Below are 55,118 nucleotides of genomic sequence, written 5' to 3'. Positions count from 1 at the left end.
ACAGCGTCGATCTCGAACACCGTCGCGACCAGTTCCGCCGCGAGCGCTCGCCACGCGCAACGAGCGCGCGCGACCTCGCCCGGCGCTGGGCTTCACAGGTGGCGGCGTCAGAGAAGACGGCGGCCGGAGAAGGTGACGTCTCGACCGGCCTGATGCTCGCCTATGCCTTCCCGGATCGCGTCGCGCGGAATCGCGGCAATGGCAGTTTCGTGCTTGCCAACGGTCGTGGTGCCGCCGTCGATCAGACATCGTCACTTGCCCGCGCACCTTATATCGCGATCGGCGAGATGACGGGGACGGCGGCGAGCGGCCGCATTCTGCTCGCCGCGCAAATCACGCAGGACGAGATCGAGCAGCATTTCGCCGAGCATATCGAATCCGTCGACGAGATCTCGTTCGACCGCGGTGCGATGGCGCTGCGGGCGCGGCGCAAGCGCGCGCTGCACGCGATCACTCTCTCCGAGGCGACGCTTGCCGTGTCGCCCTCGGAGGACACCGCGCGCATCTTCGCCGACGGGCTCATTGCCGTCGGCCTCGACCGGCTGCCCTGGTCGAAAGCAGCAAAGCAATGGCGCGACCGCGTGATGTTTTTGCGCAAGGCCGAAGGCGACAGCTGGCCCGACCTGTCGGACGAAGGCTTGATCGCGCGGCGCGACGACTGGCTGGTGCCGGCGCTCTACGACAAGATCGCGCTGAAGGACATCTCCACCGGCGATCTCTCCGACGCGTTGATGGCATTGTTGCCGTGGGAGATGCGCGCGCGCCTCGACCGCGAGGCGCCGACGCATTTCGAGGCGCCGACCGGCAGCGTACTCGCGATCGACTACGAGGCCGAGCAGGGGCCGACCATCGCGGTGCGGCTCCAAGAATTGTTCGGCCTCAACACCCATCCGTCGGTCGCCGCGGGCAAGGTGCCGCTGGTGCTGGAATTGCTGTCGCCGGCGCAGCGCCCGGTACAGGTGACGCGCGATCTCCCCGGTTTCTGGCGCGGCAGTTACAGCGCGGTTCGCTCCGACCTGCGCGGCCGCTATCCGCGCCATCCCTGGCCGGAAGATCCGGCGAATGCGCTGCCGACCCGGCGAGTCAAGCCGCGCGGCACCTGAGAGTTACGAAGGCGCATTAACCGTCCGCTCATCCTTTTCGTCAAAATAGCACCGCTCTGGCCGCAGCGTCGCTCGCGGACGGGCCTGCCGCGTGGTCAAATCGAGCTTTCCGGCTCGGAAGTGGTGTAATGCGTAACATAATGATCTTGGCGGCGATCATGATCGGCCTCGGCACCTTCATGGCGCAGATGGCGGACAGGATGAGCTCCGCCTCGGCGACGTCGGTGCCACGCACGACGGTGGCACTCGCGTCCACCGCGCCGGCCGGCGGCCGCAGCCTCAGCATCCCCCGCGACGGACGGGGTCATTTCCAGACCGACGGCCGGATTGAAGGCCAGCGCATCGGCTTCATGGTCGACACCGGCGCCTCCGTGGTTGCGCTGAACGAGACCTCGGCCGCCCGCTTTGGCCTGCGTCCCTCGCGCGGCGATTACAATGCCACCGTCTCCACCGCCAACGGCACCATCAAGGCCGCGCGCACCCGTATCGCCATGGTCGATGTCGGCGGCCTAATCGTGCGCGACGTCGACGCCATGGTGCTGCCCGACGAGGCGCTGTCCGAGAACCTGCTCGGCCTCTCCTTCCTCTCCCGCCTCAAGCGTTTCGAATACGCCAACGGCCAGATGGTTCTGGAGCAGTAAGGTCTCCCCGGCGGCCTTGTTAGGCCCTCCCGCTGGGGCGGGCGGAGTGCTATATTCCGCCAATGAACAGTCCCGATGCGATTGCCATCCTGCGACAGTCCGAACCTGCCCTGCGCGAGCGGGGCGTTTTGCATGCCGCGTTGTTTGGCTCGGTGGCGAGGGGCGAAAGCCATTCCGGCAGTGATGTCGATATCATAGTCGAGATCGATCCCGATGCGCGGATCACGATCTTCGATTACGTTGAGCTCAAGGAATATATTGCCAATCTTTTTGACGAGCCCGTTGACGTCGTCAACCGCGACGGCCTGAAATCATACCTCGCTCCCGCAGCGACGGCTGACGCTGTCTATGCCTTCTGATCGCATCGAGGGGACTCTCCGCGACGTCTTGCATCACATCGATCTGGCGATCAAGTTCGCCGGAGGCCTTGATCGCGATGCGTTCGCGGCGGATCTACGGGCCGTCTATGCGGTAACACGGTGCCTGGAGATTATTTCAGAAGCATCTCGCCGCCTGCCTGATGACTTGAAAACGAGGCACCCAGCAATCGCGTGGAAGCAGATGGCGGCTGCGGACAATGTCTATCGCCACAACTATGAGGACGTTGCAGCCCGTTTTGTGTGGGAGACGGTTCAACAGGCACTTCCGCCCCTAAGGGCGGTCGTTGAAGAGGAGATTGCACGCCTGCAGAGTTAGCCCATTCTGGTCAGAGATGCATATCACGTCGCGGGTACAAACCCCGTTACCAAACCGCCGCAATTATCCGCCATAAGCCTTCATTCCCGCCTTCCGCTGCGGCCCGGCATTCGCTAAGGCTGCACCAAATCCTGCCTCATTTCGCGAGACCGTCTCAATGTTTCCCAAGCCGAAATCCGTCTTGCTGCCCAACACTTACGCCTTCGAATCCGAGCCGATGGTGAAGGCCACGGGTTTTCGCGAATACGACGCGCGCTGGTTGTTCCAGAAGGAAATCAACCTGATGGGAATCCAGGCGCTCGGCATGGGGCTGGGTGCGCTGATCGCCGAGCTCGGGGTCAAGCAAGAGATCGTCACCGGTCATGATTTCCGCGGCTATTCGGCCTCGATCAAATACGCGCTGATCTCCGGCCTGATGGCAGCAGGCTGCAAGGTGCACGACATCGGGCTCGCGGTGACGCCGATGGCCTATTTTGCGCAGTTCGATCTCGACGTGCCCTGCTGCGCCATGGTCACAGCCTCGCACAACGACAATGGCTGGACCGGCGTGAAGATGGGCGCCAATCGCCCGCTGACCTTCGGTCCCGATGAGATGACGCGGCTGAAGGAGATCGTGCTGGGCGCCGAGTTCAAGAACAAGGCCGGCGGCTCCTACCAGTTTCACGAGAATTATCCGGCGCGCTACATCGCCGATCTTACCAGCCGTCCGAAGCTCAAGCGCAAGCTCAAGGTCGTCGCGGCCTGCGGCAACGGCACCGCCGGCGCGTTCGCGCCGCAGGTGCTTGAAGCGATCGGCTGCGAGGTGATTCCGCTCGACACCGAGCTCGACCACACTTTCCCGAAATACAATCCGAACCCTGAAGACATGGAGATGCTGCACGCCATCCGCGACGCGGTGCTGCAGCACAAGGCCGATGTCGGCCTCGGCTTCGACGGTGACGGCGATCGCTGCGGCGTCGTCGACAACACCGGCGAGGAGATCTTTGCCGACAAGGTCGGCGTGATGCTGGCGCGCGACATGTCGGCGATCCACAAGGACGCGCAGTTCGTCGTCGACGTGAAGTCGACCGGCCTGTTCGTGACCGATCCGGTGCTGCAGAAGCAGGGCGCGAAGGTCGCCTACTGGAAAACCGGCCATTCCTACATGAAGCGCCGCACCCACGAGATGGGCGCGCTCGCCGGCTTCGAGAAGTCCGGCCATTTCTTCTTCAACAAGCCGTATGGCCGCGGCTATGACGACGGCCTGGTATCGGCGATCGCGATCTGCGACATGCTCGACCGCGCGCCCGGCAAGTCGATGGCCGACCTGAAGAACGCGCTGCCAAAAACCTGGTCGTCGCCGACCATGTCGCCGCATTGCGCCGACGAGACCAAATACGGTGTCATCGACAAGGTGGTGAAGCACTTCGAGGGCTTGCAGGCGAAGGGTGCCAAGATCGGCGGCCAGTCGATCCGCGACCTCGTCACCGTCAACGGCGTACGCGTCACGGTCGAGGACGGCAGCTGGGGCCTGGTGCGCGCCTCCTCCAACAAGCCCGAGCTCGTCGTCGTGGTCGAGAGCCCGGTCTCCGAGCAGCGCATGCACGACATGTTCGAGATGGTGAATAGCGTGCTGCGCACGCATCCCGAAGTCGGCGAGTACAATCAGAAGATCTGAGGCGCGAGGCTAGCGTCACTTGCTGTCATGCCCCGGCTTGACCGGCTTGACCGGGGCATCCAGTACGCCGCGGCCTCAAGCCGGGCGATGACAGCGTCTGCGCGGTGAGACCCTACGCCGTCACCACAGCCGGGATCGGCAGCGTGGTCACCGACTTGATCTTCTCCATCGCGAAGCGCGAGGTAACGTTCTTCAGCGGCACGGCGCTGATCAGCTTCTTGTAGAACACGTCATAGGCCTGCATGTCCGCGACCACGACGCGCAGCATGTAGTCGACGTCGCCGGCCATACGATAGAACTCCATCACCTCAGGCATGGCGCTGACGGCTTCGGCGAACTTCTTCAGCCAGGCGTCGGAATGGTCGGCGCTCTCCACCGACACGAACACTGAGATGCCGAGCCCGATCTTGTTCTGGTCGACCAGCGCCACCCGCTTGATGATCACGCCGTCGGCCTCCAGGCGCTGGATACGCTTCCAGCACGGGGTCGAGGACAGGCCGACGCGGTCGCCGATCTCGGCGACGGACAGGGAGGCATCGTCCTGAAGCACCATCAGAATCTTGCGGTCGATGGCGTCGAGGCGGCGGCTGGTCTCGGGGATCTGGACAGCGAGATCGGTCATTTGAAGAACTTTGTTCCATTTCGAGGGGCGTTTTCCCTGATATAGAGAAAATCTTTCTATAGCAAGTCTATAATCTCGGCGCTCGATCGAGCGCCGTCGCCTGCGACATGCTTAAAAGCTTTTCAACTTCAATACGTTGCGGAGACGCCATGCCGCCGCCATGGCGGGTGCATTTCAACGCCGCGGCGGCCGCGGCGAATTGCAGCGCCTCCCGCACGCCGCCGCCTTCGGCGAGACGTAGCGTGAAGGCGCCATGGAACACGTCGCCGGCGCCGAGCGTATCGACGGCCTGAACCGCGAACGCCGGCATCCCCTCCAGCTCCCCCGCCTCGTTAAGCCAGATCGTGCCGCGCGGGCCGCGGGTGGCGGCGAGGAAGGCGGGCGTGAGCGCGGCCAAGCGCTTCAACGCTGCGCCGTCATCGGCGATGCAGGCCGTCTCCTGCACCTGTTCGCTGGCAAACAGCAGGTGCGAGGCGACCGTGAGCAGGCTGTCCTGCAACGACATCGCGCGATCGACGCCAACGATGACGGCAATGCCGTGCCGGCGTGCCTCCGCGCAGAGCGAGGTCGCGAACGTGGCGCAGCGGCTTTCGACGAGAACCGCCCGGCAATCGGCGAGCAGTGCGTCGGCGTCCGGCAGCTTCACGGTCGACAGCGCCGGATCTCGATAGATGGTGAGCGTTCGTTCGCCCGACGGATCGATCATGATCGCCGAGACAGGCGTCATCAGCCCCGGCATGCGCACGATTTGTGTGGTCTCGATGCCTTCAGCTTCCATCCGTTCGAGGATGAAGCCGCTCGAAATCTCCCGGGCATCGCCCATGGGGCCCGCGAAAGAGACGCGGCCGCCAAGCCGCGCCATGGCGATTGCGGCATTGAGCGCGTTGCCGCCGCAGATCTCCGCGAGATGGGTGGCATTCGCCTTGCTGCCGCGCGCGGGCACGGCCTCGACCCGAAAGGTCAGGTCGCGCACGGGAATGCCGATGCAGAGGATGCGCGGCGCGATCCCTGATGCAGCCATCGGCGGTCTCAGCTCTTGCCGTGCACCCAGCGGCCGAGCAGGTGATGGGCGATGGCGAACGGGTGCGGACCGGCGAGCCCGTCGGGATGCGTCCGCGTCAGCATCAGGGCTGCCTCCTCGCGCGTGAACCAGCGCGCATCCTCCAGCTCGGAATGATCGACGACGATGTCCTCGCTCACGGCCCGCGCGCTGCAGCCGATCATCAGCGACGACGGGTAGGGCCAGGGCTGGGTCATGTAATATTGCACGTCGGTGCAGCGGATCCCGGACTCTTCGAGGATCTCGCGGCGCACCGCGTCCTCGATGGTTTCGGCGGCCTCGACGAAGCCGGCGAGGCACGAATACATGCCCGGCGGAAACTGCTTCTGGCGGCCGAGCAGGCATTTTTCGCCGGAGGCGACGTGCATGATCACGACAGGGTCGGTGCGCGGGAAATGCTCGGCCTTGCAACTCGGGCATTCGCGCTTCCAGCCGCCTTCCTTCATCCCGGTCCGCGTGCCGCAATTGGCGCAATAGCCGTGGCGCTGATGCCAGCTCACCATCGATTTCGCCATTGCGATCGCCGACAGCTCCTCGGGGCGAACTGCGCCCTGCATCGCCATGCCGCGCAGCTCGGTGAGGGCGTAGTCTTCGCGCCCGACCAGCTTCTCGGACGCGGCCTGCGACAGGCCCATGCCGAACATGGCGGCGCCGTCGCGCAGACCCAAGAAGATCGTACCGGGATTGGCGCCGCATTTCAGCGCCTCGTCGATGCCCAGCAGGGCGCGCATTTTTTCGCCCTCGCGCTTCACCAGCAGCGAGTCGCGGTAGACGATATAGGCGCGCGACGACGGCTTCTGCTCCATCGCGAACAGCTTTTCGTCGTCGCGGCGCAGATGCGCGGCGCGGTCGAGAATGTTGGTGACGAAGGCCGGTTGTCCCAGCGGAAACGAGTCGAATGCTGACATTTCTTGTTCTTTCAACCCAACCAGATCTTGCGGCGAAGCGCGCTGATGAAATTCTGCACCTCTGTGGCATCGTGCGCCAAGGGCTGCATCACGCCCCAGACCGGCCGCGGCCAGGCGGCGTCGCCGGTGCGGCGCGCGATGATATGGACGTGAAGCTGCGGCACGAGATTGCCGAGCGCCGCGATGTTGAGCTTGTCGCAGTTGGTGATCTCCTTCAGCGCGCGCGAGACGCGGGAGATCTCCGTCATCAATTGCGCTTGCTGCACCTCGTCGAGATCGATGATCTCGACCGCATCCATGCGCCGCGGCACCAGCAGCAGCCAGGGATAATGTGCGTCCTTGATGACCAGCACCTTGGACAGCGGCAAATCGCCGATGTCGATGGTGTCCTCTTTCAGGCGGGAGTGCAGCGACCAGGCGGGTTCGGACATGTATGTTTCCAGATTGCCCGGCGACCGGGCTCGTTCGGTCGGACCATACGATACCGATTCCGATAGGGGAAGGATCGGGGCTCCGCTGCCGCTGCATACTCGCTCGTCGTCCTGGACAAGCGAAACGCTGATCTAGGACCCCCGCGCGAGCGTTTGCGGGAGGCGTCTACGCCTCCGCCAGCACGCGCGCGTTGGTGCGGATCGAGGCTTCGCTGACGCGGATGCCGAGGCCGGGGCCATCGGGCACCACGACGTGGCCGCCGCGGTTGGCGACGCGCTCTTCGAGCACGTCCTCGGTCAGCACATGATGCGGCATGTAGAATTCGCAGCCGAGTGAGATGCCGGGTGTTGCCGCGATCAGCTGCGTGCCGGCGGCCAGCCCGATGCCGCCTTCCCACAACGTGCCGCCATAACCGGGCAGGCCGGCGATGTCGGCGATCGCCATGATCGCCTGGGCCTCGAACAGGCCGCCGGCCTTCATCAACTTGATCGAGACGGCGTCTGCCGCCTCGCGGCGCACCACCTCCATCATGTCGCGGCGATCGAAGCAGCTTTCGTCGGCGAGCACGGGCGTTTCCAGCGCCGCCGTGAGCTGCGCCATCACGTCGAGATATTTGCGTGGCACCGGCTGCTCGATGAAGGTCGGCGCGAACTGCTCGACGTCGCGCAGGATCTTGATGGCGCCGAACGGCGCCAGCGCCTGGTTGTAGTCGACGCGCAGATCGACCTTGTCGCCGAACTCGTTGCGGATCGCCTCGAGATGATCGAGGTCCTCGCGATGCGGCTTCACGCCGGTCTTGACCTTGTAAATGACGTTGCCGTCCGGAACCATCGTTCGCATGCGTTCGAGATCGGCGGTGAAATCCGGATCGGCGATGGAGAACGACAGCGGGATCGTGTCGCGCACGCGGCCGCCGAGCAAATCGGCGACCGAAAGTCCCGACGACTTGCCGACGATGTCGAGCAGCGCCATCTCGATCGCGACCTTGGCCTCGGCATGTCCGACCAGCGCACGGTCGAGCTCAGCCATCAGCGCGCGGATGCGGCGCACCGGCTTGCCCAGCACGATCGGCCGCAAATAGATGTCGAGCGCAGAAAACGCCGCTTCCGGCGTTCCCGTGAACACCTCCCACGGGGCAGCCTCGCCCCAGCCGATCACGCCGCCGCTCGAGGTGACCTCGATCAGCACGCGCTTCACCGTGCCCTTGACGTTGCCGACGCCCTGGAGGCGCGCCATCTTGATCGGGCTTTCGATCAGGAACAGCCTGATGCGTTCGACGGTCGCTTCGATCATGTCAGGCCTCCATTGACGTGCCAAACCTGGCCGGTGACGTAGGATGCTTTTGGTGACGCCAGGAAGGCGATGATCTCGGCGACTTCCTCCGGTCGTCCGCGACGCCCCATCGGGATCAGCGCCTCGGTTGCGGCGATCTGCTCGGGCGAAAGCCTGCTCTCGCTCGGTCTGTCCTTGAGGATGAGGCCCGGCGCGACCGCGTTGACGGTGATGCCGTCCTGGGCGAGCTCGACCGCAGTGAGGCGCACCAGGACTTCGAGCGCGGCGCGGCTTGCGGCGGTCGCGGCGAACGGCGCGAATTCAGGCCGGATCGCATGCGCCACGAACGACGACACCGCGACGATCCGCGCATCGTGTCCCGCCCGCAACAGCGGGAGCGCGGCGTCGACCAGGCGCGTGAACGCCAGCGCCGATTCGTCCATCGCCTGGTGGAACTGATCCGCCGGCGTGCCGATCGCGCTGCCGCGGCGGGCATGCCCGCCGACCAGGATCAATCCATCGAGCCGCCCAAAGGCGACTTGGGCGGCGGCGATGGCGTCGGTGGCGGCTGTTTCTTCAGCGAGATCGCCGAGGCATTTTGCGACGATCGCGCCTTGCGCTTCGGCTTCCGCCGCCGTGGCGTCGAGGCCGGCTGCATTGGAGCGCGTGTGCAGCAGCAAAGCGTTGCCGGGGGCGGCGAGCAGTTTTGCGGTGGCGCGGCCGATGCCGCTGGCGGCGCCGGTGACGAGATAGGCGCGATCGATATCTGGCATCACGTTGTTGCGTTGGCCGGCGGAAGCGTGCCGGTGCGGTGGAAATGGCTGAGGAAGGCGCGCGTCGCCGCTTGCTGCGGATTGTCGATCACTTGTCGCGCCGGGCCTTCCTCGACCACGACGCCGTCGCGCATGAAGATCAGGCGGTCGGCGACTTCGCGGGCAAAGGCGATCTCGTGGGTCACGATCACCATGGTCATGCCTTCGGAGGCAAGGCGCTGAATGACGGCGAGCACCTCGCCGACCAACTCGGGGTCGAGCGCAGAGGTCGCCTCATCGAACAGCATCACGTCCGGCTCCATGGCGAGCGCGCGGGCGATCGCGACGCGCTGCTTCTGTCCGCCGGACAGCGTTGCCGGATATTGGTCCGCCTTCTCCGCAAGCCCCACCTTGGCAAGCTGGGCCCGCGCCAGCTTCTCGGCGTCAGCCTTGGCCATGCGGCGCACCGTGATCGGTCCCTCCATCACGTTCTGGAGCGTCGTCATGTGCGGAAACAGATTAAAGTGCTGGAACACCATGCCGGTGGTGGCGCGGAATCGTGCCAGCGTCTTCACATCGGGGAGCTTCGTACTCTCTCCGAACGAGAAGCGCGTGTCGCCGACGCGAACGCTGCCGCCGTCGGGCGTCACCAGGAGATTGACGCAGCGGAGCAGCGTCGACTTGCCGGAGCCGGACGGTCCGATCAGCGCCACGACGCCGCCCTTGGCGACGTCCAGGCTGATGCTCTTCAAAACCTCGTTGCTGCCAAAGCTCTTGCGCAGGCCGCGGATCTCGATTTTCGACGTGTCGCTCATTCGCTGACCGCCAGTCGCTTCTCGCCGCGCCGGACCATGATGGTCAGGGGAATCAGGATTGCCGCATAGGCGACCGCGACGGCGGTGTAGGTCTCCAGCGGACGGTAGCTGTCATGGGCCGCGACCTGGCTCTGATAGACCAGGTCGGGCACCGCCAGTACCGAGACCAGGGAGGTGTTCTTGAACTGGATGATCGATTGGTTCATCAGCGCCGGGATCATGCGCTTGATTGCCTGCGGCAGCACGATGCGCCTCATGCTCTGTCCCGGCGTCATGCCCAGCGCGGCGCCGGCTTCGGACTGGCCACGGTCGATCGAGATGATGCCGCCGCGGATGATCTCCGAATAGAACGAACCGCCATAGAGCGAGAGCGCCAGCGCCGAGGCCGTGATCGGCGTCATCTCGACTCCGGCCAGGATCGGCAGCGCGTAATAGAACCAGATCAGCTGCACCAGGATCGGCGTGCACCGGAACGCCTCGATGAAGGTCAGCGCGAGCAAACGCACCGCCTTGAAGCGCGACAGGGTGCCGAAGGCGCCGAACAGGCCGAATACGAGACCGAGCACGACGATGACCACGGTGAAGCCGACGGTGACGCCGAGCCCGTTGAGAAAGAGCCAGCGATAGCTCCAGAGGATGCTGAAGTCCCACTGATACATGCGTGCTTTCTTGCTTCACCTCTCCCGCTTGCGGGTGAGGGCTCTGTCCTCACGGGGGTTCTTGGTTGTGGAGACACCCTCACCCCGACCCTCTCCCGCAAGCGGGAGAGGGAGCGCACCGCGCCTTGCGGGCTGAGCTCGACCCGAACTCATCACACCTTACAGCGAAACACCCGGCGGAATGTCCGCTTCGGTCACGCCCACCAGCTCCATGTTGGTGATGATCGCGTTGCGGATGAAGCCGAGGCCCTTGTTGAAGTCGATCCAGGTGTTGACGTAGTCGCGCCAGGTCTTGTCGCTCTCGCGGCGGAAGCCGGCATTGGACGTCGTGGCGAAGATCGGCGTCGGCAGCACGAACTGGCCGAGCGAGGGATTCTTCTTCAGGACGGTCAGCGACAGCATGGTGATCAGGCACTGCGCGTCGACGCGGCCGGTCTGGAGCGCGGCGGTGGCGTCGTCGGCGGACTTCAGGCGCGATATCTGCGCCTTCGGCGTCAGGCGGCTGACCACCTGGTCGTGCGACGAGCCTTGGTCGACGGCGATCTTGACGTCGGGCGAGTTGAGCTCGGCCCAGCTCTTCGGCTTGAAATCCTTCTTGCAGAGGATGCCGAAGGCGTTGTTGAAGACCGGCACCGAGAAGTCGACCACCAGCGCGCGTTTCGGGGTCGGGTTGAGGCCGAAGAAGATGTCGATCTTGTTGGATTGGAGATCGAGCACCGAATTGCCCCAGGTGGTCTCGGTGATGTCGAGCTCGGCCTCCATGTCGTCGGCGAGCGCCTTGGCGATGTCGACGTAAAAACCCTTCCACTGGCCGCTGGCGAGGTCCTTCATGTAATAGGGCGCGCCGCCGCCGACCGCGCCGATCCGCATCTTCTTGGTGCGGCGAATGCGGGCGAAGGTCGATTCGTTGGGATCCGCTGCGGTCTGCGCCACGGCCGGGGAGGCCAGCGTGGCCGCAGCCATCGCGCCAAGTCCGACAATCGATGCGACATCACGACGTGTAACCATTTTGAGGAATCGCTTTTCTGGTTGGATGAAGGTGTGTGATTGATCTTGCGCGAAAATTCCCATCAATCGGCGTCAGCCGGCTGAAAAATGATATGGATCGGACTTTCGCGCACCCTTTGTTTTGGTTCCGGCAGGATTTCATAGAAAGGCGCTGCCGGGCGGGCCCTGTCAAGACTCGATTGCCTCAGGGATGAGCGGGCCTCGAAGATAGGCACGGAGCCTATCGGCGTGACGCATTCCGAGGCGAATGTCCGCATCTGCGCCTGGTGCGAGAGTGGCGCGGCGATGCCTGGCACGGCCCGGCGAGCGGCTCGGTTCAAGCTATTTTCGCGAAAAAATTGAGAGGCTTCGGTGGCTCGCTTTAAAAATGCGAACGGCACCTGTCGGTGCCGTTCGCCGAAGACGACGAGAGGTCGGTCAGGATCGGCCGATCCTATTCTGTAGCCTTTTCTGCAGCCTTTTTTGCAGCCTTGGCGCGAACAGTCGCAAGACGCGTCAACGCGTCGCGGACGCCCGCGCCGTAGGCGGGATCGGCTCTGGTGCAATTGGCGATGTGCCGTTCCTGGATCGGGATGGCCGCCGCTCCGACAGCGCGCGCCGTGTTGTCGAACAAGGCCTGCCGCTGCTCAGCGTTCATCTTGCGAAAGAGGTCGCCGGGCTGCCGATAATGATCGTCGTCGATGCGGTGATCCCAATGTGCCGCTGCACCGTCGATCTCGAGCGGCGGCTCGTTGAGATCGGACTGGTCCGTCCATTCGCCGCGGCTGTTCGGGAAGTAGGTCGGCGTGCCCCCGAGATTGCCGTCGGTCCGCATTGCGCCGTCGCGATGGTAGCTGTGATACGGACATTTCGGCGCGTTGACCGGGATCAGATGATGGTTGACGCCGAGGCGATAGCGCGCCGCGTCTCCGTAGGAGAACAGCCTTGCCTGCAGCATCTTGTCGGGCGAGAAGCCGATGCCCGGAACGACATGAGCCGGCGAGAAGGATGCCTGCTCGACCTCGGCGAAGACATTTTCCGGATTGCGGTTCAGTTCGAAATAGCCGACCTCGACCAGTGGGAAGTCCGCCTTGGGCCAGACCTTGGTCAGGTCGAACGGGTTGAAGGCAAATGCCTTGGCCTGATCGTCGGTCATGATCTGCACGAACATCGTCCAGCGCGGGAAATCGCCGCGTTCGATGCTCTCGAACAGGTCGCGCTGGTGAGTCTCGCGGTCCTTGCCGATGAGTGCTTCAGCCTCGGCATCAGTCAGGTTTTCGACGCCTTGCTCCGTCCGGAAGTGAAATTTCACCCAGGTCCGCTCATTGGCGGCATTGATGAAGCTGTAGGTGTGGCTGCCGAAGCCATGCATATGCCGGAAGCTTCTGGGAAGGCCGCGCTCGCTCATCACGATGGTGACCTGATGCAGGGCTTCCGGTAACAGCGTCCAGAAGTCCCAATTGTTGTCGGCGCTGCGCATTCCGGTCCGGGGATCGCGCTTGATCGCATGATTGAGGTCGGGAAAGCGCAGCGGATCGCGGAAGAAGAACACGGGCGTGTTGTTGCCCACCATGTCCCAATTGCCTTCCTCGGTGTAGAACTTGAGCGCAAAGCCGCGGATGTCGCGCTCGGCGTCGGCCGCGCCGCGCTCGCCGGCGACCGTCGAGAGGCGCGCGAACATCGGCGTCACCTTGCCGATCTCTGAGAAGATCCTCGCCTTGGTATAGCCTGAGATGTCATGGGTGACCGTGAAGGTCCCGAAGGCGCCGGATCCCTTGGCATGCATGCGTCGCTCGGGAATCACCTCGCGATCGAAATGGGCGAGCTTCTCGATCAGCCAGACATCCTGCAACAATGCGGGGCCACGGCGGCCGGCGGTCATGATGTTGAGATTGTCGCTGACGGGAGCTCCCGTCGCGTGCGTGAGGTGGGGGCGTTTATCGCTCATGTCGTACTTCCTGATCGGTGATTGAGGCGCGGATTTGCAACGGGCACGAAGTGCGTTCAGCCGTGCCAATGGGAGTTGCGGATGACGCTGCAGAAATTGCCACGATGGAAATGCGGCTCCTTGTCGGCGATGACATCGGCCTTGACGTTGCCGAACGTCGTATCCGGCCGGTGCTTGATGCCGTCGTAGAAGGCCTGGATGATGTCTTCCTTGAAGTGCGGTGTGCGCGGAAACGCCTTCACGACTGCCGTGCGCTCTTCGTCGGAATATTCGCCGTAGGTCAGTCCGAGAACGTCCATCTCGACGCCTGCGGTCACCAGCGCGACGACAGGGTGCATGTGCTGAGGGACGCCCGGCGTCGTGTGCAGGGCGATCGCGGTCCAGACGGTGTAGGCATCGGCTTCCGAAATGCCGTGGCTACGCAGGAACGCGCGCGCGGCGTGCGCGCCGTCGACCTCGAACCGCTCGTGCTTGCTGCCATGGTGCGGCATCAGGCCGATGTCGTGAAACATGGCGCCGGCGTAAAGCAGTTCGCGGTCGAATGTCAGTCCGCGGCGGACGCCCGCTATCGCGCCGAATTGGTAGACGCGGCTGGAATGGTTGAAGAGCAGGTCGGTTTCGGTGTCGCGGATGTATTCGGTGATGGCACGCGCCAGCCTGCTGTCGGGAATGACGGTGGCCTCGATGATGTCTGACATGATCAGCTCCTGAAATTTCGGTCGCGTGCATCGTAAATCCCGGCTAGTCTGTCTGGAATCGACGTAATGCGTCTAAAACGGACAAATCCGGACCGAGGCGGCCATGGGCGCGAAACCGAAGCCAAGAACGATCGTGATCGTGGCGCTGCCGGGAGTGCAGTTGCTCGACGTTGCCGGACCACTCGACGTGTTTGCCGAAGCGAACGTGCAGGCCGGCTATCCGGCCTATGCCTTGTTCGTGGGCGGCGCGGAGCCGGGGCCGATCCGCAGCTCCTCAGGCATCCGGCTGATGCCTGACCGGATCGTCGACCGTGACTTCCAGGACCCCATCGACACCTTGCTGGTGGCGGGATGCCCGAACGCCGCCGAAGTCCCTGCGGATGGACGCGTGGTCGACTGGCTTCGGCGACGGGCTTCGAGGACCCGTAGATTCGGCTCGGTGTGCAGCGGGGCGTTCTTTCTTGCCGCCGCCGGTCTTCTGGATGGCAGGCGGGTCACGACGCATTGGGCGGTCGCAGACATGCTGGCCAGCAGATTCCCATCGGTCACGGTGGACAAGGATGCCATCTACGTCATCGACGGAAAGCTCCGCACAGCCGCCGGCGTGACTGCGGGGCTCGATCTCGCGCTGGCACTGGTCGAGGAAGATCTCGGACGCGATACGGCCATGAAGGTCGCAAGCCAGCTCGTGATGTTCTTCAAGCGCCCGGGTGGGCAGATGCAGTTCACCCGCAAGGGCGAGGTTGTCCCCGCCGGCCGCGCCGCGCTGCAGGAGCTGCAGCGCTGGGTCGCCGCCAATCCCGCTGGATCACAGCGTTGCCAGCCTGGCGACGCGCATGGAGCTCAGCCCGAGGCATTTTGCGCGGCTGTTCCGCGCCGAGGTGGGGGTCACGCCTGCGACCTGGGTCGAAGAGGCCCGCGTCAACGCGGCGCGACGGCTGCTCGAGTTTGGCAATGAAGCCCCGAAGCAGGTGGCGCTGCATTGTGGATTTGCCGACGCCGATACGCTGCGCCGCGCATTCCATCGTCACGTCGGCGTGACGCCCGCGGAGTACCGCAAGCGATTTGCGCGAATCACGGAGGTTCCAGGCAGCGGACCCTGAGCCGTTGTCAGCGGCCCAAATGGTTCGACGGGCCGCCCCGCCGGGTGCGCGGGACCGACGCATACCCGCTTGCTTTCCGGCCCTTTTGGCCCCAAATAGGGACCGGGAGATTGGCGGTGGACGAGCCACTCGCCAACCGGGTCAGGTCCGGAAGGAAGCAGCCCTAACGAGGTCCGGATCGGGTCGCTCGTCAGTCTCCTACTTGTTTTTCGAGCGAATTGCGCCGGCGCAAAACCGCCAGCGCGCTCCTTTCCGCAAACGCCGGCTGAAAGACATTCCATTGCGGATCGACCGATGACCGACGCCGGCGCCCCTCCCAATTCCGATAGCGCCAGCCAGGCCGGCTTTGCCCTCGGCGCCCAGCCGGGAACGCCCTACCGGGTGCTGGCGCGGAAATACCGCCCTTCCTCGTTCGACGATCTGATCGGCCAGGAGGCTGTGGTCCGCACCGTCTCCAATGCGTTCGAGACCGGCCGCATTCCGCAGGCCTGGATCCTCACCGGCGTTCGCGGGGTCGGCAAGACCACCACCGCGCGCATTCTTGCCCGTGCGCTCAACTACGAGATGCCGGATAATTCGGTGAAGGGCCCGACCGTCCACATGCCGACGCTCGGCGTGCACTGCCAGGCGATCATGGAAAGCCGGCACATGGACGTGCTGGAGATGGACGCGGCCTCGCATACCGGCGTCGACGACGTCCGCCAGATCAATGACAGCGTGCGCTACGCGCCGGCCAGCGCCCGCTACAAGGTCTACATCATCGACGAAGTCCACATGCTGTCGACGGCGGCGTTCAACGCGTTCCTGAAGACGCTGGAAGAACCTCCGGAGCACGCCAAATTCGTGTTCGCCACGACGGAGATCCGCAAGGTTCCGGTCACGGTGCTGTCGCGCTGCCAGCGTTTCGACCTGCGCCGGGTCGAGGCCGACGTGCTGATGAAGCATCTCGCCAACATCGCGGCCAAGGAAAACGTCGAGATCGAGCCGGAGGCGCTCGGAATCATCGCGCGCGCAGCGGAAGGCTCGGTGCGCGATTCGCTCTCGCTGCTCGATCAGGCGATCGCGCATGCAGCAGGCACCGTGAAGGCCGATGCTATCAGGCAGATGCTGGGGCTCGCCGACCGCACCCGCGTCATCGACCTTTTTGACTCTCTGGCGCGTGGCGACATCGCCAGCGCCTTCAGGGAGTTCCGCGACCAGTACGACGTCGGCGCCGATCCGATCGTCGTGCTCTCGGATCTCGCCGAGTTCGTCAATTTCGTCACCCGCGTGAAGATCGTGCCGGCGACCGCCGACAACGTCGCCTATGGCGAGACCGAGCGCGTGCGCGCGCGGGATTTCGCCTCGAAGATCTCGATGCGCGTGCTGTCGCGGATGTGGCAGATGCTGCTCAAGGGCATCACCGAGGTGCAGGCCGCGACGCGGCCCGCGGCAGCCGCCGAGATGGTGCTGGTGCGCATCGCCTATGTCGCCGACCTGCCGACGCCGGACGAGGCGCTCAAGATGCTGGAGCAGGGCGGAGGCGGTTCGCCGGTCGTGAGCGGTGGCGGTGCCGCGCGTAGCGCGCCGGTTGCGTCCGCTGCGCCCGTTCGCATGCCGAATTCGTCTCCGTCCTCGTTTGGCGGCGGCGGTGGGGCCCGTCCGCAGATGGCAGCGCCCGCCGCTGACCCGCAAGGCGCGACGCCCGCGCTGCGCGTCACGAGCTTCACCCAGCTCGTCGCGCTCGCCGGCCAGAGGCGCGACCTCATGATCAAGGGCGCGCTCGAAGGCGACATGCGTCTCGTCCGTTTCGAGGAGGGCCGGCTGGAAGTCGCGCTCGAGCCCAACGCCTCCAAGACCATGATTTCCGACCTCGCGCGAAAATTCGAGCTGTGGACCGGGCGCCGCTGGACCGTGATCGTCTCCAACGAGCAAGGCCAGCCGACGCTGCGGTCGGTGAACCAGGCGGCCAAGCAGGAACATGCGCGCACTGCGGAGGCCGATCCGCGCGTGCGGGAGGTGCTGTCGCGTTTTCCGGGTGCGAAGGTCGTCGAAGTCCGCAGGCTTGCCCCCGAGGCGCCGGCATCCGATATTAACGCCGACTATGGCAGTGACGATCCGCCCGACGGTTCCGACGGCGACGATCTCTAGAGCCTAGCTTTCCAAGGACAGCACCGATGGTCGATATTTTCGGCATGATGAAGCAGGCGCAGCAGCTGCAGTCCAAGATGCAGGAGATGCAGGACCAACTCGCCAACGTCGAGGTCGAGGGCATTTCCGGCGGCGGTCTCGTCGCCGTGCGTATGACCGCGAAGATGGACGTCAAGGGCGTCAGGATCGATCACTCGCTGATGAAGGTCGAAGAGCGCGAGGTGCTCGAGGATCTGCTCGTCACCGCGTTCGGTGACGCCCGCCGCAAGGCGGAGGCCGCCATGCAGGAGAAGATGCAGGCGCTGACGGGCGGGCTCAGCCTGCCGCCGGGGATGTTCGGCCAGTAATATGGGCGCTGTTGCGGGTCCCGAAATCGAGCGGCTGGTCCAGCTTCTCGCGCGGCTGCCGGGCCTCGGTCCGCGCTCGGCGCGGCGCGCTGCGCTGCATCTAATCAAGAAGCGCGAGGCGCTGATGATGCCGCTGTCCTCGGCGATGCAGGTCGCGCTCGAGAAGGTCCAGGTCTGCAAGACCTGCGGCAACATCGATACGCAAAGTCCCTGCACGGTCTGCCTCGATCCGAGGCGCGATCCCTCGATCATCGTCGTCGTCGCCGACGTTGCCGATCTCTGGGCGCTGGAGCGGGCCAATGCCACCCACGGGCGCTACCATGTGCTGGGCGCGACGTTGTCGCCGCTCGACGGTGTCGGCCCGCAGGACCTCACCATCGAGGCGCTGGTGGCGCGCGCGCATGACACGCAGGTGCATGAAGTCATCCTGGCGCTGAATGCCACCGTCGATGGCCAGACCACGGCGCATTACATCACCGACCTGCTTCAGGACGCCAACGTAAAAGTAACCCGGCTCGCGCATGGTGTGCCGGTCGGCGGCGAGCTTGATTATCTCGATGAAGGTACGCTATCGGCCGCGATGCGGCAGCGCACCTTGTTCTAGCCATCCAGACTTACGGAACGAACGACATGACGAAACTTTTCGCCACACGATGGGCTTTGGTCGCAACGATGATGACGCTGGGGACACCGGCCATCTCCGCGCAGCAGGATGACGGGGCTCCGCCGCCGGCGAAGCCCGGCAAGCTGATCAATGCCGGCGAGGTGCTCTCGGGCGAGCTGAACACGATGAAAGTGCGCGACGTCAAGAACGTCGGCAAGCGGGTTGCGACCTACCAGATCACCACCGAACCGCGCCGGCTGCCGCCGCCGAGCGGGCTGTGCAATCTCGAGACCGGGCCCGAAACCTTCCAGCTCGTTCCCAGCGGCGACGCGCAGGCCGCACAGTTGAAGACGTTCGCCGGCAAGGAGATCTCGGTCAAGGTCGACGAAATCGCCTGCGCCAGCGATCCCGGCCAGATGAGCGAAGCCGTGATCACGAAGTGGAGTTTGATCAAGAAGCAGTAGGGGCCTCCGTCGTCATTGCGAGGAGCACTTGCGACGAAGCAATCCAGACTGTCTTCGCGGCGGCAGTCTGGATTGCTTCGCTTCGCTCGCAATGACGAACGTGAGAGAGCCGACCTAAACCCTTATCGGGCCCAGCGCGTCAAAGTGCCCGCGCTTCTGCAGCCAGACCAGCAGCACCAGGCTCGGGATCGCCACCAGCATGCAGATCACGAAGAACATCGGCCAGCCGGTCGTATCCGCCACGAAGCCGGCGCCTGATGACAGATAGGTCCGCCCTACCGCGGCAAGCGCGGTGAGCAGCGCATATTGCGTCGCCGTGTGCAGAGGGTTCTGGCAGAGTGCCGAAAGATAGGCGACGAAGATCACCGTGCCGATGGCGCTGGTGAAATTCTCAGCTGTGATGGCGAAGGCGAGCGCCCATTGGCTGGTGCCGACCAAGGCCAGCCAGGAGAAGGAGAGGTTCGCGAGCGCCTGCACCACGCCGCCGATCCAAAGGCTGGTCGCAAGCGAATAGCGCCGCGCGACGAAGCCGCCGGCAAAGCCGCCGATCAGCGTCGCCGCGAGGCCGACGCCCTTCACGATCGCCGCATAGTCGTTGCGGGAGAAGCCGAGGTCGATCACGAACGGCGCGGTCATCGTTCCGGAGAAGGCGTCGGTGAACTTGAACAGCACGACGAAGGCGAGCGCGGCGAGCGCGTCCTTCCGCGTCAGGAATTCCGAGAAGGCGCCGATCGCCGCGCGCAGCACGCGTGCGAACGCGGTCTCCGTTTGCGTTGCGGCTTCCGCCCGCACCGACTGCTCGGGCTCGGTCGCGACCAGTGCGGTGATCGTCCCGATCAGCACCATTCCCGCCATCACCACATAGCCCCACATCCAGGCCGATGTGCGGGTGATGCCGGTGCTCTCGAAACCCGAAACGATGAACAGCGCACCGGCGGTCGAGACCAGCATGCCGATGCGATAGGCCGCGACATAGGACGCCATGCCGGCGGCCTGCTCGCTCTCCGGCAGGCTCTCGACGCGGAAGGCGTCGACCACGATGTCCTGCGTCGACGAGGTCGTCGCCACCAGCAATGCGCCAAGCGCGACGAAGAACGGCGAGCGCGCGGGGTCGGTCAGCGCCAGCAGCAGGATCGCGACGATCAGCAGCGATTGCGAGAACAGCAGCCAGCCGCGCCGCCGCCCGAACGCGCGCGTGAACAGCGGCACGTGCAGCGCGTCCACCAGCGGCGCCCACAGGAATTTCAGCGTGTAGGGCGTGCCGACCAGCGCAAACAGCCCGATGGTTTTGAGATCGACGCCAGATTCCCGCATCCACACCAGCAGCGTCGAGCCCGACAGCGCCAGCGGCAGCCCGGACGAGAAGCCGAGGAACAGCACGATCAGCACCCGCGGTTGCAGGTAAACGGCAAGGCTGTCACGCCAGGAGGGGGGCGCGTCAGCGGTGGCGGAAGAGGTCGCGTCGGGTGCGGTCATGGGAGGGTGTTAGCAGATTCTGGCGGCCACAAGCGAGGTGTCGTCGCCCGGCTTGACCGGGCGATCCAGTATTCCAGAGGCAGGGGTTATGGGGGACCTGCTATCTCCGGATAAAGATCATTCCAGTCCGGATTGTCTTTCTCGATCAGCGCGATCTTCCATGCTCGCTTCCATTTCTTGAGTCGCTTCTCGCGCCTGATCGCGTTCTCGGGATCATCGAACTGCTCGAAGTAGACGAGCCTGACGACGTCGTACTGCTCTGTGAAGCTCTCAATCAGCTTTGATTTGTGTTCCGCTACCCGGCGGATGAGATCATTGGTCACGCCGATATAGAGGGTGCCGCCGATCTTGCTAGCGAGTATGTAGACGTAGTAGCTGCGCGTTCCCATTTGGCGTCTCTGGAATACTGGGTCGCCCGGTCAAGCCGGACGACGACAGCCGAGATTGTGGCGGCAGTCTCGAACAGGTCACTCCCCCGCCTGGAGCTTTCTTGGGAACAGCTCCGGCGCGCCGGTCGTCACCAGATGCGGGCCTTCGGGTGCGTCGGTCTTGCTGAAATCGAGCTCCTCGATCCGGCCCGCGCGCTTCTCGATCTTGTCGGCGGAGATCAGCACCTGCCGCACGTCCTCGTTCGCGTCGGCAAAGTGCTTCTGCAATTTCACCACGCGATCCCTGAGGCGGCCGAGGTCGTCGCCGAGCTTGATCACTTCGGTGCGGATCTGATCGGCGGCATCGCGCATGCGCGCGTCCTTCATGATCTGCTGCATCACCTGGATCGCCAGCATCAGCAGCGATGGTGACACCAGCACGACGCGGGCGCGATAGGCCTTCTGGATCACGTCGTCGAAGCCGTCATGGATCTCGGCGTAGACCGATTCCGACGGCACGAACATCAACGCCATTTCCTGGGTCTCGCCGGCGACGAGGTATTTCTCGGCGATGTCGCTGACATGCTTCATCACGTCGCTGCGCAGCCGCTGCGTGGCGACGCGCCGTTCCTCGTCGGTGCGGGCATCGTGCAGCGCAGTCATCGCTTCCAGCGGGAATTTCGCGTCGATGCAGAGCGGACGCTGGTCGGGCAGGAACACGACGCAGTCGGGCCGCTTGCCGGTCGAGAGCGTGAACTGGAACTCGTAAGCCCCCTTCGGCAGACCGTCCTGAACGATCGCCTCCATCCGCGCCTGACCGAAGGCGCCGCGCGACTGCTTGTTGGCGAGCACGTCGCGCAAGGATGTCACCTGCGTGGTGAGGTCGGTGAGGTTCTTGTGCGCGCTGTCGATGATGCCGAGCCGCTCGTGCAGGGCGCGCAGGCTATCCATGGTGTTGCGCGTGGTGTTTTCCATCGATTGGCCGACGCGGTGGGTCACCGAATCCAGCCGTTCGTTGACCGCGCGCGCCATGTCGGCCTGGCGGCCGGCGAGCGTCTGGGTCATGGCATCGACCCGGCCCGAAGCCTCGCCCTGGGCGTGCAGCACTTGGCTCAGGCGCTCCTCGAGCTCGTCGGCGCGGATGGCGTTGGCCATCGCAAGTTCCGCGCCGCGCCGTCCAGAGCGCGCGATCACGACGGCGATCACCACCATCAGGATGAGGACGAGCGCGCCGAAGCCGATCAGCGCGTCCACGGTGCGCACTGGCCAGTCGCCGAGCATGAAAATGATCTCGTTCATGCCCCTGCTTCTAGCCGATTCGCTGCGCGGCACGAACGAATAGCGAACATTTATGGTAAATGCCCCGTTAATTTTTACGGTTAACGAAACCTGAAGTTTTATGGTTAGCGGAGGGTTAACGGGGTTCCGGGCCGGATTGACCGCATCGGGCGCGCGGCTTAAATCGCGGCCATGGCCCTCAGAGAAATCATCATCCTGCCCGACAAGCAGCTGCGTCTGGTCTCCAAGCCGATCGAGAAGGTCACGCCGGAGATCCGCAAGCTTGCCGACGACATGTTCGAGACCATGTACGACGCGCCCGGCATCGGGCTTGCGGCGATCCAGATCGCGCAGCCGTTGCGGCTGATTACCATGGACCTTGCCAAGCCCGACCAGGACGGCGAGACCAAGCCCGAGCCGCGGGTCTTCATCAATCCGGAAATCATCGCCTCCTCCGAGGAGCTGTCGGTCTACGAGGAAGGCTGCCTGTCGATCCCCGAATATTACGAGGAGGTCGAACGTCCCGCGAAAGTGCGGGTGCGCTTCACCGATCTCGACGGCAAGGTGCACGAGGAGGACGCCGCAGGCATCTACGCCACCTGCATCCAGCACGAGATCGACCATCTCAACGGCGTGCTGTTCGTCGATTACCTGTCAAAACTCAAGCGCGACCGCGTGATCAAGAAGTTCGAGAAGGCCGCCAAGCGCGCGGAGTGAGGTTTAGTGCTGCCTCGTACTCCCCTGCACTCCCTCCCCCCTTGTGGGGGAGGGCTAGGGAGAGGGGTAGCCCAGGCGGAAGTCTGTCCATGATCCGAATCAAATGCGTGCGCGAAAGCTCAAACCGAGAGAGCGCGTCGTGTGGCACCCCTCTCCCTAGCCCTCCCCCACAAGGGGGGAGGGAACGTACCGAGTGCTTGTCATGCCCCTCCGCCTGATCTTCATGGGCACGCCCGATTTCTCCGTGCCGACGCTGCTCGAGCTCGTCGCGCATGGCCACGAGATCGCGGCCGTGTATACGCGCACGCCGAAGCCCGGCGGCCGGCGCGGCCTGCAATTGCAGCCGACCCCGGTGGAAGAGGCCGCACGAAAACTCGGCGTTCCCGTGCTGACGCCGAAGACGTTGAAAACCGAGGGGGCGCTGGCAGAATTTCGTGCCTTCGACGCCGATGCGGCCGTCGTCGTCGCCTATGGCATGATCCTGCCGCAGGCGATCCTCGATGCGCCAAAGCTCGGCTGCTACAATCTGCATGCTTCGCTGTTGCCACGCTGGCGCGGTGCTGCTCCCATCAACCGCGCGATCATGGCCGGCGATGCCGAGAGCGGCGTGATGGTCATGAAGATGGATGTCGGCCTCGATACCGGCGACGTTGCCATGGCCGAGCGCCTTGCAATCACTGACACCATGACTGCGGTCGATCTGCACGACCGCCTGTCCCGGCTCGGCGCCGATCTGATGGTGCGCGCCATGGCCGCGCTCGCCCGCGGCGGGCTTCAGCTCAAGCAGCAGAGCGAGGACGGCGTCACCTATGCCGCCAAGATCGACAAGGCCGAAGCGCGGATCGACTGGACCAGGCCGGCGCGCGAGGTGCTGCGCCACATCCACGGCCTGTCGCCGTTCCCCGGCGCCTGGGCCGAGCTCACGGGGGTGAGCGAGAACGCGCGCGTAAAAATCCTGCGCTGTGAATTGGCGAAGGGTTCGGGTAGGCCGGGCGAGGTGCTCGACGATCACCTCACCATTGCCTGCGGCGATGGCGCAATCCGCCTTATCGAGCTCCAGCGCGAAGGCAAGGCGCGCATGCAGGCCGCCGACTTCCTGCGCGGCGTGCCGCTGAAGACCGGCGCCAAATTCACCTGACGCTGTCATACCCCGCGAAGGCGGGGTATCCAGTACGCCGAGGCTTCTCGGTCGAACGGATAGGCTGCGGAGTACTGGATCGCCCGGTCGAGCCGGACGATGACAGCGAAACTGGACAAGATGCCACGCTACAAGCTCACTATCGAATATGACGGCGCGCCGTTCTTCGGCTGGCAGGTGCAGGAGACGCTGCCGTCGGTGCAGGGTGCGCTGGAGGCTGCCGTCAAGGCGATGACCGGCGCGGATGCGCGCGTGCACGGCGCCGGACGCACCGATGCCGGCGTGCATGCGCGAGGCCAGGTCGCGCATGTCGATATCGACAAGCAGTTTCCGCAGGGCCGTTTTCGCGACGGCTTGAATGCGCATCTGCGCCCGCATCCGGTCGCGGTGCTCGAGGCGGAGATCGTGCCTGATACCTTCGAGGCGCGCTTCTCGGCCGTGAAGCGTCACTACCGCTACCGCATCGTCAACACCCGCGCCAATCTCGCGCTCGATGTCGGCCACGCCTGGCGCGTGCCGCGCCGGCTCGATGCCGATGCGATGCACGCGGCGGGGCAGCGCCTGCTCGGCAAGCACGATTTCACGACGTTTCGCGACACCGAGTGCCAGGCCAAATCGCCGGAGAAGACGCTCGACCAGCTTGACGTAGAGCGCGACGGCCGCGAGCTGACGGTGATCACCTCGGCGCGCTCATTCCTGCATAGCCAGGTGCGCTCGATGGTGGGGTCGCTGATGTGGGTCGGCGAGGGACGCTGGACCGCCGACGATCTCTCCGCAGCGCTCGCCGCGCGCAACCGCGCCGCCTGCGGCATCGTCGCCCCGCCGGACGGGCTGTATCTGATGAAGGTGGATTACTGAGAGGAGGGCGTTTGCTGTCTCCCCAGGCATGACGGCGGAGTGAGTAGCTGGCAGCAGAGCCTACCCAAAATACCTTGCCAAAATCCCGCGATACACCTGCGTGAGCTTCTCCAGATCAACCACCGGCACGCGCTCGTCGATCTGGTGCATGGTCTGGCCGACCAGGCCGAACTCGATCACCGGGCAGTAGCTGGAGATGAAGCGCGCATCCGAGGTGCCGCCCGAGGTCGACAGCTCCGGCTTGCGGCCCGTCACGTCCTCGATCGCGGACACCGCGAGTTCGGTGAACGGGCCGGGCTTGGTTACGAACACGTTCGAGTTCGAGGGATCCCAGACGATGCGGGCGCGAATGCGGTTGCCGCAGGCTTTTGTCAGCCGCGTCTCGACCAGCTCGCGCAGGCTCGCCTGGCTATGGTTGTCGTTGTAGCGGATGTTGAATTTTGCGCGAGCCTGGCCGGGGATGACGTTGCTGGCGGTGTTGCCGACGTCCACCGAGGTGAATTCGAGGTTGGAGGCCTGGAACTGCGCGCTGCCATGGTCGAGCGGCTCGTCGGAGATCGCGACGATCAATCGCGAAATGTCCGGCACCGGATTCGCCGCGCGGTGCGGATAGGCGACATGGCCCTGCATGCCGTCGACGTAAAGCGTCCCGGATTGCGAGCCGCGGCGGCCGACCTTGATGGTGTCGCCGAGCGTCTCGACATTGGAAGGCTCGCCAAGCACGCAATGATCGAATTTCTCGCCGCGCTCGGCCGCCCACTTCAACAGCTTGATGGTGCCGTTGATGGAGACGTCTTCCTCGTCGCCGGTGATCAGGAACGAGATCGAGCCTTTTCCGTCTGCGCGCGGCTTATCGTCGTTCGCGGCGAGATGCTCCAGCACGGCTGCGACCGAGCAGGCGATGCCGCCCTTCATGTCGACCGCGCCGCGGCCGTGCAGAAAGCCGTCCTTCACCTCGCCGGAGAATGCGCCGACGCTCCATGCGCTCTCGTCGCCCGGCGGCACCACGTCGGTGTGGCCCGCGAAGGTGATGTGCGGCGCGTCAGTGCCGATCCGCGCATAGAGATTGTCGACGTCGGCCGTGCCGGGCTCGCTGAAGGTGACGCGGTGGCACGTGAAGCCGGCTGCGGCGAGAGCTTTTTCGAGCACGCCCAGCGCACCGGCATCGGCTGGAGTTACCGAGGGGCAGCGGATGAGATCGCGGGCAATCGAGAGAGCATCGGTCATGCGCCCCGCTTAACATGCATGCCGCCGGGTGGGCTAGCGCTCGGCGGGACAAATTCGATCTCGCCCTGCTGGTCCCAGCCCTTTGCAGGAGCAGAGGCGGTCGTCGAAGCGGAAGAGATACCAGGTCCAGTCCATGCCAAGGCTCCGGGCGGGAGAGGTCGCCCGGATGTTGGTGCCGATGGAGGGAAGGTAGGTTCGATGCAGCCAGCAGCCGGGCCGTCGCCCTTCGAGGGCCGCTGAAGGAGCGGCCGCCTCATGGTGACGGTGAGGGAGATTTAATCCCGCAGCAGCTCGTTGATGCTGGTCTTCGAGCGTGTGCGCTCGTCGACGCGCTTGACGATGACGGCGCAGGCGGTGCTCGGGCCGATCTGGCCGTTCTTCATGGGCTTGCCGGGCAGGGCGCCGGGAACGACGACCGAATATTCCGGCACCTCGCCGATAAAGATCTCGCCGGTCTCGCGGTCGACGATCTTGGTCGAGGCGCCCAGGAACACACCCATCGACAGCACCGCGCCCTTGCGCACGATCACGCCCTCGGCGACTTCGCTGCGCGCGCCGATGAAGCAATCGTCCTCGATGATGACGGGTTCGGCCTGCAGCGGCTCGAGCACACCGCCGATGCCAACGCCGCCGGAGATGTGCACGCGCTTGCCGATCTGCGCGCAGGAGCCGACGGTCGACCAGGTGTCGATCATGGTCGACTCATCGACATAGGCGCCGAGATTGACGAAGGACGGCATCAACACGACGTTGCGGGCGATGAAGGCCGAGCGGCGCACGATCGAGCCGGGGACGGCGCGGAAACCGGCGTCGCGAAAGCGGTTCTCGCCCCAGCCGTCGAACTTCGAGGGCACCTTGTCCCACCAGGTCGCCTTGCCCGGGCCGCCGGGAATGGCGCCCATGTCGTTGAGGCGGAACGAGAGCAGCACCGCCTTCTTCAGCCATTGATTGACCTTCCACTTGCCGTCGGTGCCGCGCTCGGCAACGCGGGCCTCACCCTTGTCCAGAATCTCCAGCGCCTGATCCACGGCCTCGCGCACCTCGCCCCTGGTCGAGGTCGAGACGCCGTCGCGAGCCTCGAAGGCGTCGTTGATGGTGGATTCGAGGGCTTGGAGGGACATCGGCATTTCCTCTAGGGAATGGGAATTTTGATGGATTGGGGCGCTTTTTCGGGATTTGGGGGACGGAGTCAAGCTTGGTTCGCTGTCATCACCCGCCTTGCGCGCAATTGCGCGCTGGAGCGGGTGATCCAGTACGCCGCGGCGGTCGTGATGAATCGAAACGGCGGCGATGACCGGATACCCGCCTTCGCCGGGTATGACGGCTCACCTGGGATGAGACAACCTGCCTAAAAACCCCGCCAGATCATCCGTGACGTGGTCGACATGGGCGGCGTCCCGGCCTTCCAGCTCCCAGTCCTCGCGCACCACTTCCCTGGTGCCGTCAGGCACCACCAGCACCGTCGTCATGCCGAGCTCGTGCGGGACGGTGAGGTTGCGGGCGAGGTCCTCGAACATGGCCGACCGCGTCGGGTCGACCGAATGGTCCAGGAGAAACTTCCGGTAGGTCTGCGGCGCCGGCTTCGGCTCGAATTCGGCCGCGATGATGTCGAACACGCCATCGAAATGCGCAGCAAAGCCCAGCCGCGCCAGCACCGCATCGACATGGTCGACCGAGCCGTTGGTCAGGATCAGCTTTCGTCCCGACAGTTTTGCGATGGCTTCGCCCAGCGCCGGGTTCGGTTCCAGCGGCGAGTGGTCGATCTTGTGGACGTAGGCGAGATAGTCGTCGGCGCGTACGCCGTGCAGGGTCATCATGCCGCGCATCGTGGTGCCGAAGCGCTGGTAATAATCCTTCTGGATCTTGCGCGCTTCCACCGGCGTCAGGTTCAGCCAGTTGCAAACGAACTCGGTGATCCGCGAATCGACCTGCTGCCACAGATTGACGTGGTGCGGATACAGCGTGTTGTCGAGGTCGAACACCCAGGTGTCGACATGGGCGAAGGCGCGGGGTGGGGTCATTACAGCTTTCTCAATCACGGCATCGCAAACCGCAGCGTCTTGCCGCCGCTTGACATGTCCACCGCGCCGAAACCCGTCGCCGCGAAACCGCGTGCGCCGCAGTCGGTCTGCTCGTTGGTCTCGAACTTGGTCTCGCGCGTGCAGAGCTGCTTGTCGCCGCCCCAGTTCAGCGGCTTGTCCTTCAGCTTGACGACGCGGTTGTCGGCGTCGATGGCCTCGGCGAAGCTGAAGATCTGCCTGGGCTGGCCGGCCACGTCAGGGTGCAGGCAGGTCTTGGGATCGATGCGATACCAGCCGCGGCTCGTCACCGACTTGCCTTCATCGGTGGCGACCGCCGCCATCACCTTGTGCGGGGTGTCGTTGCACCAGGTGAGGCCGGTCGGAGACGGCGTCTGCACCGCATCGACCATGGTCTTGAAGAGGTTCGGCGACGACACGATGTCCGACGACAATCCGCGACTCTTCAGAAATGCGGCCAGCGCGCCTTGCGTCTTCGGCCCGTCGACGCCATCGATCGGCGCGGCATCGTAGCCTGCAATCACCAAAAGCCGCTGGATGGCGGCAAGGCGGGCCTGCTCGTCGTCATATTCGGAATCCTCCGCGAGATAGGCGACGAGATTGCCGTCCGCGCCTTGCGTCGGCGTGATCTGCGTGAAGGCGGCCTGGGTCTGGCCGCTGCGGCACTGCCGCGCGGCCGCGATGACGAAATTGTCCTGCGCGACGCACAGCGTGTCGCTGCCGTTCTGCGGGATCGGGGATGCGCCGTAGACGCCGAGCGCGCGGGCGTTGAGCAGGATGCGGTCGGCGGAGAGCGTGCCCTGCACCACCACGCGACAGGTGGCGGGATCGATCCTGAACCAGCCGCGCGTGGCGGTCGCCGCCTTGTCGTCGATGCCGATCGCGGCCTCGACGACATAGGACATGCGGTTGCAGATCTTGAGGTCGGCGAAGGCCGGCGCGGAGGAGAACACAAACGAGATGGCTGCGGCAGGGAGCGTCATCAGGAAGCGCGTGAGAGTGGAGCGGCGCGGTCGCTGAACTCTCCGCTCGTTGTTGCTGGGCTTGTCCCGGGCATCCACGTCCTTGGCGCGGGACGAAAGATCGTGGATGGCCGGGACAAGCCCGGCCATGACGGCGTCTCTCGGTTTCCCATCTCTCACTTGTGGATCAGCGTTCCCGTGCCCGTGTTGGTGAAGAGTTCGAGCAGTACCGCGTGCTGCATCTTGCCGTCGATGATGACGACGCCCTCGACACCCTGTTCGAGCGCGTAGATGCAGGTCTCGACCTTTGGGATCATGCCGCCGGAAATGGTGCCGTCGGCGATCAGCTTTCGCGCGTCCTTGACCGAGAGCTGCGGGATCAGCTTCTTCGACTTGTCGAGCACGCCGGGCACGTCGGTGAGCAGCAGCAGCCGCTTTGCCTTCAGCGCGCCGGCCACGGCGCCTGCAAAAGTGTCGGCGTTGACGTTCAGCGTCTGGCCCTCTTTCGAGGTCGCGAGCGGTGCCAGCACCGGGATCAGCTCGTAGCCGATCAGCTGGTTGAGCAGCGTGAGGTCGACTTTCTCGGGGTCGCCGACGAAGCCGAGATCGACCGCCTTCTCGATGTGCGAGTCCGGATCGATGATGGTGCGCGTCGTCTTCGACGCCTTCACCATGTTGGCGTCCTTGCCTGACAGGCCCACGGCCTTGCCGCCGGCTTCGTTGATGTAACCGACGATCTGCTTGTTGACGGAGCCGGCCAGCACCATCTCGACGATTTCGATCGTCGCGGCATCAGTGATGCGCAGGCCGGCGGCGAATTCCGAGGCGATGCCGAGCCGCTTGAGCATGGTCGCGATCTGCGGGCCGCCGCCATGCACCACCACCGGGTTGATCGCGGTCTGCTCGAGCAGCACGATGTCGCGGGCAAAATTCTTCGCGCCCTCTTCGTCGCCCATGGCATGGCCGCCATACTTGATGACGATGGTTTCCTCGTCATACTGCTGCATGTGCGGCAGCGCTTCGGACAGGATGCGGGCCTGGTCGAGCGGTGAGATTTCGGTCATGAGGCGGATCTCGCTGGCGGGATACTCGGGCCGCGTTCTATCTGATTGGCGGGCGAGGCGCAAAGTAGGACTGGCATGCGATCTCGTGTCCCGGACGCGGTGCGGCACGCAGTGACGCGCCGCTGAGCCGGGACCCAGAAGCTGGCATGGGCCCCGGCTCAGCAGCGCATCGCTGAAGCGCTGCGCTGCGTCCGGGGCACGAGACCTATTTCCGCACCACCACCGCCGCGAGCGTCACCACCAGCCAGCTCAAAATCATCACCGTTCCACCCGTCGGCGCCGCATATGGAAACAGCGAATGGCCGGCATATTGCCGCAAGGTGAGGTCGCCCGCGAACAACGCGGCGCCGAGTACGAAACCGAACGCAGCAATGAGGCCAATTCCGCCGTGCAGAAGGCGGTGCGCGAGCAGGGCTGTGGCCGCAAGTACGGCAGTTGCATGAAACAGCAGCATGGCGCTCGCCGAAGCAAGCCGGCTCGCATCGCCACCGTGGGCGGCGGCGGCGGCCAGCGCGACGCCGGCGGCGCCCATCAGACCGGCAAGCCCGATCAACAGGCGCGCCATCACTTGGTCCGCTCCTCCAGCAGCTTCGCCATCGCGGCGCGCAGCTCGGCCATGCCGGATCCGGAGCGGGACGAGGTCGTCAGCACATCCGGAAACGCGGCGGGATGTTTGGCGAGCGCAACGCCGGTCTCGGCAATCCGCTCAGTGAGCTCGGCGGCCTTGACCTGGTCTGCCTTGGTCAGCACGATCTGGTAGCTGACCGCGGAGCGGTCGAGCGTCTTCAGGACTTCGTGGTCGACCTCCTTGAGGCCATGCCGCGCGTCGATCAGCACGTAGACGCGCGCGAGCGAGGCGCGGCCGAGCAGGAATTTGTGGATCAGCTCGGTCCAGGACGCGACCTGGCTCTTCGGCGCCTTGGCATAGCCATAGCCGGGCATGTCGACGAGGCGGAGCTCGGTCTTGCCGGGGACCTCGAAGAAGATCAGCTCCTGGGTGCGGCCCGGCGTATGCGAGGTGCGCGCGAGCGCGTTGCGGCCGGTGAGCGCGTTGATCAGGCTCGACTTGCCGACATTGGAGCGTCCGGCAAAGGCGATCTCCAGCCCCGCCATCGGCGGCAGCGTTTCAATCGAGGGCGAGGCCCAGATGAACTGCCAGTCGCGGGCAAACAGCTTTCGCCCGACCTCGATCAGCTTCGCATCTTTGTCGTCATTCATGCGAAAGCTTTCGGTTGTTACCGTGTCATTGCGAGCGAAGCGAAGCAATCCAGGGTGCCTCCGGGGAAACGGTCTGGATTGCTTCGGAGCTTCGCTCCTCGCAATGACGGAGAGCTACGTCGCCTTCTTCGCGAACGTCGCCTTGAGATTGTCGAACAGCTCTACCTTCACGCCGTTGCGGCGCATGATGAAGCTCTGCTGGAGCACTGAGAGCGTGTTGTTCCAGGCCCAGTAGATCACGAGACCCGCCGGGAAGCCCGCCAGCATGAAGGTGAAGATCAGCGGCATCCAGTTGAAGATCAGCTGCTGGGTCGGATCCGGCGGCGTCGGGTTCAGCTTCATCTGGAACCACATCGTGATGCCCATGATGATCGGCCAGATGCCGAGCGCGAGGTAGTGGCCGAACAGCGGCAGCGTGGTCGGATCGAACGGGATCAGGCCGAACAGCGTGAACAGATTGGTCGGATCCGGCGCGGACAGGTCCTTGATCCAGCCGAAGAACGGCGCGTGCCGCATCTCTATGGTGACGAACAGCACCTTGTAGAGCGAGAAGAACACCGGGATCTGGATCACCACGGGAAGACAACCGGCGACCGGGTTGATCTTCTCCTTGCGGTAGATCTCCATCATCTCCTGCTGCTGCTTCACCTTGTCGTCGGGGTAGCGCTCCTTGAGCGCCTGAAGCTGCGGCTGGACCGACTTCATCTTCGCCATCGAGGCGTAGGACTTGTTCGCCAGCGGGAAGAACAAGAACTTCACGATCACGGTCACGAGCAGGATCGAGATGCCGAAATTGCCGAAGAAGCGGTAGAAGAAGTCGAGGCCGAGGAACATCGGCTTGGTGATGAAGTAGAACCAGCCCCAGTCGATCAAGAGATCGAAATGGTTGAGGCCGAGCTCCTTGTTGTAGCCGCCGAGGCCGGCGAACGGGAACACGCCGACGACGCCGGCTTCCTTGGCGCCGGCGAACAGCCGCGCGTTCGTCGTCGTCGTGCCGCCGATCGGGACGGTCTGCTCGCTTTGCAGATAGTCGGTCTGGTATCGGATCTGGGTGCCGGGTTCGGCGACAAAACGGGCCTTGAGCGTTGCCGACGTGTCGGGAAGGAGCGCAGACGCCCAATATTTGTCGGTAATACCGAGCCAGGCATTGGTGACGTTGTTGAATTCGAACCCGTGTCCGCCGTTGCCGATCGCGGGTGCTTCGCCGACAGCCTTATAGGCCTTCTCCTGCAAGCCCTGCTCGCCCAAATAACCGATCAGGCCTTCATGCAGGATGTAGTAGCCCGAGACGTGCGGCGTGCCGTGGCGCGAGATCAGCGCGAAGGGATAGAGCTTGACCGGCGCGTTGCCGACATTGGTCACCTCGTCCTTGATGCTGAAGAGGTAGTGGTCGTCGATCGTGACGGTGCGGCGGAAGGTGAGGCCTTCGCCATTATCGTATTTCAGCATGACCGGCGTGGACGGCGTCAGGCTGTTGGTGCCCTCCTGCTGCCAATCGGTGGTCCGGTCGGGCACCTTTGTGCCGCCTGTCCCGGCCACCCAGCCAAATTCCGCGTAATAGGGCTCTGCAGTGCCCGACGGCGAATAGAGGATGATCGGCGGCGACTTCGGGTCGACTGTTTCGCGATACTGCACCAGCGCAAGATCGTCGATGCGCGCGCCCTTCAAGGCAATGCTGCCGGTCAAGCGGGGTGTATCGATCTTGACGCGGGGGGAAGCGGCAATCGCCGCCTCGCGGCTGACGATCGGCTGGCCCGGCTGATTGGCGGTCTGGGGAGCGGAGGGCGTGCCTGCGGTGCCGGGCTGCGGCGTGGCGCCCGGCGTCCCGGAAGCCGTCGGCTGCGGTGTGGTCTTCTGCAGCTCGGCCTGCGTCTGTTGCTGGACGCGCTGCTTCTCCATCGCCGGCATGTTGTAGAAATATTGCCAGGCGATCAGCACGAGGCCCGACAGAATGACGGCGAGGATGGTGTTGCGGTTATCGGTCATCATTCTCGTCATCAATCCGGTTTGCGGCTGGTCGCAGGAGCGGGGCCGGGCTTTAAGCCGTCGGTTCTTTGGCCGTCGGTTTTTGGGCCGCGTCCCTTGTGCGTATGCCGCGCGGGCTTCGCGAACGCTATGCGCAGATCGTCGAGCATGGTGGCGAAGCCGCGCGAGAGCGCGTCCCTTCGGCCGACCAGCACATAATCATGATGGGGCTGCATCGACACCGGATCGAGCCGCTTCACCAGTTCGCGAAGCCGGCGCCGGATGCGATTGCGCTCGGGGGCGTTGCCGTTCTTTTTGGTAACGGTGAAGCCGATCCGGATCGGGCCGCTGTCGTCCCGGCCACGGCTTTGCAGGACGAACGCGGGACTATTCACCCGCGCGCCATTGGCAACGGCGAGGAAATCCGCTCGCTGCCTCAGCCGATCCATGATGAAATCCCAAAAAGGGGGTCCGGCTCAGGCGCTCAGACGCTTGCGGCCGCGAGCGCGGCGTGCGGCGAGAACCTTGCGGCCGCCGGCAGTAGCGAGACGGGCACGGAAGCCGTGACGGCGCTTGCGCACCAGTTTGCTGGGTTGATAAGTCCGCTTCACGGGTTTTTCTCCGCTGACCGGGCAATTTGCCTGTAGAATTGATGATAAAGTCCGGAAGATGCTGCCCAAAACGGGCCCGCTTTCGGCCCCAAGAGAGCCGCTCCCGGCGTTACACCGGGTCATCGCGGACAATTTGGCCGGCTTATATGCGAGCGCCTCCTTTTCGTCAACGCCGCACAAAGGCTCTGATCCGGTGAATATCGCTGTTTGTGCGGGGTTTTTAACCATCGAGGTAGCGATTAGCGATATCGGCGCTTACATCCCACCTCGGCAGATTAGCGATCTGTAATTTGACCGGCCCCCGGGCGGGTCGCATCCTCCATCAGCCAGGCCAACAGGGGCGAATACGTGGCAGCGACAGACCTCCAGCCGATCCAGGATCAGGATCAGCGGGACCCGCCGGCGACGCAGCCGCGCGGGACGCGCGGGCTTGGGCTATCCGGCAAGCTGTTGCTGCTCACTGTTCCCCTGGTGATGATCGCGGCCGTCCTGCTCTACGTGCCTGCCATCGCCAACTTCTGGGTCAACCGGCTGAACGACCGCGTGGCGGCGGCCAACACGGCGGCGCTGGTGCTCGATGCCGCGCCGCTCGGCATGGTCCCCGATTCGCTGTCGCGCCAGATCCTGAAAAGCATCAACGCGCGCGCCGTCGCCATCAAGATGGGCCAGCAGCGCCGTCTGCTCGCCAGCGACAATCTGCCGACCGCCATCGAGCACGACATCGATCTGCGCGACATGACGGCGTGGGAGGCGATCACCGGCTCGTTCCGGATGATGCTGGAGACCGGCAACCAGGCCATCCGGATCGTCGGGCCCGGGGTCGGCAACGCCCAGTTCATCGAGATCGTGACCGACGAGCTGCCGCTGCGGCAGTCGATGTACCGCTTCTCCCGCAACGTCGTGGTGGTCGCGCTGATCATCGCGGCGCTGACCGCGGGCCTCGTCTATCTCGCGCTCCATTATCTGTTCGTGCGCCCGATGCGGCGGTTGACGGCGAGCCTGGTCGGCTTCCACGAAAACCCCGAAAGCTCGGCGGGGATCATCGTGCCGAGCCAGCGCAGCGACGAAATCGGGGTCGCCGAGCGCGAATTGTCGGACATGCAGCGCGATTTGATGTCGATGCTGCATCAGAAGAGCCGGCTTGCCGCCCTCGGCCTCGCCGTCTCCAAGATCAACCACGATCTGCGCAATTTGCTGGCCTCGGCCCAGCTTTTGTCGGACCAGCTCGCCAGCGTGCCGGATCCGCGGGTGCAGCGCTTTGCGCCAAAGCTCGTGCGCTCGCTCGAGCGCGCCATCGCCTTCTGCCAGTCGACCTTGTCTTACGGCCGCGCCCAGGAGGCCGCGCCCGACCGGCGCATGATCCTGATCGAGCCGGTGGTGCTGGAGGTGCGCGAGACCGCAGGCCTTGCCAGCGATGCCGCGATCGTCTGGGTCGCCGCGATCGAGCGGGGGCTCGCGGTCGACGCCGATCCCGACCAGCTGTTCCGCGTGCTGCTCAACCTCGTCCGCAACGCCGCCCAGGCGCTGGAAAGCCATTCGTCGGCCGAGGGCGGCGCGCAGCAGATCCGGATCACGGGAAAACGCGAAGGCGCCGTCGCCATCCTGGAGGTCTCCGACACCGGCCCCGGCGTGCCCCAGAAGACCCGGGACCATCTGTTCGAGGCGTTCCAGACCTCCGGCCGCCCGGGCGGCAGCGGCCTTGGCCTTGCCATCGCCGCCGAGCTCGTCCGCGCCCATGGCGGCGACATCCATCTGGTCGAAGGCACCCTCGGCGCCACCTTCCGGATCGTCATCCCCGACCGCCCCGTGGAACTCCTCTCCATCCGCAACGAGCGGGCAAGGGCGTAGTCGGCCGGAGACCCACCGGAAACCGTCGTTGCCCTGCAAAATCTCCCCAATCCGGACCTTGCCAATTCGGGCAAGAGCGGTTAGTCAGAGCGCTCTTTCGCACCCCTTCGGCGTTGTCCGGAGGGTGCATGTAGGCCTTGCCCACATTGCTGTTCGCGAAAAACGCGCCCGTAGCTCAGCTGGATAGAGCATCAGACTACGAATCTGAGGGTCGGACGTTCGAATCGTTCCGGGCGCGCCATTTGGTACTCATCTCCGAATGCGGTTTGGCCCCGATTGACTGGCCAGCTCGGCTCTCTCCAGCACATCCTTGCGTCCTTTAATGCAGGCTTTCGGAGACGGCTCATGGATCCCTCCGGAGTTTGCGATATCGTCCCGATATAAATCGTGTCCGATTAAAGCTGGTGCGATCTAAATGTTACGACGCCGGTTCAAGCATCGCCGGCGACCTGCCGGGCGTCAGTCGCGCGATAGGGACAGTCCCGCGAGAAGCGGAGCGTATGCGGCGAGCCTGCGGGATACGAACTCCGTGAAGAGCCGCACGCGCTTCGTCTTGCGGGTCTCCCCGTGTGTGAGAAGCCAGAGCGTTCCGTACATGTGCAGGCCGGTGCCCGGCACCCTCACCAGCAGGGGGTCGGCATCGCCAATGAAACACGGCAGCGTCGTGATCCCGAGCCCTTGCCGTACTGCAACGATCTGCGCCTCGGCGTCCGTGATCCTGAACGGAACCCCCGTGGTGCGAACCTCACCCTCGCTGGCCCAGTCCGGTATTCCATGAATGCTGATGACGATCCACCGGATGGGATCCGGCGCGCCCGTACGCCACGCGGCTAGTCGATCCCGGGACATGTAGACGCCGCCGAACAGGTCCGGTCCCTTCATGCCGTGAAGATTGAGCGGCAGGGTTTTGCGGTCGTAGACGACGCGGATCGCGACGTCGGCCTCCCGGTTGGTCAGATTAGCCAGTTCGCCAGCCGACAAGATATCCATCTCGATGTCCGGATGCAGACGCGCGAAGTCGGCGAAGTCCGGCATGAGCAGGTGTGTCGCCAGCGGCGGCGCCAGCGTCACCCGCAGAAGCCCGCGCACGCTTTGGTCGCGCCCGAAGACGCGCGTCTCCAGCAGGTGCGACGACGCTTCCATCTGGTCCGCGAACTCGAGGACCTCCTCGCCCGCAGCCGTCAGGCGATAGCCCGAAGGCAGCTTTTCGAACATTTGGACCCCGAGCCGTTCCTCGAGCTGGGCGATGCGTCGCAGCACGGTCGCGTGATTCACACCGAGGCGCTCGGCGGCAGCCCGCACCGAGCCTCCGCGCGCGACGGCAAGAAAGTAGCGAACGTCATCCCAGTCGATCATGGTGCGATCCCGCACCGCGCGGTGCGCCTTCCAAAGCCCGTATCTAACGTCTCGTACAGCAGTACGGGCGGTCATCATAGCCTATGCCCGCAAGCACCGCTCAATTCCCGAACGGCGGACACCGATCGCCGCGGCTGCCGTAAGTCGTCCGGCCGGATCGATTTCGCACCACCGATGTGCGCGCTTCCGCACTCAACGCCTGACGCCGGCGGACCTATGTCGAGGTTCTCGGGGGCAGATGCCGTCCCGACATCACGAAAGGAGAAGTTGTGCGAAAGCTAGACGGTAAGGTTGCAGTTATCACGGGTGGCGCTACCGGCATTGGGCGCGCCGCAGCAAAGCGCTTCATCGAAGAAGGCGCTTTCGTCTTCATCTTCGGCCGCCGACAGGAGGCGCTCGACGCTGCTGTCGCCGCCCTCGGGCGCAATGCCCGCGCGGTGAAGGGCTCGGTCTCGGATGAGGCCGACCTCGACCGACTATATGCGGCGGTGAAGTCCGAGCGCGGAACCCTCGACATCGTCTTCGCCAATGCAGGCGCGGGAAGCCAGCTTCGGCTCGGCCAGATCACCGCCGCGCACATTGACGAAACCTTCGACACCAATGTGAAGGGTACGATCTTCACGGTCCAGAAGGCGCTGCCGCTGATGGGTCAGGGCGGTTCGATCATCCTGACCGGATCGAGCGCCGGCACCACGGGCGCCCCGGCAATGAGCGCCTACAGCGCGAGCAAGGCGGCCGTGCGCAACCTCGCGCGGACCTGGGCGGAGGACCTGAAAGGCAGCGGCATCCGGGTCAACGTGCTGTCGCCCGGGGCGACTGCGACCGAACTCGCGAAGGAAGCGCTGGGCGAGGAGGGCCAGAAGGTGTTCGCCTCGATGACTCCGCTCCAGCGCATGGCCGATCCGGCGGAGATCGGGGCCGTGGCGGCCTTTCTCGCATCGTCGGACAGCAGCTTCATGACCGCCAGCGAAGTCGCCGTCGACGGCGGCCTGGCGCAACTCTGACGCCGGCGCGGTCCCGCGGCTGGCCCACACACAACGAAAGATAAAAGATCATGAAAAAACTAGAAGGCAAGATCGCAGTCATCACCGGCGGAAGCAGCGGGATTGGGTTGGCCACAGCCAAGCGCTTCGTGGAAGAAGGTGCGCACGTCGTGATCACCGGGCGACGCGAGAAAGAGCTGAAGGAGGCCACAGCCTTCATCGAGCGGAACGTTACGACGGTCGTGGGCGACGTGTCGCGCTTGGAAGATCTGGACCGGCTCTACGCTGTCGTGAAAGAGAAACATGGTCACATCGACATTCTCTTCGCGAACGCGGGCTCCGGGACAATCGCACCGCTCGCGCTAGCGACTGAGGCCCATTTTGACCAGACCTTCGACGTGAACGTGAAGGGGCTGTTCTTTACGGTGCAGAAGGCGCTTCCCCTCTTCAAAGACGGCGGTTCGATTATCCTGAACTCTTCGGTGTCGAACGTGTTGGGGCTGCCGGGGTTTAGCGCCTACGCCGCGAGCAAGGCGGCTGTGCGCAACTTCGCGCGCGCTTGGACGCTGGAGCTGAAAGACCGGAAAATCCGCGTGAATGCGATGAGCCCCGGACCAACCGAGACTCCCGCCCTGGAGACAACGACCGGCCTCACCCCCGAGCAAGCCGAGCAAGCGGCCGCTCAGTTTGCTTCACAGATCCCAATGGGTCGCAGGGGCAAGCCAGAGGAAATCGCGGCTGCCGTCATGTTCCTCGCCTCCGATGAAAGCTCTTTCATCACCGGCGTGGATCTCGCCGTCGATGGCGGCATGGCGCAGGTCTGACCCGGGCATCAACACTAGATCGGAGAAACATCATGAGCTACGCAATTATCGGCTTCGGCAATATCGGCCAGGCGCTGGCTACGGCGTTTGCCCGCAACGGCATCGAAGTATCCGTTGCAACCACGCGCGACCCGGAAAGCTTTGCATCCGCCGCGGCCGCGATCGGACCCACGATCGTTCCCAAAAAGCTGGCAGAAGCGGCCAAGGCGGACATCGTCTTTTTGGCCGTCCGTTTCGAGTCGCACCAGGAGGTCGCGAAGGCGCTGCCCACCTGGCAGGGGAAGACCATCGTCGATGTGACCAATGCCTACGGCGTGCCCCCTGAGAAACTGGGAGGACAGCCTTCTTCCAAGGCCGTCGCGCAGGCCTTCACTGGCGGTAGACTGGTCAAGGGCTTCAACCATTTGGGTGCTGCCGTCCTCGGCCAAGATCCGGCCGCACATGGTGGCAGGAGAGTCGTGTTCCTGGCGAGCGACGATGACGCTGCCGCCGCGGAGATTGGCGCGCTTGCGGAAAAGCTCGGCTTCGCGCCGATCAAACTCGGCGGGCTTTCGGAAGGAGGACTGCTTGTGCAGGCGCGCGGAAATAGCTGGGGTCAACTGATCTTTAAGGACCTGGTCAAGTTCGACTGATGAACACGACGTCCCCACCGTTGGGGACACGACGCATGGGATCGGATCGAGCGCGATCCGATCCGAGCGAAATGGAGAAATGACTACGGTTCGGGACGGCAGACTGACGAGCATCCGGGAGTACATCGACACGCAGGCCGCATGCGGCCGCTTGCGAAGGAGCCGGGCCGAGAGAACGTCGAAGCCGTCTCGGCGGACCTCGTCGATGGTCCATTTCAGGATGTTGGCAAAGTCGACTTCCGCAAACAGCGCCGAGACGAACGCGCCATGTCCGCTTGGCCATGACGGTTCTGTTCAGTGGTTCGGGAGATGACCTTCCGAGAGGTCATTCAACCCTCTTTGGTGATTTTGTTCTGGAAGATTGACGCGCGCGTACGTCTCACCGCCATCCCAGCGCAGGCGCGACCTGTGTCAGGATCGCCTCGATTGAGTGTGCGCAGTAGTCCACGCCGAGCTGGTTCGGCACGGTCAACAGCAACGTGTCGGCCTCGGCAATCCCCTCGTCTTGCCGGAGCTGTTCGATCAGCGCATCCGGCTCGGCGGCATAGCTGCGGCCGAAGATCGCCCGCGTGCGCGGGTCGATGAAGCCGATCTGGTCTTCGCCTTCGCCGCCCCTGCCGAAATAGGCGCGATCGCGATCGTCGAGCAGCGCGAAGATGCTGCGGCTCACCGAGACGCGGGGCTCCCTCGTATGGCCGGCTTCCTTCCATGCGGCGCGATAGCTGCGAATTTGCGCGGCCTGCTGCACGTGAAAAGCTTCGCCGGTCTCGTCGTTCTTCAGCGTCGAGCTCTGCAAGTTCATGCCGAGCTTGGCCGCCCAGATCGCGGTGGCGTTCGAGCCGGCGCCCCACCAGATCCGCTCGCGCAGGCCTTCCGAATGGGGCTCCAGGCGCAGCAGCCCCGGCGGGTTCGGAAACATCGGCTGCGGATTGGGTTTTCCAAACCCTTCGCCGCGCAAGATGTCGAGAAAGACCTCGGCATGTCGCCGGCCCATGTCGGCATCGTTCTCGCCGTCGGCCGGTTGATAGCCGAAATAGCGCCAGCCGTCGATCACCTGCTCGGGCGAGCCGCGGCTGATGCCGAGCTGAAGCCGCCCGCCGGCGATGAGATCGGCGGAGCCTGCGTCCTCCGCCATGTAAAGCGGGTTCTCGTAGCGCATGTCGATCACGGCCGTGCCGATCTCGATCTTGCTGGTCTTCGCGCCGACGGCGGCGAGCAGCGGAAAGGGCGAAGCAAGCTGCCGCGCGAAATGGTGCACGCGGAAATAGGCGCCGTCCGCGCCGAGCTGTTCTGCCGCGACCGCAAGCTCGATCGATTGCAGCAGCGTGTCCGCCGCCGAGCGGGTCTGCGACTGCGGCGAGGGCGTCCAGTGCCCGAAGGAGAGGAATCCGATTTTTTTCATGGAGGCAACATATGGATGACGGCAAGAATTTGCGACACCTCGGCCGGAGGAAAGATGGCGACAAGTGTGGACCCGTAAGCGCCTCCTAGAGGAAGCAGGCACGAGCTTGGACTGCTCGTGGAGTTTTCAGATTTCGCAGCGCGTCAAATTCAAAGCCTTGAGCAAGCCGCCGAACGCCTTGAGCCGACAGGGCTCGGTCTCGCTGGCAGCCTTTGCGCGCTGAACATTGGCGGTCCGCTTGATAACAATTGGCTTTGGCTTCGGTTTGGGAGGTTTGGCGGCCGCGATCGTCTTCGGATCGGGCCGATGACGGACGATCGGTTCCGGCGCGGGCGAGCGGACATGGACGTCTTGCGGAGCACCGGGGTTTTCGACTGAAGCTGCCTCTGTCGGCATCGCGCTGCTCGCAGCGGCAACCTCGAGGCGATCGGCCTTCGCCGACGCGTCATACGAAGCAGAGATGTTTGCGCTCCGCTCGGCAAGCGGCTGGACGGTCACGACGACGCGACGCGGTGGCGCGCTCAGCTCCATTGCCGACAGCACTCCGACACTGAACAGGATCAGAAGGCCCAACAACGCCATTCTCAGCATAATGCGCCTCCGATCTAGGTTCGTGCCGTCGGAAATTCTCCGCGGCAATGAGGCGACTTGTCGACGGCTGCCGACGCGCGAGGAATCATTTGCCGACAGGGTTAACGTCGGCGATGCTCCCGCACGTGCCAAGAATGCTCCCGCTCAGGTGTTGGCAGGCCGAATCTGGTCACAAGAAGGACTGTGAAGCCTGAGCTGAACACCACGAGAGCGATCGTCATGTCTGCTGTTTGGGGGAAGCCTGACGCCGCCTGACGGATTGGCCAACAGCTGCTTTTGACCCAAAGCAGATGTCGGACTGCATTTGCGTCGCCTCGCGATGGCGTTCAAACAACTACCTGATCTTACAAGTGCGAATAGGTTCGCTTTCCTAGGATGCGTGTCCTATTTGCCCTTGCGCGCCCGCTTCATGCGGAGGACAAGCATGCTGAGTTGAAAAAAGAAAAATGGGAAGTGTTATGAAGAAGCTCTTGATGACGTCTGCGGCATTGCTCACCATGGTTGCCTCGGCATCGGCCGCTGACCTTTATTCGAAGGCGCCCACCTATGCGGCGCCAGTGTCGAGCTGGACAGGATTCTATGTTGGCGCAAACGGTGGATACGCCGGTGGTGAGTCGGCTCTTGCCATTGATGCCGCTGCGCTCGGCGGCGCGGGGCTTGGCTCTCTGAATCTCAAGAGCAATGGATTTTTCGGCGGCGCTCAGATCGGCTACAACTGGCAGGCCGGGCAGTTCCTGTGGGGTTTTGAAACCGACATTCAGGGCAGTAACATCAACAGCAGTCTCGGCCTCGGCGCTTTTGCCGGCGGAGGTGGCGGTGGTCTGGGTGGCTCGATCGGAACCACCGTAGATTACTTCGGTACGGTCCGCGGACGTGTCGGTGTCATGCCGTGGGAACGCACTGTCGTTTACGCGACGGGCGGTCTTGCCTACGGACAGACCTCCACCAGCTATCTGGTGGACCTAGGCTCGCACACGAAAGTTGGTTGGACTGTTGGCGCCGGCCTCGAATACATGATCGCCCAGAATTGGTCCTTTAAGACCGAATATCTGTACGTCGATCTCGGCAAGGATGATCTGGACCTCAGCGCGCTGGCCGCGCTCGGCGGTGGCGTCGGATTTCCGGGTGGTATTTCGCTCACGGAACAGACCCGCTTTCACACCGTGCGCGCCGGTGTGAACTACCACTTCTAAGCGACAACATTCAGTTGTGGCGAAAGGGATTCCAGTAGTGGAATCCCTTTGTCGTTCTCACGGCCCGGAAGACGTCAAAGCTCTCTTGCGCGGGTACGATGACCATAGTCGCAGTGATCATCTTCCTTATCGCCATTCTCGGGTCAGCGGCCGCCTACAACGCCGGCTTTCGTCGGGGCCACGCCAAAGGCGTGCGGGACAGCGAGTTGCTGCGATGACGGACCACGCCGGCGCGCCCTCGATCGTCATGGACTTCTTCCAATCGCCAACCTGATGCGCAAGATGAAGGGCGCCAGCGTTACGATTGCGGCGGCTGCAACTGACACAACTAAGGCTCCAGGGCGTGTCCGAGTGTCCGACTTCGACGCGCTCCATTCTGACCGTCACGATGAGGACGCCAGCTTTACGCTCTCGACTGCGTGTCGGCTGTCTGGCCCTTTGCCGATACGCAGGGGCGAGCTGGCGATGTCCGGTATTGAAGGCAGAACGGACGCGGCCTATGTCGCGACTCATAGATTGTGACCGCACCCCCGGGTCCATCCGGCTTTGCATGATGCTCAGCCGCGTTGAAGCCGGGCCACCTCACGCGTAGGCCACCCAGCCGCGGAAGGTGAACCCGGTGTAGAACAGGGTCGGCTCGGAGAAGCCGGCCTCGCGCAGAATCGCCTCATCCTGCGCGGGCGTGAGGATTTCCAGATGGTTGGTAACGGCGTTCCGCGCGGCCGCGGCCTGCTCGGGCTCGACGCCGGAGGAGGCCAGGAACGCAGAGTACCGCGACAGCCATAGCGGGCGCTCCTCATCGCCATCGGGCGCGCTTAAATGGGCGACCACGAAAGCTGCGCGCGGCTTGAGCCGTCGGCGGACCTCCGAGGCGATGCGGCGTCGCTCCTCGACGTCGACGAAGTGCAGCGTCAGCAAGCAGCTGGCGCCGTCAAACAATTCCTGCGGAGCATCGTCGATGTAGCCCTGATGAAGGCGCGCGATGCGAGCGGGCCCAGGGTTTGCCCGGCAAGCGCCAGCATCGCCGCGGAGGGGTCCACACCGTCGAAGCTCCAGCGCGGCTGCGCTTGCGCAAACGTCTTCAATTCGAGGCCGCCGCCGGCGCCGAGCACGAGAATCCGCGCATCCTCACGCGCACGCTCGGCCAGAAGAATCGCCGCCATGGACAGCATGGCATTGTAGCCCGGGACGAACCGTGGCGGTCCTTCCGTGTATCTCGCCACCGCTTGCGGATCGGAAAACATGTCCTGAACGTCGGTCATGATGTCGTCCTTGCTGAATGGAGCCGATCACGCGCCATGTGCGCTCATGCCCTGAAGTTTTCGAGAGCCGAGGCGTTTGCGCAGATCGTCGCCCAGCATCGCCAGCGTCACCTCGCCAAAGCGCGACAGCAGCAGCGCCTGCGCATCGCCGAATGCCTGATCGAGGGCGGCGTTGACGGCCTGCTCGACGAGACAACCCGGCGCCTCTGTCCGGTTGCCCATGGCCAGAAGCGAGGGACTGCCGAGCGCGGTGTAGACGTCGCGCAGCGTCACCTTCGTGAGGTCGCAAGCCAGCGTCCAGCCGCCGCCATGTCCCTTTTCGGAGCGGACGTAACCGAGGTCCCGAAGGCCCGCCATGATGCGCCGGATCACCACCGGGTTCGTGTCCATGGCCTTTGCCAGGGTCTCGGACGTGAAGGTGCCGGGCTGCTGCGCCATGTGTAGCAGGACGTGCAGCACGCCGGATAATCGGCTATCTCGTTTCATGCAACTTTATATGTTACATGATGGCGGCAAGGTCAACTGATTTCGCCCCACCGATCTCATGCTTCGACCGGACGCGAACTGCGCGCCGGCACGTCTGTGCAGAATCACGTGGTAAAGCTCGGGCGGTTGACGAAGATGCGAAGCGGAACGTTCTATGGATCGAGCGTTGTTGCGGCGGCCTTTGGCCTCGCCATTCTCGGCCTGGGATTTGGCTTCTATGCGCCGCCGATCTTCCTCAATGCCGTTTGTGAAACGAGGGGGACGGCCGCTGACTCTGGTCTCCACGGCCGTCACCGTTCACTTCTTGGTGGGGTCGATCGCGACGGCCAATCTGCCGACCCCCGCTCATGGCGCGAGCGTGTTCGCTAGAAGCGAGGACTCTTCGGCTCGGCGCAAAATGCCCTGTCCGATTTTCGTTGGCCAGTGACCGCGGAGGGTACCACGGTAAAGTCAGTCTGGCATTGTTGCTGGGTAGTCTTCGCGCCCTGACGACCTGCCCCTCCCTTAGTCGAAAGCGGGAGCCTACCGATCGTCTTTTGGTTGTAAAGCCGAACGCATCGTATAGAAATGCTTGTGCTTGGCCGATATTTTGGAGCAAACATGTCAGAGACTGATTTTGCGCAACAGCCATTTAACGCTGCGGAGTTCGTAGAAAATCCTGAGAATCGATGCCCGGTTATTCTCGTCCTCGACAATTCTGGCTCGATGAGCGGCGCTCCTATACAGCAACTCAACGACGGTCTTCGAGCGTTTCGCGACGAGCTATCGATGGACAGCTTGGCGGCCAAGCGCGTCGAGGTCGCCATCGTCACGTTCGGCCCTGTTAAGGTCGAATCCGACTTTGCGACGGTCCATAATTTCTATCCCCAACAGATCGAAAGCGCGGGTGCTACTCCGATGGGAGAGGCAATCGAGAGAGCGCTTGATATGCTGAGGGAGAGAAAAGCCACCTACCGGTCTGCCGGGGTCAAGCATTACCGTCCCTGGGTCTTTTTGATCACTGATGGATCACCGACGGACTCCGTAAGCCGTGCAACCCAGCTTGTTCACGAAGGAGAGGCCGCTAAATCCTTTATGTTTTATGCGGTGGGCGTGGAAGGTGCTGATTCCGGCACTTTGCGTGCGATTGCAACCCGTGAGCCTTTGAAGCTGAAGGGCCTTCAATTCAAAGAATTCTTTCAATGGCTCTCAGCTTCGCTTTCATCTGTCTCCAAATCGAATCCGGGCGATCAAGTGCCGCTACAGAACCCCACGGCTCCTGACGGGTGGGCTACAGCGGGATGACCGTACCCAGTTGGGAATGGATTTCGGCGAGCGCAATTGGTACTTCGCATATCCGGATAAACCGAAGTTGCGACGATTCGGGCGCTTGTATCTTTGTTAGAGGCAGAAATGAGTCCGCGCTGGTCGCGGTCTGCGCCGATGGCGCTGGATCTGCGATGCGATCGTCTGTTGGTTCTCGTATCATAGTCCGCGCCTTTTGTCGGAACGTAAGGAGCTATCTGCAGAGCGGGGGAATATTAGCGGACCTTTCTCGCGAAGTTGTAAGCGATTGGCTCGACGACATGCGTGGACGGATCGAGATCGTTTCAAGATCTGCCGGGCTCACGCCCCGCGACTTTGCCGCAACGCTGGTCGGCTGCATCATCGGGGACGGGAAAGCCAAAGTCCTGCATGTCGGTGACGGGGCGGTTGTCTATCGCCTGTCCGATTCCGAGGAGTGGGCTGTTGGTAGCTGGCCCTCACACGGGGAATATGCATCAACAACCTACTTTGTAACGGACGACCCAGAGCCCTCATTTCAGTTGAACGATATCGATGGTCCCGTGTCTGAACTGGCTGTCTTTACAGACGGGATCGAGCATCTTGTTCTAAATTTCTCGACACTCACGGCGTTCCCACCCTTCTTCAACCAAATGTTTTCCGGCTTCAAGTCCGACGGGATTGGGAAGAATCGCAACTTGTCCCGACATTTGTGCAATTATTTGAACGGTCCGGCCGTCTGCGATAGGACCGATGACGACAAAACGCTATTGCTGGCACGTCGAAGTCTCAATGTCGCGTCTCAAGAGCATCTTTGATCAGCAGAGGAAAGCGGTCCCACTCGGTAAGCTGGTGGGGCGCGGCGGCGAAGGGGCTGTGTTCGAGATAATCGGCGAGCCAGACTTCGTCGCTAAAATATATCACCCCGATAAAGCGCGGGAACGGCAGCAAAAGATCGCTGCCATGGTCGCTACTGGGATGCAGGCGAAGGTGGCCAGCGCGGCGTTTCCGATTTCTCCGTTGTTTGAGGGTGGCGGCACGTTCGCGGGGTTCACGATGCGGCGCATCGGGAATCAGAAGCCGGTTCACCAATTGTATTCGCCAGCAAGTCGGCGCAATGAATTTCCGAACGCGGACTATAGGCTCTTGCTTCGAACAGCTTTGAATATTGCGAGAGCGGTAGCCGCCGTGCACTCGGCGGGCTGCGTAATAGGCGATTTGAATCACTCGGGTATCTTGGTTGGTCCTGACGCCACGGCGACCCTTATCGATTGCGATTCTTTTCAGTTCTCAAAGGATGGCAAAACATTCTACTGCGCAGTAGGAGTGCCTGATTACACCCCGCCGGAATTGCAGGCGAAGTCGCTCGAAAATATTCAGCGCACGCCAAATCACGATGCATTTGGGTTGGGCGTCGCCATCTTCAGTTTGCTGTTTCTAGGGCGGCATCCATTTTCTGGTCGATATCTTGGTCGCGGCGACATGCCCGAAGAGCGCGCGATCGCTGAATACCGTTTTGCATACTCTTCGGAAAAGTCCCGTACCCAAACAGAGCCTCCACCATTCGCGCCGACGCTCTCCTACGTCCCAAGGGAGCTGGCGATTGCATTTGAGGCTTGCTTCGGCCCGGGTGGAGCAAATAGTGGACGACCCAAGCCGGCCGATTGGATCTCGCTTTTGCAGCGTGCCGAGACGCAGCTAGTCAAGTGCGCTGCGACGGCGGGTCACTCTTACTTCTCGTCAGCACCAAATTGTCCTTGGTGCGAGCTCGAGAAAGCCATCCCGGGCTTCATTGCATTTCCATCCCCCCTCATCATCAGTACGATTACCCCGCTGGACCTCGGCCAACTCATCGCTGCAATACGTGGGGTGACTGATCCCGGAGGCGCGCCGTCATTGTATTCAGCAATGCCGATCGTTCAGGGTGCGCCAAGCGGCCAGAACAAGGGCTCGCTTGATAGTTCTGCAGGGCTGTTCGCGATATCAACCCTCAGTGGCGTTGCGGCGGCGGTTCTTTTAAGATTGGGACATCTTCCACCCTTGATTGGGCTAGGAGTTCTCGGCGCGTCCGCATTCTTCGCGCTCAGAAATCCGAACCAGCCGCATGCCAATGGTCCTCGTTCGCATCAGCTCAAACGGGCTTGGGATCAGGTAGATCAGCGCTACAGGACCGAGGGAGACGCGTCGCGCTTTAACGAAGCGAGACGGCAATCCGAGGCGAAAATTCGCGAATACAACGATCTTCCGACCGAAGAAACGCGGCGCTTGGCGGACTTGTCGCGCCGGCAGCGCGAGATGCAGCTCAGGTATTTTCTTGAGCGCTTTAGCCTCGTAAAGGCGAAAATTAGGAGCGTAGGCAGCGCAAGGAAAGCGACGTTGCGGTCGCATGGCATTGACACCGCAGCGGATATCTCACGACAAAGAATCGAACAGATTCCTGGTTTCGGATCGGCAACCGCTGGGCTCTTATTGTCTTGGCGTTCAGATATTGAGCGACGCTTCGTTTTCAATCCCAGTCAACCGATCAACCCCAGCGACATCGCTCAGGTGAAGTCCGATATTGCTCAAAGACGCTTGGCTATCGAGACCGCCTTGAAGGCTGACTTGATCGCAGTCAGGACGGTCGCGGCCGAAGTCCAACGAGCGCGGACCGATCTGACCACTAGGGCGAAGGCGATTTGGGTTGAGTTTAAGCAGGCTGAAGCTGACGAAAAGGGGCGGGTGTTCGGTGACGTCGCGGCCCGACGCTGGGTGTTTGGAGTAGTCTGCTTTGCGGCTTTCGTCGTCGCTGGTGCGAATAGCAACGGCCTTAGTTCGGCTAGGGTTTCCTCAACGTCTGCTGCACCTCGAGCTACGGCAAGCGCACCTTCAGCTGCTCCAAATATCGCATTGAACAATAGTCAGCCGAATTTGAGTTTGCCCAGTACGACGCCTGCGCAACCCACGGCGTCGGCGCAGGTCGGAAATCTGATACAACCGGCATCACCGCGGATCGAACGCCCGCCTCAAGAGCCACAAAAGAACGCCGTAGAGGCGCCAGTTGCTCCATTGGTGGTGCCGCTGCTCGATCCGCCTCGTGAAATCAAACCTCTGCCGCAACCGCCAGCTGATCCCAGCCTAAGCGTTGCTCAAACGACCCCAAACGTCGCGATTCCCGATCCCGCGATCAGCCGGCTGAAGGACCTCGGATTTACAACGTCTATTGAGCCGTCGTGGAGTACCGGCGCTCTCAGCGGACTGCGTGAGTTCAAGATCGTCAATCACTTGCCGTCCGACACTCGTTTGGACACGGTGACAACTCAGGCGTTACAATCACCACGGGCAATCGCTCGCAATCGCTCATTTCTTGGCGGCTGGGCTGCCGATCCAGCATGTACGGACGGCACCCAACTCATGATCTCGGTTCAAGAGGCTCGGACGGAGGGAGGTATGTGCACTTTCGATGCCTTCCTTCCCAGCCGATCTGGTTGGACGGTACGAGGCCATTGTCAGGTTGGAGCTGACAAGTGGCCAGCCACAATCAACTTTGCTGTTTCTGGGATAACGCTGTCGTGGTCGAGCGCTAAGGGTAACGCAAAATACTATCGATGTAGATAGCGAGGTTCAGCCATGGCGGGCTGCTATCATTGTGGAACGTCTTTGGCAAAAGGACAGGGCGTCCGAAGAAACGTTAGGACTGGGACAAGCGTAGCGGGCTTGTTCAGCTCTCCCCCGTCTCTCTTCCTAGTCGTCTTCGCGGTTCTTGCTGGGATCAAGGTGCCCTCCACCAGAAGCTATTTTGGTCTACGGTCACTCTGCCCGACGTGTGCGCAGCGATTGGACGTTCGAAGGGCGCTTAGGCGCAAAGCGTTTTTGTGCCTTGTTGGCTTGATGCTTATCGCTGCTGTTGCGGTGGTACTATCGGCAAAGCCGTGACGTCGGCCTAGCCGGATGCCGATCTGGAGTTGCGACTGATCAAGAGGCTGCGGGGATTGCGTCGACCTCAATGCAGGCTATGTCGTGGACGTCCGAGCACTTTACGGTGATTCCGGCGCGACCGTCGAAATTCTGGCGGTCATCGCCAAATCGGAGGTTGAGTCATGGCTGGCACAGTTCGGAAATCCGGAGCGAAAGAGGCCTCGCTCTCAGAGAGATCAAAGGCGATCTGTCCCGCTATCTTCGTGAGGCCGAGATGCAGGAGATCATCATCACGCGTCACGGCAAGCCGGCAGGCGTGCGGGTTGGATTCAAATCGGAGGAGGACTGGTTCGAATATCGTTTGGAACATGACCCTCGCTTCCTTCAGCGCGTCGAACAGGCACGGAACAGCCTGCGTGGGGGATTGTAGTGTGAAGCTTGAGAATCTCGATACGGAGTACCGGTGGAGGCTCGCCCTGTCCCGCGTGCCGCGACGTTGCCATCCTGCGCCTGTTTTGCCCGACGGGTCAATTATTTCGTCAAAAGCTAATTTGCGGCTTTCGTTGTTTCGCCTGACGAGGCGACGAATTCGCACTCCGCCTAAGCCATTGATCCCGCTCATGCCGGCTACTGTGCATGGGGTTGTTTTCGACATATTTGTTTTGGAGGGCACGAAAGCGTCAGGCTGAAACCCGATCGCATCCTGCTTGCCGCTACTTCGTTATCCGCAGACCCTTGGTCGTAAACCGCTGCGCCTTGTCTCCGGGACGAACCGGCCGCCGTGTACCCGCGGCCTTGCCGGCGCCGGGCGGCTGGTGTGCTGGGACCAACTGCTCGGGGCGGGAGCCGATCAGATCGGTGCGGCCCATCTCTTTCAGGGCTTCACGCAGCACCGGCCAATTGTCGGGATCGTGGTAGCGAAGGCCTTGTGCAGGCGGCGCTGCCGCAGGCCCTTGATCGCCTCGACCTTGTCGCTGCCGCCGCGGCGCACGCCGCGCAGCGGGTTGACGCCGGTGTGGTACATCGCGGTTGCGGTCGCCATCGGCGAGGGCAGGAAGGTCTGCACTTGGTCGGCGCGATAGCGGTTCTTCTTGAGCCAGAGCGCGAGGTTCATCATGTCCTCGTCGGTCGTGCCGGGATGCGCCGCGATGAAATACGGGATCAGGTAATATTTCTTGCCGGCCTGTTCGGCCGCGGCATCGAACATCCGCTTGAACTGGTTGTAGGCGCCGATGCCCGGCTTCATTATCTTGTCGAGCGGGCCGCGCTCGGTATGTTCGGGCGCGATCTTCAGGTAGCCGCCGACGTGATGGGTGACGAGCTCCTTGATGTATTCGGGGCTCTCGACCGCGAGGTCGTAGCGCACGCCGGAGGCGACCATCACCTTCTTGATGCCCTTGGTCTCGCGCACCTTGCGATAGAGCCGGATCAGATCGTCATGCGAGGTGTTGAGGTTCGGGCAGATCTCGGGGAAGACGCAGGACGGCCGCCGGCACGCCGCCTCGACCTTCGGATCCTTGCACGCCATCCGGTACATGTTGGCGGTGGGACCGCCGATGTCGGAGATGACGCCGGTGAAGCCGGGCGTCTTGTCGCGGATCTTCTCGATCTGACGGCGGGCGTGAAGCAGTCGCGGCCTTCGGTTCCAATGGATGTGTTGTGGTTCAATCGCAGGAACCATCCGTCTCAACGAACATTCTGATGCAGGGTTTGCGCCGGGCCCGGTTCGCGCGCGCTCTCTGGCGGATGGGGAACTCGTGAGTACAGTCATAGAGAACTTGCTGTTGCGAAAGCAAAAGCTCGTCGAGCAGCTCGAGAAGGCGCCGTCGGTCGAGGACCGCGACCAAATCGAGCATCAACTCGAACAGATCAACACCGCGCTGGAATTCCTGGACAGGCCTGGCTCGAAAGGCGCGCGATAGCAGCGCTCAGTCGACCTTCAGCGCTCTGGCGTAGACCAGGCCCGAATTGGTGACGTGCGTGGTCATTAGCGCTGCGAAGGAGGCGAACTCGCCGCGGGAAAACAAGTCGAGCAGCTTGCGATGCTCGTCGAAGGACGTGCGGGTGCGCACGTCGATCGGCGAGGTCAAATTGGTGCGCAGTGCGGCGACGCGGCCCGAGACGAGCTGATAGGATTCGGCGAGATAGCGGTTGCCGCAATGGGCGAACAGCCCTTCGTGAAAGGTGGCGTCGGCGCGGCCATAGGCGATATTGTCTTTGGCCGCAATCGCCGGCTCCATCGCCGCGATCGCCTCGCCCATCGTCGCGATCGCACCGTCGCGATCACAGTGGTAGGCGAGCTCGGCGGCCTTGGGCTCCAGCGCAATACGGAAGGTGCAGAGCGCAGTGATGTCCTCGGCGCTCGGTGTGAACACGAAACTGCCGACCTGCGGCCGGATCACGACGAGGCCCTGCGCCTGCAGCTGGCCCATCGCCTCGCGCACTGGCGTGCGGCTGACGCCGAAGGAGTTTGCCACCATCTCCTCGGAGATCGCGGCGCCGAGCGCGAACTCGCCGTCGATGATAGCCTGACGCAGCCGCTGCATCACCCGCTGGGACAGCGATTTCGGCGCATCAAGCTTCATCGATCGCATAGGCTCCCTCAGATCACCTTGCCGGGATTGAGCAGATGGTCGGGATCGAGCGCGGCCTTCAGCGTCCGCATCAGCGCGATCTCGGCCTCGCTCCGGGCATGCCCCAGCCACTTCTTCTTCAGCGTGCCGATGCCGTGCTCGGCGGAGACGCTGCCGCCCATCTCGCGCACGAGACCGTAGATGATCGCGTCCATCGCTTCCTTCGGCTGCTGCTCGACGGCAAGGCCGGTCACCCAGGAGACGAGATGCAGATTGCCGTCGCCGATATGGCCGTAATAGACGCTCTCGCATCCCTCGATGCTGTCAGCCAGCGCGGCCTTGCAGCGCGTGACGAACTCGTCCATCCGCGCCACCGCAAGCCCGATGTCGTAGGAGATGTGCGGCCCCAGCACCTGGCCGAACTCGGCGCAGATGTCGCGCACGCGCCAGAAGCTTTGCGTCTGCGCCAGCGATTGCGCCACGGCGGCGTCGGCGAGCAGCCCGCGTTCCATCAGCTGTTCGAGCCAGTTCTGGAAGCGCGGCGCGTCGACGCTCTCGTCGGTGCCTTGCGCTTCCACCAGCACGTAGAGGCCGTGGCGTGCGGCGACCGGCGGCTTGACGCCGGCGCGATTCGTGATCACGTCCCAGTAATCCGGCCACATCACCTCGAACGCCGACAGCAGCGGGCCGAGCCCGCTGCGCGCGGCGCCGAGCAGCGCAATCACGGCGGCATAGTCCTTGAGCGCGCAGAGCGCGGCCATGGTCGAGCGCGGTTTTGGAAACAGCCGCAGCACCACGCGGGTGATGATGCCGAGCGTGCCTTCCGAGCCGATAAACAGATGTTTCAGATCGTAGCCGGCATTGTTCTTCATCAGCTTGTTGAGGCTGGTGATGATGGTGCCGTCGGGCAGCACGACTTCGAGCCCGAGCACGAGCTCGCGCGTCATGCCGTAGCGGATCACGCGATTGCCGCCGGCATTGGTCGAGAGGTTGCCGCCGATCGCGCAGGAGCCGCGCGAGCCGAGGTCGAGCGGAAAGAAAAACCCGGCTTCGTCGGCGGCCTTCTGGATCGTCTCCAGCGGCGTGCCTGATTTCACCGTCATCGTCATCGACGCATGATCGATCTCCTCGATGCCGCTCATGCGCTCCAGCGAGATCGCGACCCAACCTGCTTCCGGCGATGCGCCGCGGCACAGCCCGGTCAATCCGCCCTGCGGCACGAACGGCAGATGCGCCTGCCGGCAGGTCGCGATCGCATCCGCAACGCCTTGCGCGTCGACCGGCCGGATCACTGCGAGCGGCGTTTGCGGCAGGCTCGCGCTCCAGTCGTTGCAATTGCGGGCAGGCACGTCGGCGCCGACAAGCACGGCGGCGGCGCCGAGCTTGTCGCGCAACGCGACGAGCAAATGGTCGGGCCGCCCAATGGGGGTCACCATGTTCATGCGAGACCTCCTCGGAATCTGGCTGCGTCTCACGCGCGCCGGGATGGCGGAAAAGATTTGCGCCTTTCTTGTATGTAAGGTACAAGACGAAAAGTAAAGCAAAAACAAGGCTCGGGAAGCCCTCCTCAGATCCTTCGAGATCCGAGGCTTGGTCCGAAGCCGCAGCAACAGGTGGGTGTGATGACGGAGGCAATTCGCGGGTTCTGGGTAGCGTCAGCGACGCCGCTGGCAACCGACGGCAGCGTGGACTCCGCAAAGCTCGCCGCTCACGCCAAGCAACTCTTCGGCAAGGGCGTCGATGGCGTCGTGCTGTTCGGCACCACCGGCGAGGGCACCTCCTTCAGTGTCGCCGAGCGCGTCGCGACCATCGAGGCCGTGCTCAAGGCCGGGGTGGCGCCGGAACGAATTGGAATCGGCGGCGGCTTCCCCGCGATCAGCGACAGCATCGCGCTGACGCGCGCCGTGCTCGGTCTCGGCCTGCGCCACGTGTTGTTGTTGCCGCCTTACTTCGACCGTAGCGTCAGCCCTGAAGGCATCGAAGATGCCTTTGCGGCGGTCCTCGACGGCGTCGCCGACGATCGCCTGCGTGCCTACCTCTATCATATCCCGCAGATCTCGGGTGTTGCGATCCCGACCAGCGTCGCCGCGAATTTGCGCAAGCGCTACGGCAAGATGGTTGCTGGGCTGAAAGACTCCAGCGGCGACTTCAAGCAGTTCCAGGCATTCCGTGCCGCCGCCCCCGAGCTCGCCATCACCGTCGGCAACGAGGTTGACATCACCCGCGCGATCGCCGCCGGCGGCGCCGGCACCATCTGCGGCATGGCCAACATCGCGCCGGAGCTGGTCAAGGCAATGGTCGACGGCAAGGATGTCGAAGCGCGCATGCAGGCCGCCGTCGACATCGTGGTGAAATCCCCATCCTTCCTCACGACGCTGAAAGCCATCCTCGCGGCACAGACGGGCGATGCGAGCTGGCTGCGCGTGCGGCCGCCGCTCCGGGCCTTGTCCGACGGCACCGCGCTCAAGCGGAAGCTCGACGAGCTGATGGTTCCCGCCACCGCGTGAGATCGCGCAAAACCGCGAGACGTTGCCGCGAATTCGCGCGCTGGCGACCGACCCGTCCGCCGCGGTGCATGTGCGCTTCGCTCGCGACGAGCAGGGCGCGCGGCCGTCCTCGCTCTATGTTGATCCCTACGACGCGCGCGTGTTGGGCGCGCCGCGCGGCGAGGAATTTTTTGCCACCGTGCGCAGGCTGCACCGCTGGCTGCTGATTCCCGGCGACGCCAAGGGCTGGGAGCGTCAGATCACCGGCGTGGCCGCGAATTCCGCGTCGATGCCGTCACCGGCCAAATTCGTTTTCGCGGAATGCTACGCCGACAAGACGTTCGGCGAGAAGATCATCGCGAACTTGCTCGACATCCATCGCGGCGCATTTCTGGGCTGGCCCGGCAAGCTCGCGTTCATGCTCGCGGCTGCGCTGATGCCGCAGTTCGCGGTCACCGGCGTCCTGCTCTATCTGTCGCGCCGCAGGCTGCGGCGCCGGGATG

Annotated in this window: 53 protein-coding genes, 1 tRNA gene, 1 other RNA gene and 5 pseudogenes (2 of these 60 running past the window's edge); 27 read left to right on the top strand and 33 right to left on the bottom strand. The window is 63.6% G+C overall.

Features of this window, described 5'->3' with window-relative positions:
* From hrpB to IVA74_RS33795, 5 genes are all read left to right on the top strand, one after another.
* Window positions 1–1,103: the end of an ATP-dependent helicase HrpB gene (gene hrpB, locus IVA74_RS33815; RefSeq protein WP_247351473.1), read on the top strand. The gene continues 1,375 nt to the left of window position 1, outside the view; the window shows 1,103 of its 2,478 coding nt (coding positions 1,376–2,478); the start codon falls outside the window, past its left edge; the stop codon is at window positions 1,101–1,103.
* Window positions 1,104–1,231: 128 nt separating this feature from the next.
* Window positions 1,232–1,744, top strand: a complete 513-nt coding sequence (locus IVA74_RS33810; protein ID WP_247351472.1) for a TIGR02281 family clan AA aspartic protease — start codon at window positions 1,232–1,234, stop codon at window positions 1,742–1,744.
* Between the two features lie 62 nt (window positions 1,745–1,806).
* Entirely contained in the window at window positions 1,807–2,103 is a 297-nt protein-coding gene (locus IVA74_RS33805; protein WP_247351471.1) for a nucleotidyltransferase family protein, read from the top strand.
* A complete protein-coding gene (locus IVA74_RS33800) occupies window positions 2,093–2,440 on the top strand; it encodes a HepT-like ribonuclease domain-containing protein (protein WP_247351469.1) in 348 nt (115 codons plus the stop codon). The genes IVA74_RS33805 and IVA74_RS33800 overlap by 11 nt, the downstream gene beginning before the upstream one ends.
* A 157-nt stretch (window positions 2,441–2,597) precedes the next feature.
* Window positions 2,598–4,097, top strand: coding sequence for a phosphomannomutase/phosphoglucomutase (locus IVA74_RS33795; protein WP_247351468.1), 1,500 nt, complete (start codon window positions 2,598–2,600; stop codon window positions 4,095–4,097).
* Between the two features lie 112 nt (window positions 4,098–4,209).
* Here the strand turns inward: IVA74_RS33795 and IVA74_RS33790 are convergent, their stop codons facing one another.
* The 11 genes from IVA74_RS33790 to IVA74_RS33740 all read right to left on the bottom strand — a co-directional run bounded on the left by IVA74_RS33790 (window position 4,210) and on the right by IVA74_RS33740 (window position 14,250).
* A complete protein-coding gene (locus IVA74_RS33790; protein ID WP_247351467.1) occupies window positions 4,210–4,719 on the bottom strand; it encodes an Lrp/AsnC family transcriptional regulator in 510 nt (169 codons plus the stop codon).
* A gap of 67 nt (window positions 4,720–4,786) precedes the next feature.
* Window positions 4,787–5,740: a sugar kinase gene (locus IVA74_RS33785; RefSeq protein ID WP_247351466.1), complete on the bottom strand. Its 954-nt coding sequence runs from the start codon at window positions 5,738–5,740 to the stop codon at window positions 4,787–4,789.
* Window positions 5,741–5,748: 8 nt separating this feature from the next.
* A complete protein-coding gene (gene nudC, locus IVA74_RS33780; protein WP_247351465.1) occupies window positions 5,749–6,687 on the bottom strand; it encodes an NAD(+) diphosphatase in 939 nt (312 codons plus the stop codon).
* An 11-nt stretch (window positions 6,688–6,698) separates the two neighbouring features.
* Entirely contained in the window at window positions 6,699–7,118 is a 420-nt protein-coding gene (locus tag IVA74_RS33775) for an HIT family protein (protein WP_247351464.1), read from the bottom strand.
* 166 nt (window positions 7,119–7,284) lie between these two features.
* Entirely contained in the window at window positions 7,285–8,412 is a 1,128-nt protein-coding gene (locus IVA74_RS33770) for a muconate cycloisomerase family protein (protein ID WP_247351463.1), read from the bottom strand.
* Complete coding sequence (locus IVA74_RS33765; protein WP_247351462.1) at window positions 8,409–9,164, bottom strand: SDR family oxidoreductase; 756 nt, start codon at window positions 9,162–9,164, stop codon at window positions 8,409–8,411. Before IVA74_RS33765 ends, IVA74_RS33770 begins: the two co-directional genes overlap by 4 nt.
* Window positions 9,164–9,958: an amino acid ABC transporter ATP-binding protein gene (locus tag IVA74_RS33760; RefSeq protein ID WP_247351460.1), complete on the bottom strand. Its 795-nt coding sequence runs from the start codon at window positions 9,956–9,958 to the stop codon at window positions 9,164–9,166. Before IVA74_RS33760 ends, IVA74_RS33765 begins: the two co-directional genes overlap by 1 nt.
* Window positions 9,955–10,617, bottom strand: coding sequence for an amino acid ABC transporter permease (locus tag IVA74_RS33755; protein WP_247351458.1), 663 nt, complete (start codon window positions 10,615–10,617; stop codon window positions 9,955–9,957). Before IVA74_RS33755 ends, IVA74_RS33760 begins: the two co-directional genes overlap by 4 nt.
* Window positions 10,618–10,776: 159 nt before the next feature.
* Entirely contained in the window at window positions 10,777–11,625 is an 849-nt protein-coding gene (locus IVA74_RS33750) for a transporter substrate-binding domain-containing protein (RefSeq protein ID WP_247351457.1), read from the bottom strand.
* A gap of 433 nt (window positions 11,626–12,058) precedes the next feature.
* A complete protein-coding gene (locus IVA74_RS33745; protein WP_247351454.1) occupies window positions 12,059–13,552 on the bottom strand; it encodes a catalase in 1,494 nt (497 codons plus the stop codon).
* A 56-nt stretch (window positions 13,553–13,608) separates the two neighbouring features.
* Window positions 13,609–14,250: an HD domain-containing protein gene (locus IVA74_RS33740; RefSeq protein ID WP_247351451.1), complete on the bottom strand. Its 642-nt coding sequence runs from the start codon at window positions 14,248–14,250 to the stop codon at window positions 13,609–13,611.
* 103 nt (window positions 14,251–14,353) lie between these two features.
* On the opposite strand from IVA74_RS33740, the pseudogene IVA74_RS33735 reads away from it, so the two are divergent.
* The 6 genes and pseudogenes from IVA74_RS33735 (at window position 14,354) to IVA74_RS33710 (ending at window position 18,898) form a co-directional block, all read left to right on the top strand.
* Window positions 14,354–15,353, top strand: a pseudogene (locus IVA74_RS33735) (GlxA family transcriptional regulator).
* Window positions 15,354–15,458: 105 nt separating this feature from the next.
* Window positions 15,459–15,555, top strand: an RNA gene (gene ffs, locus IVA74_RS33730) — signal recognition particle sRNA small type.
* Window positions 15,556–15,647: 92 nt separating this feature from the next.
* Window positions 15,648–17,483, top strand: coding sequence for a DNA polymerase III subunit gamma/tau (locus IVA74_RS33725; RefSeq protein WP_247351449.1), 1,836 nt, complete (start codon window positions 15,648–15,650; stop codon window positions 17,481–17,483).
* Between the two features lie 26 nt (window positions 17,484–17,509).
* Window positions 17,510–17,830, top strand: coding sequence for a YbaB/EbfC family nucleoid-associated protein (locus IVA74_RS33720; RefSeq protein WP_247351448.1), 321 nt, complete (start codon window positions 17,510–17,512; stop codon window positions 17,828–17,830).
* 1 nt (window position 17,831) lies between these two features.
* Window positions 17,832–18,434, top strand: coding sequence for a recombination mediator RecR (recR, locus tag IVA74_RS33715; RefSeq protein WP_247351446.1), 603 nt, complete (start codon window positions 17,832–17,834; stop codon window positions 18,432–18,434).
* 26 nt (window positions 18,435–18,460) lie between these two features.
* Complete coding sequence (locus tag IVA74_RS33710; RefSeq protein ID WP_247351445.1) at window positions 18,461–18,898, top strand: hypothetical protein; 438 nt, start codon at window positions 18,461–18,463, stop codon at window positions 18,896–18,898.
* A 114-nt stretch (window positions 18,899–19,012) separates the two neighbouring features.
* On the opposite strand, the gene IVA74_RS33705 is transcribed toward IVA74_RS33710, so the two are convergent.
* The 3 genes from IVA74_RS33705 to rmuC form a co-directional block, all read right to left on the bottom strand.
* Window positions 19,013–20,374 carry an MFS transporter gene (locus IVA74_RS33705; RefSeq protein ID WP_247351444.1) on the bottom strand — a complete coding sequence of 454 codons (1,362 nt, stop codon included), beginning with the start codon at window positions 20,372–20,374 and terminating at the stop codon, window positions 19,013–19,015.
* Window positions 20,375–20,460: 86 nt separating this feature from the next.
* Window positions 20,461–20,763 carry a GIY-YIG nuclease family protein gene (locus IVA74_RS33700; protein ID WP_247351443.1) on the bottom strand — a complete coding sequence of 101 codons (303 nt, stop codon included), beginning with the start codon at window positions 20,761–20,763 and terminating at the stop codon, window positions 20,461–20,463.
* A gap of 78 nt (window positions 20,764–20,841) precedes the next feature.
* The gene (gene rmuC / locus IVA74_RS33695) at window positions 20,842–22,041 is read right to left on the bottom strand and encodes a DNA recombination protein RmuC (RefSeq protein ID WP_247351442.1); all 1,200 of its coding nucleotides are present in this window, start codon (window positions 22,039–22,041) and stop codon (window positions 20,842–20,844) included.
* A 171-nt stretch (window positions 22,042–22,212) separates the two neighbouring features.
* Between rmuC and def the strand changes: the two genes are divergently transcribed.
* From def to truA, 3 genes are all read left to right on the top strand, one after another.
* Complete coding sequence (gene def / locus IVA74_RS33690; RefSeq protein ID WP_247351440.1) at window positions 22,213–22,737, top strand: peptide deformylase; 525 nt, start codon at window positions 22,213–22,215, stop codon at window positions 22,735–22,737.
* Window positions 22,738–22,939: 202 nt separating this feature from the next.
* Window positions 22,940–23,875 carry a methionyl-tRNA formyltransferase gene (gene fmt / locus IVA74_RS33685; protein WP_247351439.1) on the top strand — a complete coding sequence of 312 codons (936 nt, stop codon included), beginning with the start codon at window positions 22,940–22,942 and terminating at the stop codon, window positions 23,873–23,875.
* A gap of 120 nt (window positions 23,876–23,995) precedes the next feature.
* On the top strand, window positions 23,996–24,733 hold the full coding sequence (truA, locus tag IVA74_RS33680; RefSeq protein WP_247351504.1) for a tRNA pseudouridine(38-40) synthase TruA: 738 nt from the start codon (window positions 23,996–23,998) through the stop codon (window positions 24,731–24,733).
* A gap of 60 nt (window positions 24,734–24,793) precedes the next feature.
* Here truA and dapE read toward each other — a convergent pair whose 3' ends face one another.
* The 11 genes and pseudogenes from dapE to rpmH form a co-directional block, all read right to left on the bottom strand.
* Window positions 24,794–25,960 (bottom strand): succinyl-diaminopimelate desuccinylase, encoded by a 1,167-nt coding sequence (gene dapE / locus IVA74_RS33675; protein WP_247351437.1) that lies wholly within the window; start codon window positions 25,958–25,960, stop codon window positions 24,794–24,796.
* Window positions 25,957–26,058 (bottom strand): annotated as a pseudogene (locus tag IVA74_RS33670) (DUF805 domain-containing protein); the annotation flags it as partial. The pseudogene IVA74_RS33670 and the gene dapE, both read right to left, overlap by 4 nt.
* Window positions 26,059–26,235: 177 nt before the next feature.
* Complete coding sequence (gene dapD, locus IVA74_RS33665) at window positions 26,236–27,081, bottom strand: 2,3,4,5-tetrahydropyridine-2,6-dicarboxylate N-succinyltransferase (RefSeq protein ID WP_247351435.1); 846 nt, start codon at window positions 27,079–27,081, stop codon at window positions 26,236–26,238.
* A 204-nt stretch (window positions 27,082–27,285) separates the two neighbouring features.
* Window positions 27,286–27,981 carry a pyrimidine 5'-nucleotidase gene (locus IVA74_RS33660; RefSeq protein ID WP_247351432.1) on the bottom strand — a complete coding sequence of 232 codons (696 nt, stop codon included), beginning with the start codon at window positions 27,979–27,981 and terminating at the stop codon, window positions 27,286–27,288.
* Between the two features lie 14 nt (window positions 27,982–27,995).
* Window positions 27,996–28,982 (bottom strand): DUF1036 domain-containing protein, encoded by a 987-nt coding sequence (locus IVA74_RS33655; RefSeq protein WP_247351501.1) that lies wholly within the window; start codon window positions 28,980–28,982, stop codon window positions 27,996–27,998.
* A gap of 155 nt (window positions 28,983–29,137) precedes the next feature.
* Complete coding sequence (gene argB, locus IVA74_RS33650; protein ID WP_247351429.1) at window positions 29,138–30,025, bottom strand: acetylglutamate kinase; 888 nt, start codon at window positions 30,023–30,025, stop codon at window positions 29,138–29,140.
* Window positions 30,026–30,230: 205 nt separating this feature from the next.
* Window positions 30,231–30,590 carry a DUF423 domain-containing protein gene (locus tag IVA74_RS33645; protein ID WP_247351426.1) on the bottom strand — a complete coding sequence of 120 codons (360 nt, stop codon included), beginning with the start codon at window positions 30,588–30,590 and terminating at the stop codon, window positions 30,231–30,233.
* Entirely contained in the window at window positions 30,590–31,243 is a 654-nt protein-coding gene (gene yihA / locus IVA74_RS33640; RefSeq protein WP_247351423.1) for a ribosome biogenesis GTP-binding protein YihA/YsxC, read from the bottom strand. The genes IVA74_RS33645 and yihA overlap by 1 nt, the downstream gene beginning before the upstream one ends.
* 114 nt (window positions 31,244–31,357) lie before the next feature.
* Window positions 31,358–33,229: a membrane protein insertase YidC gene (gene yidC, locus IVA74_RS33635; protein ID WP_247351498.1), complete on the bottom strand. Its 1,872-nt coding sequence runs from the start codon at window positions 33,227–33,229 to the stop codon at window positions 31,358–31,360.
* Window positions 33,230–33,240: 11 nt separating this feature from the next.
* Window positions 33,241–33,657, bottom strand: coding sequence for a ribonuclease P protein component (gene rnpA, locus IVA74_RS33630; RefSeq protein ID WP_247351422.1), 417 nt, complete (start codon window positions 33,655–33,657; stop codon window positions 33,241–33,243).
* A 27-nt stretch (window positions 33,658–33,684) separates the two neighbouring features.
* Entirely contained in the window at window positions 33,685–33,819 is a 135-nt protein-coding gene (gene rpmH, locus IVA74_RS33625) for a 50S ribosomal protein L34 (RefSeq protein ID WP_008542748.1), read from the bottom strand.
* A 348-nt stretch (window positions 33,820–34,167) separates the two neighbouring features.
* Between rpmH and IVA74_RS33620 the strand changes: the two genes are divergently transcribed.
* Together IVA74_RS33620 and IVA74_RS33615 are read left to right on the top strand one after the other, a co-directional pair.
* Window positions 34,168–35,667 carry a HAMP domain-containing sensor histidine kinase gene (locus IVA74_RS33620; RefSeq protein ID WP_247351420.1) on the top strand — a complete coding sequence of 500 codons (1,500 nt, stop codon included), beginning with the start codon at window positions 34,168–34,170 and terminating at the stop codon, window positions 35,665–35,667.
* A gap of 164 nt (window positions 35,668–35,831) precedes the next feature.
* Window positions 35,832–35,908, top strand: a tRNA-Arg gene (locus IVA74_RS33615).
* A 218-nt stretch (window positions 35,909–36,126) separates the two neighbouring features.
* Here the strand turns inward: IVA74_RS33615 and IVA74_RS33610 are convergent.
* Complete coding sequence (locus IVA74_RS33610; protein ID WP_247351417.1) at window positions 36,127–37,023, bottom strand: LysR family transcriptional regulator; 897 nt, start codon at window positions 37,021–37,023, stop codon at window positions 36,127–36,129.
* A 269-nt stretch (window positions 37,024–37,292) separates the two neighbouring features.
* On the opposite strand from IVA74_RS33610, the gene IVA74_RS33605 reads away from it, so the two are divergent.
* The 3 genes from IVA74_RS33605 to IVA74_RS33595 are packed head-to-tail and all read left to right on the top strand — an operon-like array spanning window position 37,293 to window position 39,462.
* Window positions 37,293–38,027, top strand: coding sequence for an SDR family oxidoreductase (locus IVA74_RS33605; protein ID WP_247351416.1), 735 nt, complete (start codon window positions 37,293–37,295; stop codon window positions 38,025–38,027).
* Window positions 38,028–38,077: 50 nt separating this feature from the next.
* Window positions 38,078–38,830: a glucose 1-dehydrogenase gene (locus IVA74_RS33600; RefSeq protein ID WP_247351414.1), complete on the top strand. Its 753-nt coding sequence runs from the start codon at window positions 38,078–38,080 to the stop codon at window positions 38,828–38,830.
* Between the two features lie 32 nt (window positions 38,831–38,862).
* Window positions 38,863–39,462, top strand: a complete 600-nt coding sequence (locus tag IVA74_RS33595) for an NAD(P)-binding domain-containing protein (protein ID WP_247351412.1) — start codon at window positions 38,863–38,865, stop codon at window positions 39,460–39,462.
* A 379-nt stretch (window positions 39,463–39,841) separates the two neighbouring features.
* Here IVA74_RS33595 and IVA74_RS33590 read toward each other — a convergent pair whose 3' ends face one another.
* Both IVA74_RS33590 and IVA74_RS33585 read right to left on the bottom strand, forming a co-directional pair.
* A complete protein-coding gene (locus IVA74_RS33590) occupies window positions 39,842–40,864 on the bottom strand; it encodes an LLM class flavin-dependent oxidoreductase (protein ID WP_247351411.1) in 1,023 nt (340 codons plus the stop codon).
* Window positions 40,865–40,990: 126 nt separating this feature from the next.
* The gene (locus IVA74_RS33585; RefSeq protein ID WP_247351410.1) at window positions 40,991–41,455 is read right to left on the bottom strand and encodes a hypothetical protein; all 465 of its coding nucleotides are present in this window, start codon (window positions 41,453–41,455) and stop codon (window positions 40,991–40,993) included.
* 458 nt (window positions 41,456–41,913) lie between these two features.
* Here IVA74_RS33585 and IVA74_RS33580 point away from each other — a divergent pair, with 458 nt between their 5' ends.
* Window positions 41,914–42,648 (top strand): outer membrane protein, encoded by a 735-nt coding sequence (locus IVA74_RS33580; protein WP_247351408.1) that lies wholly within the window; start codon window positions 41,914–41,916, stop codon window positions 42,646–42,648.
* 582 nt (window positions 42,649–43,230) lie between these two features.
* Here the strand turns inward: IVA74_RS33580 and IVA74_RS33575 are convergent.
* Window positions 43,231–43,910: pseudogene (locus IVA74_RS33575) on the bottom strand (class I SAM-dependent methyltransferase).
* Window positions 43,911–43,937: 27 nt separating this feature from the next.
* Window positions 43,938–44,396, bottom strand: a complete 459-nt coding sequence (locus tag IVA74_RS33570; RefSeq protein ID WP_247351407.1) for an Rrf2 family transcriptional regulator — start codon at window positions 44,394–44,396, stop codon at window positions 43,938–43,940.
* Window positions 44,397–44,996: 600 nt separating this feature from the next.
* Here IVA74_RS33570 and IVA74_RS33565 point away from each other — a divergent pair.
* The 4 genes from IVA74_RS33565 to IVA74_RS33550 all read left to right on the top strand — a co-directional run bounded on the left by IVA74_RS33565 (window position 44,997) and on the right by IVA74_RS33550 (window position 49,986).
* Window positions 44,997–45,680, top strand: a complete 684-nt coding sequence (locus IVA74_RS33565; RefSeq protein WP_247351406.1) for a VWA domain-containing protein — start codon at window positions 44,997–44,999, stop codon at window positions 45,678–45,680.
* Window positions 45,677–46,477 (top strand): PP2C family serine/threonine-protein phosphatase, encoded by an 801-nt coding sequence (locus IVA74_RS33560; RefSeq protein WP_247351405.1) that lies wholly within the window; start codon window positions 45,677–45,679, stop codon window positions 46,475–46,477. The genes IVA74_RS33565 and IVA74_RS33560 overlap by 4 nt, the downstream gene beginning before the upstream one ends.
* The gene (locus IVA74_RS33555; RefSeq protein WP_247351404.1) at window positions 46,413–49,256 is read left to right on the top strand and encodes a hypothetical protein; all 2,844 of its coding nucleotides are present in this window, start codon (window positions 46,413–46,415) and stop codon (window positions 49,254–49,256) included. The genes IVA74_RS33560 and IVA74_RS33555 overlap by 65 nt, the downstream gene beginning before the upstream one ends.
* Window positions 49,257–49,830: 574 nt before the next feature.
* Window positions 49,831–49,986, top strand: a complete 156-nt coding sequence (locus IVA74_RS33550) for a hypothetical protein (protein WP_247351403.1) — start codon at window positions 49,831–49,833, stop codon at window positions 49,984–49,986.
* Between the two features lie 283 nt (window positions 49,987–50,269).
* On the opposite strand, the pseudogene IVA74_RS33545 reads toward IVA74_RS33550, so the two are convergent.
* Window positions 50,270–51,171 (bottom strand): annotated as a pseudogene (locus tag IVA74_RS33545) (DUF3362 domain-containing protein); the annotation flags it as partial.
* 142 nt (window positions 51,172–51,313) lie between these two features.
* Here IVA74_RS33545 and IVA74_RS33540 point away from each other — a divergent pair.
* Complete coding sequence (locus IVA74_RS33540) at window positions 51,314–51,478, top strand: hypothetical protein (RefSeq protein ID WP_247351402.1); 165 nt, start codon at window positions 51,314–51,316, stop codon at window positions 51,476–51,478.
* Between the two features lie 6 nt (window positions 51,479–51,484).
* On the opposite strand, the gene IVA74_RS33535 is transcribed toward IVA74_RS33540, so the two are convergent.
* Both IVA74_RS33535 and IVA74_RS33530 read right to left on the bottom strand, forming a co-directional pair.
* Window positions 51,485–52,150 carry a GntR family transcriptional regulator gene (locus tag IVA74_RS33535; RefSeq protein ID WP_247351401.1) on the bottom strand — a complete coding sequence of 222 codons (666 nt, stop codon included), beginning with the start codon at window positions 52,148–52,150 and terminating at the stop codon, window positions 51,485–51,487.
* An 8-nt stretch (window positions 52,151–52,158) separates the two neighbouring features.
* On the bottom strand, window positions 52,159–53,571 hold the full coding sequence (locus tag IVA74_RS33530; protein ID WP_247351399.1) for an FAD-binding oxidoreductase: 1,413 nt from the start codon (window positions 53,569–53,571) through the stop codon (window positions 52,159–52,161).
* Window positions 53,572–53,751: 180 nt separating this feature from the next.
* Here IVA74_RS33530 and IVA74_RS33525 point away from each other — a divergent pair, with 180 nt between their 5' ends.
* Together IVA74_RS33525 and IVA74_RS33520 are read left to right on the top strand one after the other, a co-directional pair.
* The gene (locus tag IVA74_RS33525) at window positions 53,752–54,636 is read left to right on the top strand and encodes a dihydrodipicolinate synthase family protein (protein WP_247351397.1); all 885 of its coding nucleotides are present in this window, start codon (window positions 53,752–53,754) and stop codon (window positions 54,634–54,636) included.
* Between the two features lie 40 nt (window positions 54,637–54,676).
* A pseudogene (locus tag IVA74_RS33520) lies at window positions 54,677–55,118 on the top strand (PepSY-associated TM helix domain-containing protein); its annotated part runs 71 nt beyond the window's last position; the annotation flags it as partial.

Source organism: Bradyrhizobium sp. 132 (assembly GCF_023074185.1).
Lineage (GTDB): Bacteria > Pseudomonadota > Alphaproteobacteria > Rhizobiales > Xanthobacteraceae > Bradyrhizobium.
Note: the sequence above shows the minus strand (reverse complement) of the source record. Positions and strands in the feature narration are given on the sequence as shown.

What these genes read in the sequence shown, in the direction of transcription:
- IVA74_RS33810 (WP_247351472.1), top strand. Translation starts at nt 1,232, where the DNA reads ATGCGTAACATAATGATCTTGGCGGCGATCATGATCGGCCTCGGCACC.
- IVA74_RS33805 (WP_247351471.1), top strand. Translation starts at nt 1,807, where the DNA reads ATGAACAGTCCCGATGCGATTGCCATCCTGCGACAGTCCGAACCTGCC.
- IVA74_RS33800 (WP_247351469.1), top strand. Translation starts at nt 2,093, where the DNA reads ATGCCTTCTGATCGCATCGAGGGGACTCTCCGCGACGTCTTGCATCAC.
- IVA74_RS33795 (WP_247351468.1), top strand. Translation starts at nt 2,598, where the DNA reads ATGTTTCCCAAGCCGAAATCCGTCTTGCTGCCCAACACTTACGCCTTC.
- IVA74_RS33790 (WP_247351467.1), bottom strand. Translation starts at nt 4,719, where the DNA reads ATGACCGATCTCGCTGTCCAGATCCCCGAGACCAGCCGCCGCCTCGAC.
- IVA74_RS33785 (WP_247351466.1), bottom strand. Translation starts at nt 5,740, where the DNA reads ATGGCTGCATCAGGGATCGCGCCGCGCATCCTCTGCATCGGCATTCCC.
- nudC (WP_247351465.1), bottom strand. Translation starts at nt 6,687, where the DNA reads ATGTCAGCATTCGACTCGTTTCCGCTGGGACAACCGGCCTTCGTCACC.
- IVA74_RS33775 (WP_247351464.1), bottom strand. Translation starts at nt 7,118, where the DNA reads ATGTCCGAACCCGCCTGGTCGCTGCACTCCCGCCTGAAAGAGGACACC.
- IVA74_RS33770 (WP_247351463.1), bottom strand. Translation starts at nt 8,412, where the DNA reads ATGATCGAAGCGACCGTCGAACGCATCAGGCTGTTCCTGATCGAAAGC.
- IVA74_RS33765 (WP_247351462.1), bottom strand. Translation starts at nt 9,164, where the DNA reads ATGCCAGATATCGATCGCGCCTATCTCGTCACCGGCGCCGCCAGCGGC.
- IVA74_RS33760 (WP_247351460.1), bottom strand. Translation starts at nt 9,958, where the DNA reads ATGAGCGACACGTCGAAAATCGAGATCCGCGGCCTGCGCAAGAGCTTT.
- IVA74_RS33755 (WP_247351458.1), bottom strand. Translation starts at nt 10,617, where the DNA reads ATGTATCAGTGGGACTTCAGCATCCTCTGGAGCTATCGCTGGCTCTTT.
- IVA74_RS33750 (WP_247351457.1), bottom strand. Translation starts at nt 11,625, where the DNA reads ATGGTTACACGTCGTGATGTCGCATCGATTGTCGGACTTGGCGCGATG.
- IVA74_RS33745 (WP_247351454.1), bottom strand. Translation starts at nt 13,552, where the DNA reads ATGAGCGATAAACGCCCCCACCTCACGCACGCGACGGGAGCTCCCGTC.
- IVA74_RS33740 (WP_247351451.1), bottom strand. Translation starts at nt 14,250, where the DNA reads ATGTCAGACATCATCGAGGCCACCGTCATTCCCGACAGCAGGCTGGCG.
- IVA74_RS33725 (WP_247351449.1), top strand. Translation starts at nt 15,648, where the DNA reads ATGACCGACGCCGGCGCCCCTCCCAATTCCGATAGCGCCAGCCAGGCC.
- IVA74_RS33720 (WP_247351448.1), top strand. Translation starts at nt 17,510, where the DNA reads ATGGTCGATATTTTCGGCATGATGAAGCAGGCGCAGCAGCTGCAGTCC.
- recR (WP_247351446.1), top strand. Translation starts at nt 17,832, where the DNA reads ATGGGCGCTGTTGCGGGTCCCGAAATCGAGCGGCTGGTCCAGCTTCTC.
- IVA74_RS33710 (WP_247351445.1), top strand. Translation starts at nt 18,461, where the DNA reads ATGACGAAACTTTTCGCCACACGATGGGCTTTGGTCGCAACGATGATG.
- IVA74_RS33705 (WP_247351444.1), bottom strand. Translation starts at nt 20,374, where the DNA reads ATGACCGCACCCGACGCGACCTCTTCCGCCACCGCTGACGCGCCCCCC.
- IVA74_RS33700 (WP_247351443.1), bottom strand. Translation starts at nt 20,763, where the DNA reads ATGGGAACGCGCAGCTACTACGTCTACATACTCGCTAGCAAGATCGGC.
- rmuC (WP_247351442.1), bottom strand. Translation starts at nt 22,041, where the DNA reads ATGAACGAGATCATTTTCATGCTCGGCGACTGGCCAGTGCGCACCGTG.
- def (WP_247351440.1), top strand. Translation starts at nt 22,213, where the DNA reads ATGGCCCTCAGAGAAATCATCATCCTGCCCGACAAGCAGCTGCGTCTG.
- fmt (WP_247351439.1), top strand. Translation starts at nt 22,940, where the DNA reads ATGCCCCTCCGCCTGATCTTCATGGGCACGCCCGATTTCTCCGTGCCG.
- truA (WP_247351504.1), top strand. Translation starts at nt 23,996, where the DNA reads ATGCCACGCTACAAGCTCACTATCGAATATGACGGCGCGCCGTTCTTC.
- dapE (WP_247351437.1), bottom strand. Translation starts at nt 25,960, where the DNA reads ATGACCGATGCTCTCTCGATTGCCCGCGATCTCATCCGCTGCCCCTCG.
- dapD (WP_247351435.1), bottom strand. Translation starts at nt 27,081, where the DNA reads ATGTCCCTCCAAGCCCTCGAATCCACCATCAACGACGCCTTCGAGGCT.
- IVA74_RS33660 (WP_247351432.1), bottom strand. Translation starts at nt 27,981, where the DNA reads ATGACCCCACCCCGCGCCTTCGCCCATGTCGACACCTGGGTGTTCGAC.
- IVA74_RS33655 (WP_247351501.1), bottom strand. Translation starts at nt 28,982, where the DNA reads ATGACGCTCCCTGCCGCAGCCATCTCGTTTGTGTTCTCCTCCGCGCCG.
- argB (WP_247351429.1), bottom strand. Translation starts at nt 30,025, where the DNA reads ATGACCGAAATCTCACCGCTCGACCAGGCCCGCATCCTGTCCGAAGCG.
- IVA74_RS33645 (WP_247351426.1), bottom strand. Translation starts at nt 30,590, where the DNA reads ATGGCGCGCCTGTTGATCGGGCTTGCCGGTCTGATGGGCGCCGCCGGC.
- yihA (WP_247351423.1), bottom strand. Translation starts at nt 31,243, where the DNA reads ATGAATGACGACAAAGATGCGAAGCTGATCGAGGTCGGGCGAAAGCTG.
- yidC (WP_247351498.1), bottom strand. Translation starts at nt 33,229, where the DNA reads ATGACCGATAACCGCAACACCATCCTCGCCGTCATTCTGTCGGGCCTC.
- rnpA (WP_247351422.1), bottom strand. Translation starts at nt 33,657, where the DNA reads ATGGATCGGCTGAGGCAGCGAGCGGATTTCCTCGCCGTTGCCAATGGC.
- IVA74_RS33610 (WP_247351417.1), bottom strand. Translation starts at nt 37,023, where the DNA reads ATGATCGACTGGGATGACGTTCGCTACTTTCTTGCCGTCGCGCGCGGA.
- IVA74_RS33600 (WP_247351414.1), top strand. Translation starts at nt 38,078, where the DNA reads ATGAAAAAACTAGAAGGCAAGATCGCAGTCATCACCGGCGGAAGCAGC.
- IVA74_RS33595 (WP_247351412.1), top strand. Translation starts at nt 38,863, where the DNA reads ATGAGCTACGCAATTATCGGCTTCGGCAATATCGGCCAGGCGCTGGCT.
- IVA74_RS33590 (WP_247351411.1), bottom strand. Translation starts at nt 40,864, where the DNA reads ATGAAAAAAATCGGATTCCTCTCCTTCGGGCACTGGACGCCCTCGCCG.
- IVA74_RS33585 (WP_247351410.1), bottom strand. Translation starts at nt 41,455, where the DNA reads ATGCTGAGAATGGCGTTGTTGGGCCTTCTGATCCTGTTCAGTGTCGGA.
- IVA74_RS33580 (WP_247351408.1), top strand. Translation starts at nt 41,914, where the DNA reads ATGAAGAAGCTCTTGATGACGTCTGCGGCATTGCTCACCATGGTTGCC.
- IVA74_RS33570 (WP_247351407.1), bottom strand. Translation starts at nt 44,396, where the DNA reads ATGAAACGAGATAGCCGATTATCCGGCGTGCTGCACGTCCTGCTACAC.
- IVA74_RS33565 (WP_247351406.1), top strand. Translation starts at nt 44,997, where the DNA reads ATGTCAGAGACTGATTTTGCGCAACAGCCATTTAACGCTGCGGAGTTC.
- IVA74_RS33560 (WP_247351405.1), top strand. Translation starts at nt 45,677, where the DNA reads ATGACCGTACCCAGTTGGGAATGGATTTCGGCGAGCGCAATTGGTACT.
- IVA74_RS33555 (WP_247351404.1), top strand. Translation starts at nt 46,413, where the DNA reads ATGACGACAAAACGCTATTGCTGGCACGTCGAAGTCTCAATGTCGCGT.
- IVA74_RS33550 (WP_247351403.1), top strand. Translation starts at nt 49,831, where the DNA reads ATGCAGGAGATCATCATCACGCGTCACGGCAAGCCGGCAGGCGTGCGG.
- IVA74_RS33535 (WP_247351401.1), bottom strand. Translation starts at nt 52,150, where the DNA reads ATGCGATCGATGAAGCTTGATGCGCCGAAATCGCTGTCCCAGCGGGTG.
- IVA74_RS33530 (WP_247351399.1), bottom strand. Translation starts at nt 53,571, where the DNA reads ATGAACATGGTGACCCCCATTGGGCGGCCCGACCATTTGCTCGTCGCG.
- IVA74_RS33525 (WP_247351397.1), top strand. Translation starts at nt 53,752, where the DNA reads ATGACGGAGGCAATTCGCGGGTTCTGGGTAGCGTCAGCGACGCCGCTG.